The organism is Emticicia sp. TH156 (assembly GCF_002855535.1).
Classification (GTDB): Bacteria; Bacteroidota; Bacteroidia; order Cytophagales; family Spirosomataceae; genus Emticicia; species Emticicia fluvialis.
Genome location: NZ_PKRS01000003.1, coordinates 115,344 through 173,014 on the forward strand (window position 1 = coordinate 115,344; position 57,671 = coordinate 173,014).

44 protein-coding genes, 1 tRNA gene and 1 pseudogene (1 of these 46 only partly in view) are annotated in these 57,671 nt (G+C 38.4%); 29 read left to right on the top strand and 17 right to left on the bottom strand.

Annotation, left to right across the window (positions count from 1 at the left end; genetic code table 11):
• The first annotated feature begins 79 nt into the window (after positions 1-79).
• The 3 genes from C0V77_RS06880 to C0V77_RS06890 all read left to right on the top strand — a co-directional run bounded on the left by C0V77_RS06880 (position 80) and on the right by C0V77_RS06890 (position 2,043).
• Positions 80-1,018: an AraC family transcriptional regulator gene (locus tag C0V77_RS06880; protein ID WP_101725613.1), complete on the top strand. Its 939-nt coding sequence runs from the start codon at positions 80-82 to the stop codon at positions 1,016-1,018.
• 248 nt (positions 1,019-1,266) lie between these two features.
• Entirely contained in the window at positions 1,267-1,710 is a 444-nt protein-coding gene (locus tag C0V77_RS06885) for a MauE/DoxX family redox-associated membrane protein (RefSeq protein WP_101725614.1), read from the top strand.
• Between the two features lie 39 nt (positions 1,711-1,749).
• Positions 1,750-2,043 (top strand): hypothetical protein, encoded by a 294-nt coding sequence (locus C0V77_RS06890; protein ID WP_101725615.1) that lies wholly within the window; start codon positions 1,750-1,752, stop codon positions 2,041-2,043.
• Between the two features lie 49 nt (positions 2,044-2,092).
• Here the strand turns inward: C0V77_RS06890 and C0V77_RS06895 are convergent, their stop codons facing one another.
• The 3 genes from C0V77_RS06895 to C0V77_RS06905 are packed head-to-tail and all read right to left on the bottom strand — an operon-like array spanning position 2,093 to position 7,962.
• Positions 2,093-3,445 carry a RagB/SusD family nutrient uptake outer membrane protein gene (locus C0V77_RS06895; RefSeq protein ID WP_101725616.1) on the bottom strand — a complete coding sequence of 451 codons (1,353 nt, stop codon included), beginning with the start codon at positions 3,443-3,445 and terminating at the stop codon, positions 2,093-2,095.
• Between the two features lie 12 nt (positions 3,446-3,457).
• Positions 3,458-6,661 (bottom strand): SusC/RagA family TonB-linked outer membrane protein, encoded by a 3,204-nt coding sequence (locus C0V77_RS06900; RefSeq protein ID WP_101725617.1) that lies wholly within the window; start codon positions 6,659-6,661, stop codon positions 3,458-3,460.
• Positions 6,658-7,962 (bottom strand): TlpA disulfide reductase family protein, encoded by a 1,305-nt coding sequence (locus C0V77_RS06905; protein WP_101725618.1) that lies wholly within the window; start codon positions 7,960-7,962, stop codon positions 6,658-6,660. Before C0V77_RS06905 ends, C0V77_RS06900 begins: the two co-directional genes overlap by 4 nt.
• Before the next feature lie 475 nt (positions 7,963-8,437).
• Here C0V77_RS06905 and C0V77_RS06910 point away from each other — a divergent pair, with 475 nt between their 5' ends.
• Positions 8,438-8,662, top strand: a complete 225-nt coding sequence (locus tag C0V77_RS06910) for a helix-turn-helix transcriptional regulator (RefSeq protein ID WP_101725619.1) — start codon at positions 8,438-8,440, stop codon at positions 8,660-8,662.
• A 206-nt stretch (positions 8,663-8,868) separates the two neighbouring features.
• Here C0V77_RS06910 and C0V77_RS06915 read toward each other — a convergent pair whose 3' ends face one another.
• The 4 genes from C0V77_RS06915 to C0V77_RS06930 all read right to left on the bottom strand — a co-directional run bounded on the left by C0V77_RS06915 (position 8,869) and on the right by C0V77_RS06930 (position 12,931).
• The gene (locus tag C0V77_RS06915; RefSeq protein WP_101725620.1) at positions 8,869-9,591 is read right to left on the bottom strand and encodes a cyclodeaminase/cyclohydrolase family protein; all 723 of its coding nucleotides are present in this window, start codon (positions 9,589-9,591) and stop codon (positions 8,869-8,871) included.
• A 397-nt stretch (positions 9,592-9,988) separates the two neighbouring features.
• Positions 9,989-10,726 (bottom strand): hypothetical protein, encoded by a 738-nt coding sequence (locus C0V77_RS06920; RefSeq protein ID WP_101725621.1) that lies wholly within the window; start codon positions 10,724-10,726, stop codon positions 9,989-9,991.
• Positions 10,716-11,888, bottom strand: coding sequence for a DUF262 domain-containing protein (locus C0V77_RS06925; protein WP_101725622.1), 1,173 nt, complete (start codon positions 11,886-11,888; stop codon positions 10,716-10,718). Before C0V77_RS06925 ends, C0V77_RS06920 begins: the two co-directional genes overlap by 11 nt.
• A gap of 608 nt (positions 11,889-12,496) precedes the next feature.
• Positions 12,497-12,931: a response regulator gene (locus tag C0V77_RS06930; protein WP_101725623.1), complete on the bottom strand. Its 435-nt coding sequence runs from the start codon at positions 12,929-12,931 to the stop codon at positions 12,497-12,499.
• A 465-nt stretch (positions 12,932-13,396) separates the two neighbouring features.
• Here C0V77_RS06930 and C0V77_RS06935 point away from each other — a divergent pair, with 465 nt between their 5' ends.
• From C0V77_RS06935 to C0V77_RS06950, 4 genes are read left to right on the top strand one after another with little or no spacing between them, the layout of a single operon-like run.
• Complete coding sequence (locus tag C0V77_RS06935; RefSeq protein WP_158237900.1) at positions 13,397-14,215, top strand: ATP-binding cassette domain-containing protein; 819 nt, start codon at positions 13,397-13,399, stop codon at positions 14,213-14,215.
• Positions 14,212-14,988: a hypothetical protein gene (locus C0V77_RS06940; protein WP_101725625.1), complete on the top strand. Its 777-nt coding sequence runs from the start codon at positions 14,212-14,214 to the stop codon at positions 14,986-14,988. The genes C0V77_RS06935 and C0V77_RS06940 overlap by 4 nt, the downstream gene beginning before the upstream one ends.
• A gap of 3 nt (positions 14,989-14,991) precedes the next feature.
• Complete coding sequence (locus C0V77_RS06945; protein ID WP_101725626.1) at positions 14,992-15,660, top strand: hypothetical protein; 669 nt, start codon at positions 14,992-14,994, stop codon at positions 15,658-15,660.
• Position 15,661: 1 nt separating this feature from the next.
• A complete protein-coding gene (locus C0V77_RS06950) occupies positions 15,662-16,339 on the top strand; it encodes a CPBP family intramembrane glutamic endopeptidase (RefSeq protein ID WP_101725627.1) in 678 nt (225 codons plus the stop codon).
• Positions 16,340-16,343: 4 nt separating this feature from the next.
• Here the strand turns inward: C0V77_RS06950 and C0V77_RS06955 are convergent, their stop codons facing one another.
• From C0V77_RS06955 to C0V77_RS06995, 9 genes are all read right to left on the bottom strand, one after another.
• A complete protein-coding gene (locus C0V77_RS06955; RefSeq protein ID WP_216824407.1) occupies positions 16,344-17,036 on the bottom strand; it encodes a LytTR family DNA-binding domain-containing protein in 693 nt (230 codons plus the stop codon).
• A gap of 14 nt (positions 17,037-17,050) precedes the next feature.
• Positions 17,051-18,163, bottom strand: a complete 1,113-nt coding sequence (locus C0V77_RS06960) for a sensor histidine kinase (protein ID WP_101725628.1) — start codon at positions 18,161-18,163, stop codon at positions 17,051-17,053.
• 321 nt (positions 18,164-18,484) lie between these two features.
• Positions 18,485-19,183 (bottom strand): PP2C family serine/threonine-protein phosphatase, encoded by a 699-nt coding sequence (locus tag C0V77_RS06965; protein WP_101725629.1) that lies wholly within the window; start codon positions 19,181-19,183, stop codon positions 18,485-18,487.
• Entirely contained in the window at positions 19,180-24,513 is a 5,334-nt protein-coding gene (mads8, locus tag C0V77_RS06970) for a methylation-associated defense system ATP-binding protein MAD8 (protein ID WP_101725630.1), read from the bottom strand. The genes C0V77_RS06965 and mads8 overlap by 4 nt, the downstream gene beginning before the upstream one ends.
• A gap of 8 nt (positions 24,514-24,521) precedes the next feature.
• Entirely contained in the window at positions 24,522-26,129 is a 1,608-nt protein-coding gene (mads7, locus tag C0V77_RS06975) for a methylation-associated defense system protein MAD7 (RefSeq protein WP_101725631.1), read from the bottom strand.
• Positions 26,126-30,241, bottom strand: a complete 4,116-nt coding sequence (mads6, locus tag C0V77_RS06980) for a methylation-associated defense system protein kinase MAD6 (protein WP_101725632.1) — start codon at positions 30,239-30,241, stop codon at positions 26,126-26,128. The genes mads7 and mads6 overlap by 4 nt, the downstream gene beginning before the upstream one ends.
• A complete protein-coding gene (mads5, locus tag C0V77_RS06985; RefSeq protein WP_101725633.1) occupies positions 30,226-31,638 on the bottom strand; it encodes a methylation-associated defense system restriction endonuclease subunit S MAD5 in 1,413 nt (470 codons plus the stop codon). The genes mads6 and mads5 overlap by 16 nt, the downstream gene beginning before the upstream one ends.
• A 4-nt stretch (positions 31,639-31,642) precedes the next feature.
• On the bottom strand, positions 31,643-33,637 hold the full coding sequence (mads2, locus tag C0V77_RS06990; protein WP_101725634.1) for a methylation-associated defense system DNA methyltransferase MAD2: 1,995 nt from the start codon (positions 33,635-33,637) through the stop codon (positions 31,643-31,645).
• Positions 33,634-34,359 (bottom strand): DUF6577 family protein, encoded by a 726-nt coding sequence (locus C0V77_RS06995; protein ID WP_101725635.1) that lies wholly within the window; start codon positions 34,357-34,359, stop codon positions 33,634-33,636. Before C0V77_RS06995 ends, mads2 begins: the two co-directional genes overlap by 4 nt.
• A gap of 901 nt (positions 34,360-35,260) precedes the next feature.
• Between C0V77_RS06995 and C0V77_RS07000 the strand changes: the two genes are divergently transcribed.
• From C0V77_RS07000 to C0V77_RS23570, 18 genes and pseudogenes are all read left to right on the top strand, one after another.
• Positions 35,261-35,743, top strand: coding sequence for a hypothetical protein (locus C0V77_RS07000; protein ID WP_143706026.1), 483 nt, complete (start codon positions 35,261-35,263; stop codon positions 35,741-35,743).
• 144 nt (positions 35,744-35,887) lie between these two features.
• Positions 35,888-36,220 (top strand): DUF4134 domain-containing protein, encoded by a 333-nt coding sequence (locus C0V77_RS07005; protein ID WP_173830533.1) that lies wholly within the window; start codon positions 35,888-35,890, stop codon positions 36,218-36,220.
• 35 nt (positions 36,221-36,255) lie between these two features.
• Entirely contained in the window at positions 36,256-36,660 is a 405-nt protein-coding gene (locus tag C0V77_RS07010) for a hypothetical protein (RefSeq protein ID WP_216824408.1), read from the top strand.
• A gap of 56 nt (positions 36,661-36,716) precedes the next feature.
• Entirely contained in the window at positions 36,717-42,266 is a 5,550-nt protein-coding gene (locus C0V77_RS07015) for a helicase-related protein (protein WP_101725639.1), read from the top strand.
• An 11-nt stretch (positions 42,267-42,277) separates the two neighbouring features.
• Positions 42,278-42,601 (top strand): DUF4133 domain-containing protein, encoded by a 324-nt coding sequence (locus tag C0V77_RS07020; RefSeq protein WP_101725640.1) that lies wholly within the window; start codon positions 42,278-42,280, stop codon positions 42,599-42,601.
• 42 nt (positions 42,602-42,643) lie between these two features.
• Positions 42,644-45,109 (top strand): TraG family conjugative transposon ATPase, encoded by a 2,466-nt coding sequence (locus tag C0V77_RS07025; protein WP_101725641.1) that lies wholly within the window; start codon positions 42,644-42,646, stop codon positions 45,107-45,109.
• A gap of 11 nt (positions 45,110-45,120) precedes the next feature.
• Positions 45,121-45,810 carry a conjugal transfer protein TraI gene (locus tag C0V77_RS07030; protein ID WP_101725642.1) on the top strand — a complete coding sequence of 230 codons (690 nt, stop codon included), beginning with the start codon at positions 45,121-45,123 and terminating at the stop codon, positions 45,808-45,810.
• Positions 45,811-45,844: 34 nt separating this feature from the next.
• Entirely contained in the window at positions 45,845-46,492 is a 648-nt protein-coding gene (locus tag C0V77_RS07035) for a hypothetical protein (protein WP_216824409.1), read from the top strand.
• Between the two features lie 5 nt (positions 46,493-46,497).
• A complete protein-coding gene (locus tag C0V77_RS07040; protein WP_101725644.1) occupies positions 46,498-47,139 on the top strand; it encodes a hypothetical protein in 642 nt (213 codons plus the stop codon).
• A 12-nt stretch (positions 47,140-47,151) separates the two neighbouring features.
• Positions 47,152-48,345, top strand: a complete 1,194-nt coding sequence (gene traJ / locus C0V77_RS07045; RefSeq protein ID WP_101725645.1) for a conjugative transposon protein TraJ — start codon at positions 47,152-47,154, stop codon at positions 48,343-48,345.
• A gap of 36 nt (positions 48,346-48,381) precedes the next feature.
• Positions 48,382-48,990 (top strand): conjugative transposon protein TraK, encoded by a 609-nt coding sequence (gene traK / locus C0V77_RS07050; RefSeq protein ID WP_229236222.1) that lies wholly within the window; start codon positions 48,382-48,384, stop codon positions 48,988-48,990.
• A 13-nt stretch (positions 48,991-49,003) separates the two neighbouring features.
• Complete coding sequence (locus tag C0V77_RS07055; protein WP_101725647.1) at positions 49,004-49,525, top strand: hypothetical protein; 522 nt, start codon at positions 49,004-49,006, stop codon at positions 49,523-49,525.
• 2 nt (positions 49,526-49,527) lie between these two features.
• Complete coding sequence (gene traM, locus C0V77_RS07060; protein WP_101725648.1) at positions 49,528-50,781, top strand: conjugative transposon protein TraM; 1,254 nt, start codon at positions 49,528-49,530, stop codon at positions 50,779-50,781.
• Between the two features lie 33 nt (positions 50,782-50,814).
• Positions 50,815-51,666, top strand: coding sequence for a conjugative transposon protein TraN (gene traN, locus C0V77_RS07065; RefSeq protein WP_101725649.1), 852 nt, complete (start codon positions 50,815-50,817; stop codon positions 51,664-51,666).
• A gap of 30 nt (positions 51,667-51,696) precedes the next feature.
• A complete protein-coding gene (locus C0V77_RS07070) occupies positions 51,697-52,503 on the top strand; it encodes a hypothetical protein (RefSeq protein ID WP_101725934.1) in 807 nt (268 codons plus the stop codon).
• 32 nt (positions 52,504-52,535) lie between these two features.
• Complete coding sequence (locus tag C0V77_RS07075) at positions 52,536-53,579, top strand: hypothetical protein (RefSeq protein WP_101725650.1); 1,044 nt, start codon at positions 52,536-52,538, stop codon at positions 53,577-53,579.
• Positions 53,580-53,955: 376 nt separating this feature from the next.
• Complete coding sequence (locus tag C0V77_RS07085; RefSeq protein ID WP_101725651.1) at positions 53,956-54,144, top strand: hypothetical protein; 189 nt, start codon at positions 53,956-53,958, stop codon at positions 54,142-54,144.
• Positions 54,095-54,883: pseudogene (locus tag C0V77_RS23570) on the top strand (recombinase family protein); the annotation flags it as partial. The gene C0V77_RS07085 and the pseudogene C0V77_RS23570, both read left to right, overlap by 50 nt.
• 725 nt (positions 54,884-55,608) lie before the next feature.
• On the opposite strand, the gene C0V77_RS07095 reads toward C0V77_RS23570, so the two are convergent.
• A tRNA-Asp gene (locus C0V77_RS07095) sits at positions 55,609-55,682 on the bottom strand.
• Between the two features lie 162 nt (positions 55,683-55,844).
• Here C0V77_RS07095 and C0V77_RS07100 point away from each other — a divergent pair.
• The 3 genes in view from C0V77_RS07100 to C0V77_RS07110 are tightly spaced (at most 10 nt apart) and all read left to right on the top strand, a layout consistent with a single transcriptional unit that may run on beyond the window.
• A complete protein-coding gene (locus tag C0V77_RS07100) occupies positions 55,845-56,366 on the top strand; it encodes a DinB family protein (RefSeq protein WP_101725652.1) in 522 nt (173 codons plus the stop codon).
• Positions 56,367-56,376: 10 nt separating this feature from the next.
• The gene (locus C0V77_RS07105) at positions 56,377-57,663 is read left to right on the top strand and encodes a M20/M25/M40 family metallo-hydrolase (RefSeq protein WP_101725653.1); all 1,287 of its coding nucleotides are present in this window, start codon (positions 56,377-56,379) and stop codon (positions 57,661-57,663) included.
• Positions 57,660-57,671, top strand: partial view of a Nif3-like dinuclear metal center hexameric protein gene (locus tag C0V77_RS07110; protein WP_101725654.1) — the 5' portion only. 1,089 nt of this gene lie beyond the right edge of the window; only the first 12 of its 1,101 coding nucleotides appear in the window; its start codon is at positions 57,660-57,662; its stop codon lies beyond the right edge, outside the window. The genes C0V77_RS07105 and C0V77_RS07110 overlap by 4 nt, the downstream gene beginning before the upstream one ends.

The following is a 57,671-nucleotide window of genomic DNA, read 5'->3' on the forward strand; positions in this document are numbered from 1 at the left end:
TCCGAAAAATAAATTAGAAATCTTTTCAGGAAAAAAACTAAATCCTTGCTTGGCCGGATGGCATCTAATCGGGTTAGTCATGAAAAAGCCATATGAATTTCTATATGATTCACCACCGTTAAGCGTTCATCACGAATTACCGGAAAATCGTCTTTACCCTTTTGCCAAGGCGCAAGAGTCGCTGTATACCCGGTTTGATTCTGCCAGCCTACTCAGTCAAATACTGAATTTCCGACCATTCTATGCTGAGCTGCTGGAGGTAAACAGCCATTCCCCTTTCCGGATGACTTATCAAATTAATGAAAAACAGCATTTCTTATTTTTTATGTTGCATGGCAGTATTGATTTCACGGACACGGATGGTCTTTTTATTTCCCATGCCAGAGAAAGGCATTATGCGGTGACTTATAATGACAGGGGTTTATATAGAGTAAAAATATCACCTGGAAGACATGTAGCCTTATGCATCTCAATATTGCCGGAGTGGCTGGCATTTGTATCCAAAGATCTGCCGGTCTTAAAAAAATACCTGACTGCACTGGATGCAGAAGAATATCCCTATGCTATGCTCCCTTATTGCCGCATGGATCTGCATGTCCTGAGATGGCTCAGAAATATTTACGCTGAAATGGCTAATGGAGTCGGTTCTCTGGATGGTTTGCTGCGATTATATATTTCACGAACTTTGGAGCGGTACAATGTACTGGCAGCGCAGCAGCTGAAGCGCATGCCTTATAGGGTAAAGGACTATTTAGACCTGCATTTCTCCGATGCTAATCTGAACTCCCGGCAGGTTGCAGATTATTTCGGAATGACCGAGCGTACGCTTAGAAATCATTTCAAAGCTGAGTTTAATATTACCATACGAGATTATTACACCTCATGCCGACTGCGCCAGGCTTTAATTTTAATGAAAATTAAAAATCTACCTGTAAGCGATATCTATTATCAGGTAGGGTATAATGATGAGAGTACTTTCCGATACGAAATGAAAAAATTCAAAATTCGTATGGCATAAACTGCCAAAAAAAAAAAACCAGGAAGCATGATACTGGCCGATTTTCAGCAAAACAGCCTTGCCTGAGAGCATTCCCCTACCCCTCTCCCATCACTTCCACATCTATCAAAAGATGCGAATGAAAAATTTAAGAAAATCAGGTGAAAAATTGGAAAGAAATAGGCCTGGTTATCCTGAATTCGCTTCCAATTTTCTGTTTCACATGTGAAAAGAGCTGAAGAACTTTGTAGGGTAAAATCAATATCCTTATGAAAACAAAACTTCTACTCCTGATACTGCTGGCTCTTTGGATACCTGTTACCCTGGATAAGGTTTTGGATTTTACCATCTTTACGACAGGCATCCTGCGGCAGCCATTCAGCGATTCTTTGGGTTATATTCTTATCTACTCCCTGCCTCTGTTGGAAAGCCTTACCATAGTATTTCTTCTGATTCCGCGCACACAGTATTACGGAATGCTGCTTTCTCTAGGATTGATGTCGTCTTTTACTATTTACATTGGTTTGGCACTGGCCGGTGCATGGGATCAACTCCCTTGTGGCTGCGGGTCTGTCATCAGCAGCCTTACCTGGAAACAACACTTTTTCTTTAACCTGTTTTTCATGGCCCTTAGTGCCGCAGGTGTTTATCTGACGAACCCACAACGAGGCAGGATAGCTGGAGGCGATTCTGCTGAGGGCTTGCCGGCCTAAAGGCTTCCTATATATTTTTAATTTTAATGTATTTTAATTATGAAAACTTTCGTGAAAAAACATTTCGTTTGGGCATCTGCCCTATTGATTTTGGTTGCGACTATGTCGTTTAAGATGGCAGAAAAAAGTAATAAGTTCTCACTGGAGTGGTATGAAGTAGATGGTTTAGGGAACATCGGGAGTATGACCTCAGCACCGTCTGGCAGCTGCGTCATTGATCATCCGGAAAATTTCTGCAAAATCCAGCTGGATACAGATAATCCGAAGCCAAGTACAGTCGCGGAAGCCAATGACCTTGGCTATACCCGAGGATTAGCTGGCGTTGAGGATTAAAACTGCTTAACGGAGCCATTGGCAAAAACTGATGGCTCCGTTTGGTATTTTATCTTTCGTTTTGTTCAATTTCACTGATCGCAATCACGTCATCAGGGATGGGCCATACATATCTTTTGTCCATGGGTTTCAGCTCGTATAGCAAACCGTTAAGATTTCTTGTAATGCGCTTTTGGAATGCGACTTCCTTATTTAATCTGCGCAAATCTTCCCATCTCACTCCCCGGAACACAAGCTCTTTTCTCCGCTCTTCCAGTATTTTGTCTAAAAGCGTTTGTCCCCACAGCCCTGTATTCCTGTAGTTTTTTATTCTAAACGATAAAAAATGATCTAACACCAGAGCGGCTTCCTTCTCTTTCCCCAGCCGGTACAAACATTCAGCTTTTGTTATATACATTTCGGGTGTGGTAAAGCCGGTAAAAAAAACGGATGAGCCCTGATAAGAGCCTTTGAAAGTCAATAGCCCGTTGTTCAAAAAAAAGAAAATGCGTTTACGATAATCGTTTTCATCATATAATTCTACCAAATCAGGAGGTATCTGCAATCGGGAAGATGAAAATATGACATTTGACTGCATCCACGTATGAAAAATCACTTCTTTGTTTACTCGCACATCTACCGGAAAAGGATACCGAAGGTTAGGATCTATTTTCGCAAAGTCTGTTAGAGTAGGATATGCATTCAGTACTTTTTCGGCATATTGTAATGATTTTTCATACTCACCTATATGGAGATACACCCGAGATAAAAGATAAAACGCTGCTGTATTGGATGGTCTTTGGGGAGCCAAAGGATTTTGCGGCAGTTTCTCTGAAGCCATCTGTAGATCCTCTATAATCTTCAGGTAAACAACTGATAATTTCGGCCGGTACACGGCAGATTCCAGTTCCGCTTCCAGTCGCAAAGGAACTCCTAAATCATTATTGGCAGTCAGCTGATCATAAGGTTTGGAAAATAATTGACTAAGCTGATAATAGGTATAAGCTCTGAAAAACAAAGCTGATCCTTCAATATTATCATAGGCTAATGCATTACCAGCATTTCTGGGTATTTTTTTTAAACCCGCTAAGACCGTATTGCAATACAAAATTTTGGAATAAGCATAGACCCAGTCATTCACGGGTATGCCCTCGTATACATCCTTTGCCCAGATATGTCCGTTTTTTTGGTAGGGATTGGTAAGCAATTCCCATTGATTAAAAGCAATCATGTAATTATCAGCGCCGATTTCTCCCAATTCGCTTGGGTTGCGGGCATTCATCATACTGCTGTTATCCAATAATGCCTGCAAATCCTTTAATACTGCCGGTATGGCGAGGGCAGAATCTGGTTTAACAGACAAGAAGGAATCTGTACAGGCCGATAGCCCAATCAAAAATGCAGTTATAATTATTCTGTTCATCTCTTTTGAAAATTAAAAGGTTCCGGATAGACCAATAGAAAAAACGCTGGGATTAGGGTAACGGGAATTGGGATAATCTGGATCCAGCCCTACTTTGCTGGCTTTCCAGAGGATACCAACATTCCGGCAATTGAGGTAAATATTCAATCTTTGAAAAGCTTTCATTGCAGGCAAAGTGTAATTCAGACTTATATCCTGCAGCCTCAAATGATCTCCTTTTTCTATCAGTACTTCAGCATACCTGTACAAGTTTTCCCGGTTATTATTCAAAGAGACAGGAAACGAAGGCACATGAGTTATTAATTCATCACCTGTTTTTTGCCATCTGTTATAATAGTCTTTATGGACTGTGCTGTTATTAATCAGGCCGAAATAATCCATTCCGGTTCGTCTGAAGAAATATCCGCCTTTCCATAGGAGAGTAAGCATGAACGAAATGTTTTTCCATTTTACCGTATTTCTTAAGGACCCTGTATGGACAGGAACAGCAGATCCATGATAGGTTAAGTCATCCGGTGTAAGCGACCCCATGTAACGGCTATAACTCTCCGGAGATGAGCCCAATGCACCATTTTCTACAGGTACCAGAGGACTGCCATTGACAGAGGAAAGACCAAACCAGGGATAACTATATATCGCATCAATACTATTACCAGGTTTGGGTACCGGGCCCGCCACAAAAGCAGAAGCAAGAATACGCTGACTGGCATTATACTTAATCACGCGGTTGTTTACATAATTATACATCCATACACTTTCCCACAAAACCGGACCGGATGTATTTCTTGTTTTTATTTCTACATCTATTCCCTTTGTATGGGTGGAGGCATAATTAATCCTGTTCACTACTCCCGTGGGTAATATGCTACGACTGACAATACCAGTGGTAGGATCCATGATGCTTTCTCCTATGAGGTCTGTGGTCTTTTTTATGTAATATTCTATACTTCCGCTTACCCGGGAGTTTTTTGAGGCAAAGTCTAAAGCCATATTGCCAGTACTGGTCTTTTCCCATCTCAAATCCGGATTGCCTGCTGTTTGAAGCTGACCATACGGAAGGCCGGATACATTGTCTGAAGCAACGTAGGAATAGACAGGATAGGCAGTGATATTCTTTACCGTATTACCTGCACTACCATATGTAAGTCTAACTCTCAAATAAGGAAGGAATTTCAATTGATAAAAATCTTCCTTACTCAGCGCCCAGCCAAGACCTGTATGCCAGAGCGGTACTCCTTTCTGATTGGTTTTCACACCAAAAAGATTGGAAGCATCCCAGCGGGCACTGGCAGTAATGGTGTATTTCGTACGATAATGATATCCCAAATTTCCATAATACGAAACATACCGGTCTGTTACCGTTCTTCTTTGTTGTCCTACGGCGGGAACACGGCTTTGTGATTCCGGTCGAACCGGATAGAAAGCCGCATAGTTGAAAATGTTCTGACCCTGACCCAAACCTGCATCATAAGCATACAGCAGGGCACCAGGAAAAGATACCTGCCGGTTCTCTCTCAGCTCGACTCCGGCAATTCCATCCATGGTACTATTTGTATAGTTTTCATTAAAATTCAGCTGTAATCGACCTGATTGAATCTTTCCATTCCCATTCGCGGCATGATAAATGCCCCCGTTGGGGATGATGCGCGTGCCATCTTTCTGCGTAAATCGATTAATAAGGTTACGAACGTAATAAGATTCTTCCTCATAAATCTGCTCATTCTGACTGGTGAAATGCTGGAATTGGTATAGAAGTTCTGTACTTATGGTACGAGTCCAGTTGTAGGACAAAGAGGTACTGATTCTGCTTTCCATTTCCTGTGCCGTATGGTTTCGTTTCCTGACTTCCGAAAGTGGATAGTAGTTCCAATCCAATAGACCAGCAGCAGCAGTGGTTTCTTTATACAAATCTCTATAGTCCCGGGGTATTGGAAGCGGACTACCAGCCGCATCTGCCAAAGAAGCATAAGGATAGATCGTTTGAATGCCGGTAGTTTCCATATCAGACAAGGTTAAGCCATTATTTTTGGAATTACGGGTAATAAAGTTCAGGTTTAATCCCGCATGTAATTTTGAGGTAAAAGAATAATTATTGGCGGTGGTAAATGTTAAGCGGCGTGCTGTATTTTCCTGCACGTAGGAAGATTGCTGGTCGTACCCGACTGAGGAATAATAGGTATGCTTCTCTGTACCTCCCTGCATGCTCAGGTTGTATTGCCGGGAAACCCCTTTTTGATACAGCCATTGCTGCGCCTCCTTTCTGATATCATGCTTCTCATAGCCGCTTATGATTCTCTCTGCTTCATCCGCCGACAGCAGGCCTTCTTTTACCTTCAGCCATTGTTCCACAGCCGGAGTAAAAGCCCGGTTATTATTGGCCACATAGAATCCTTTACCAAATAGCTCCCGCTCAATGGCTATAAAATCTTTGGATGCCAAAGTCTGCGGGTTGTAATAAAGATCGGGCATGGCACTTATCTGCGTGTTGATATTCCATGAAATTTTAGGAGGCCCTCCCCCACCCCTTTTAGTCGTAATGACAATTACGCCATTTGCTGCACGAGCACCCCAGATGCTTGCCGCCGCTGCATCCTTTAATACGGTTATGGATAATACATCGTTTGGGTTAATATTGTCCAAACTGCCTTCATAGGGAAAGTTATCCAATACAATCAGCGGACTGCTCTCTGCATACAAAGTATTGATTCCTCTGATTCTCAATTCAGGTGAACGACTGAGGTTTTCCCTGTTTAATCCTCTTCTATCGAACGCCAGCCCATTGGTTACTCCCTCCAGTCTTGAAATTACATCATATCCAGAAACCCGGTTAAGCAATTCGTTTCCGACATTGACAAATGATCCAGTACTTCGCTCTCCAGGTAACTTCTGGTAGCCGGTAATTACCTGCACTTCTTCAAGCATATTGATACTAGGCCGAAGTAGTACTGTAAAAGTTGCTGACTTAAGGGTATCAGGGTTGAAGTAAACCGTTACAAATCCTACATGCGAGATTCTGATTACTCCTTTGACCCATAGCAGCTTGAAATGACCCATGCTGTCCGTTTGTGCCAAAACCTGTCCTTCATTATTGGCCAGATAGGCACCTGAGACCGCACTATCGTCGCTTTCCGAAGCGACTCTGCCATGAAAAGTTTTTTGGCAATAACTATGTGTCCAGAAAAACATAGATGCGGTCAATAGTATAGCTTTTTTCATAATTTTTGACTTTGAAAGGGTTTAATCACTAATACCTGCAGCAGATGATATTGCTCCTTCAGGGCAAATCCATGAAGGTTTAATAACCTGTTTACTTCTTTTAGATTTTTGAGGTCCAGGGAGTCCGGCACGGTAATTCTGCTATTTTCTGATAAGTTTTCATCAATATCCAGATAGAAGGGTTTATCCGATTTCCCATTAGCATAAGCTATGTTATTGAAAAAATGTCTGAGTGTTTTACCAGCAGGATTGACATGATTCTGCTGCGGATGCTGATGAGGCTGGGTGGTTAAAGAATAACATAGCATTCTACGGACTTCCGTCTGACTTTGTATACCAAGTTTTCGGGGAAAGAACAAGGCTAAGTCTGCTTTCAGGCGATTCAATAGGGTATTCCGATCCGGTTCAAAGGGAAGAACGAGGTTATAACAATAGGTATTTTCTTCCAGCCATTGGTCAATCATTGTTCTGTCACCCCGATCGATATTATCTTTGAAAAAGGAATAATCGAGCCTGGATCTCAGGGATGAGTCGATTTCAAAAATAATGCGACTTTCTCTGTCATGCCAGGGGATAATATCCTGATAAGCATTCCAGTAAAGGAGTTTGGCATCGCAATTATAAATACTAAAACCTTTTTTATTGAAGCCCCATCCGCCGATTTTAGCGTTAATTCTTTTGGAAATGACTGATTGAAACAGCAGGCTTTCCGAACCCCCTCCATTGCCCTCTACCAGCAAAGGAATAGCAGGATCAAAGCTTATATTTTCTTCTTTAAAAGGAATATTTATCTTTTCATTTTTTACTGCTTTAGTCATGTTTTCACGGGTGCTGTATTCCGGTCCAGTAATGGCCAGTACCTTACCTCCTTTCACCCAAACCTGATGGGGAATACTTCGGTGCGGAAAGTATCCCTTCAGTAGAGTGTCCTCTACTATGGTTGGCAAAGTCCATTTCCGTTTTTTAAAGGCAGACAAGGCCGAGGCAGCCTTTTCATAAGTAAGAGGGAGTACAGCTATTGTTGACCCGAACTCCTTTTGCAGGGTATCCAGTTTATTCAGCGACTTAATGCAGGTTGCACACCAGGTAGCCCAGAAATCCAGAATGATGAGCTTCTCTTTATACTCATGCAGGGTGAGGGTTTGTTTACCTTCAGGGTGGTTAGCTACTTTGAGCGGCAGGTGCCAGAGCTCAGGCGGAATCTTCTCTCCCACCTTGAGAGATTGAGCGGTGAGGTGGTGATGAATAGATAGGCTAAAGTAAAGGCATAGCAATGCCCTTACGTATTTTTGTACGTTCATAGTTTTAATTGCTTAGATTAATATTTAAAGAAAGGACTTAGCACCATCTTACACCGGATTATACCGGAGCCTTAATGATGTTTTTGAAGAGCTGTTTAGGGCATAGACTGGCCTTCAGGCAGAACACTGCCTCGAAAAGGTTGGAATTGAATGAAAAGTGCTGCATAACTCGTATCTATTTTACGAGTCTCTTACGGTAGGAAAACAATGTAGCACAGGACTACTACTTACCGCACTGCACGCTTCCGACGGCGACAAGGACGGTAAAACAGTAGAGCCCGTGTGCTACATTGCCAAAAGTAAGCAAAAGTAGTCACACAGGCATCAAATCTACCGCCTCGCCTTGTTCAAATTGTCGGAATTTGCAGTCGAGACCTTTAGTTTAATGCCAAAATCAATTACAAATATAAAAAAATAAATTAAAAGTCAACATATATGTTGACTTTTAATTTATTAAGAATTGCCAGTTTGCAGTATGAATAAACTGACACCTGAACAATTCAAAAGAAAGCTTGGTAATAAAATTGCCAAGAGAAGAATTGAACTTGCCCTGACTCAGGAACAATTAGCCAACAGTATTGGCAAAGATAAGCAGTTTATAAACCGATATGAAAATGATGGAGCGAACCCGACAGCATATATTCTTAAACAACTTGCACAAGTTTTGGAATTAAGTGTAGATGATTTATTGGATGTGTGAGTCTCTTTTGTAGTTTTGAATGTAACTAGCTGCGTATTATGCAAAAAAAACAACGTAATTATTTGATTTATAAGCAGTTACGCCTTTCGACTGAATACTCTAGATTTACTAATAGAAAGATTTAATGACATTTTTTTGAGATAGGTTATTTTGCAATCTCATTACAAATCGAATATGGAAAGATTTAATTATCAATGATTGTTCTTCTATTCAAAAATTAGTTTTAATTGATAATCTTGAGTATCTATTCCTTCCTTATACAATTCAAATACTTTAGTCAAAGCCAGCTTTTGTTTTGTATTGTAAGTATTTCCAATTTTTTCTGCTTCCTCTCTTAGCTTTTCAATCCATTGGCTTTTTCTCCCAGTTCTTATATTTATAAGAGTTACGAATAATGCACCCGAAATAGCAGAAAGTAAATTACTAATAGCCACCCCACTATCTCCTCTAGCTGATTGAAAACCTCTGTCAAAAATAGCAAATGCATAATCAATTACTCCTAAACAAGTTCTTGCGATTTCCAATGGAATTTCTGTCGCATCTTTCAAACGCTCGTTCGCTAAACGCGCCATTTTTCTTTCTTCTTTTTCATTATTCTCTAGTTTAGCTTTATCTCTTTGTATTCGATGCTGGCTAACTTCGTTAAACACGGAAATATCTTTTTGAAAGAGCTCCATAAGTCTTGGCTTAATTTCATTTTCAAGTTCTTCAAGAATGATTTTAAATTCCGTCCTCACTGCAACATATTTGTCCTCTTGTCTCGCTATAGTCAATTTACATACCGTTTTCATAAGCTCAATGGCAAGAAGTCCCGGAAATGCAGCAGCACTCCCAGCTCCTGGGATATGCATCCCCTCTCCAAATTTGTCTAACAAATCATTTGTTGGAAGGGTTAAGTAGTTTATTTCTGTTTGTAAGTTTTGTTCCATCACATACAGTTTAGTATTAACACTCAAATACTCAACTCTTAAATTGTCAGATGATCTTATTTATAAGATGTACAATCTATTTGAGTTTTTAATTGCAAAAAGGAAATGCAATTATACAATTATATATTCATTTATAAAATGGGATAGATAGGATTGTTCGACGGTTTGGTTTTGAGACATCTAAAATAAACATCAATTTTAAACCACAGGTGAGAATAAAATAAGCCAGATTTAGATATCAACCCTTGAAGAATTACTTACTATGGGAAAACTTGCTGTCATTTAAGATTAACGAGTATTTTCTAGACAAGAAAGAATGAAATTCTTAGGTTTCAAAAGATGATAAGCAAATTATGATATGCTGACGCGAGAGGATTGAGCCCAAAATTTTAAAAATCTAATTATCATCAAATGTCATCAAGTACTTTTTATATAACTCTATAAAAACTTCATCTATCAATACAAGTGTAGAAAACCATACAAAATAATTCTCGTACTTAAAGTTTTCATTTATCAACGTCTTTAGTGTTGGCAAATTTTGCTGATAAGATTGCGTATTGTGTGCAACTCTATTTCTATGTTTATATAAGAAATCTTTATATATTTTTTGTAAACAAATTCCTTCTCCGTTAATAGAAGTTAACAAACTATCTTTATCATTAGCGAAATGCTTTTTTTCTATCTCATTCCAAATAATTTCATACTCCTTGAAGCTTTTTTGCGACCAAATTGATAAATTCGTATTATCAAAAATATTCTTTACTTCATTAGATTTTGTAAGAATTTTGTTTTTATCAATATCATCCGGTATTTTGAAATTTGGCGAACTTTTTTTAATCTGCCCAACTAAATCTTTATAAATTGATTGTTTATCATTATATGAAGAGCGTTCTCCAACTGGTTTTGTATTGTAATCATATCTGTATTCGAAATCAACGGTTGCCAATTCCCAACAAACACATTTCAATTTTTGCTCTTGAAATCCAGTCATTTTCACAAATACCGACTGCATTATATAATCACACATGGGAAATGTTTCAATACCTCTTCCAATTCCTGTACTTGCAGACACAACATCTCTAAGAATGTCTGTTATTGGTGATAATATGAAATCGGTGTGAATGTTAGGACGCATATTGTTGGTATATTTCAATTGAAGAACTAATTCTTGACCTTAAATGCCCTAAATTACTTGGTGCCCTAGTATGTGAACCATCTCTTTTAAAGTCACTTATTTTGGATTCAATTTTTTGTTTTAATTCGTCTTTTTTTGTAATATCTATTATTTTTTTTTCAAAAACTATTATATATATAATCCCAAAAAAATACATATCCAATTCAATAATTGATTGAAACTGCTTTGGAACATCTATTGAATTTAAGGCTTCATGTAATTTAGAAAAACTCTCATCATATTTTTTGTCTGGAAAAATTTCAGTAAACTTTCCATATTTAGAGTTATTGTCGTCTATCACAGAGTAAATATAATCTTCATAATATTTTTCCATTTGGGGCTTATAGCTTCTGGCTACATTATTCGCACTTTGGTCTTTCTTGTATTGTGATAATAAAGATAAATATCTGACAAAATCAATTTTAGATATACCACTTGAATTTTTAACAGTAAATAAGTTACAAAATTCAGGCTTGAAGAACTGTTTCAAATCATTATCTAAAAAGTAAAGAGAGTCTCTGCTTTCTTGTGGTAACAATGGTTTACCTTGAATATTTATATTTCTAAAAACAGAGGAATAATACTTCTGTTGTTGTTTTTCATTTGAAATATATGGAACTAGGTAAGAGAAGCCTAAAAACGTTGTTTCAAGAAATCTATCGTCAATCTGGAAGTCGACTTTTTTGTAATTACCCTCAATAATTTGTTCGAGAATACTTTGTTTATTATTTCCTCTTTCAATTAATAAATTGAATTTCCACTCGAAAATATTATCAAGTTGATCATTTTCATCATTCTCATCATCATTTTCATCTGCAAATTTTTCAATCGTTTTTTTATACTCAGATTTGTCAGGAAATAAGCCAAGAAATGCAAGTAAAATACTGGTTAATCGTTGCTGTCCGTCAAGAATTAAGTTTTGATTTGCTCCTTCAATTTTAAACGCTCCGATTGTTACAGGAGGAATAAATAGCTTGTCTTTAAATGCTTTAATTAAATTTCTTACATCATCTTCTTCCCATACAAAATAACGTTGATACTCGGGAAGAATAATATTTTTTTTCAGAATTAGATCAATCCAATGCTTTAGAGAATATTCTCCATAATAAACTCGGTTTTCCATAAGTAAACTGATTTTGAAGTTTTCTAGCCGCTTAGTTGTCAGGCACAATTACTGTTCGGTCTCAAATATACGAAAGTTTGCAAACTTTTTATATTTTTCGGGACAGCTTAAAACTTCTATAGAATAATTATGCCTTTTTTACTTTTGTTTTATCTTTACCCATCTATTTTGAACCGTTTTTTTAAGATATTCCAGCTTAGGGCGTTTAAGATTATCCAACTCACATTTGTTATTGTATAAATATAGCTTCCGTGATTAGGTCTAATCAGTACAAATTTTGATCAGAAATATTATGAGGAGGTTGGGGTATATTCCAAGAAAATCTCTCTGAGCTATATAATTCTATACCCGCGTTAAATTTGTAGAATTGAGAGAGCCACGAATTATTCTTCAATGAGTTTATTTAAAAAGAATACTGATTTGTTAATGTTTGCGAATTAATAAATGTTTAGTACGACTTTAAATATGGTCATAAAGATTTAGGTATTGAAATGTTATTAAATCCAATACTACAACTCTAAGATTTTATCTCTATCCTTACAATACAAGATATAAAAAAAGCCCTGTTTCGCAGAGCTTTCAAAGTCAATTAAATATGGTAAAATAAACTATACGAATACTTCTTGAGAATTGGGCTGTATACAACGAGACCAATAATCGTATATTAGTTTAATATCGTTTTTTGTTTGTTCATAGCTATGGTTTTTCTGAAAAAATCCTTGTACTGTTAGTTTTGTATAGGCTTCTCTTACAAAATCCTGATTAGCAGTAGTTGTATAAAATAAAAATGGAATGCTTTTCTCCCGTAACCTTTCATTGGTATCTATTTCTCTTTTTAATTCTATGCCACTCTTCCTGGGAAGATTAATATCACATAATATAAGAAACGGCTGTTCAAATGTTTCCAGCAAAAATTCTTTTGCATCTATACAAGTCTCAAACCAGAGTATGGGATTTTCAATATTTAAATCTTTAAAAGCCTCCTCTATGAAATTCTTATCGTCGATGTCATCCTCAATCAACAAAATCGGTCTTTTTTTCATATGTGTGTGATTATATTCAATTCAAAGTTAATACTTTATTTATAATAGTTACCAAAAAATAAATGTGTTTACTCAAAAGTCCCTGACAAGGAGGTTTTCTCATTTAGAGTAATTTTTGTAATACTTTATAGAGTTGATATAAGTAGTAAAATCTCTACATCGAACCAGCTTCATAGTAGGCTTTACCTATTAAATTAAATCGCTAACTTAACATTATATACTTTTTCGATTTTGGTTCAATAGTAGTTTTTGCAATTATTTATTCGGCAAGAGTTATACTGACCGCAACAATCATCATCCCGGGTTGAAATAACTTACATTACTTGAATCTCCAGCGCATTACCTAACTAAATAATATCTCTCCTAATAAAAGTTTCATTACTTATAAATGGCTTCTTGTTGGAAATATCATGTACTTGGTAGAAAAAGGTTTGAAAAGGGAAAATGAATTTTTCCCTTTGTAACATGATTGTTATCAAAGATTTAACCTATAGTTATCATAAAAGCCAGCAACTCTTCCGCGGGCTGAATATGACTTTGACACCTGGCAAAGTTTATGGCCTTTTGGGCAGAAACGGTGCCGGGAAATCCAGCTTGATCAAAAATATGGCCGGTCTTGTATTCCCGCACTCGGGAAGTTGCCTGATCAATGGGATTGAAGCCAGACTGCGTGACACCATAATGCTGGAGCAACTTTTTTTTATTCCGGAGGAATGTGAGCTACCCCCAGTGACTATCCCGGTTTTTATCAGTATATACGGGAAATTTTATCCGTACTTCAATCAGGAACAATTTTATCTGTACCTACAAATTTTTAGTATTTCTCCATCAAGTCATCTGCGCCAATTGTCTTTTGGCCAGAAGAAAAAGGTTTACATTGCCTTTGCCCTAGCGACCAACACCGATGTACTGATTATGGATGAACCAACCAATGGTCTGGACATCCCTTCTAAAGTGCAGTTCAGGGAAATTGTAGCAGCCGCAAACCGGGTTGATAAGATTACCATTATGTCAACACACCAAGTCAAAGACCTCGATGAGTTGGTTGACAGTGTGATTATTATCGAACAGGGTGAAATCCTTATGCACGCTCATAAGGAAGAAATAGCTGAGAAACTTTTTTTCAGCCCAATTGAGCATGCAACAGATAAGATTATCTACACCAGCGGGAAAAAGGCACTTAGTAAGAATGAGAGCCATCAAGTCTCTAATCTTGACCTGGAAATGCTGTTTAATGCTGCTATATACCATCCAAATGAGATTAAAAATATTTTTAGATTATGAAGCATATTAATCCAAACTACCTGAATAAAATAATAGCATTGAACCGACGGCAATACCTGGAAAACGCGCAGTCTTATGGTTTGGCGATCCTTGCCATTACCTTATGTCTTTCTTTGTTCTTCTTTATCTGTTGGCATTGGCGGCAAAGTTTCTCGGGTGGCATCGGAAATAGCATTTTCCTGATTGGTCTATTCGGAGGTGGGTTGGCATTTTCAGGTTTTCTATATAAAGACCTCGGCCATTCTTCAAAGGTAATCTGGTTTCTTGGCATGCCTGCATCTGCCTCACAAAAGATTATCATTTTTATAATACACTCGATTCTCTTTTATGCCTTGGGCTATACGATTATCTTCCTAGTAATTGAAGGCTTTTTCTACTTGCTTGCCACAGGGGAACAGGCAAAAGACCTCAAAGCGGGGATATTCAAAAACGGTTTTTATAGCTGTTACCTAATTTTTGCTAATTTTCAACTTTGGTTGCTCATCGGCAACCTGACTTTCAGAAAAGCAGCATTGGTAAAAACATTATTGCTGATTATACTCTCGTTCATTGTTGCTTCGACCGGGAATGCAGCCTTGATGAAAATCATGAGTGGAGAAGCAAGTATCACCAGCAGCATGTCATTTGAGTATTTTCAGTTTGTATATCAGGAAGAAAATATTTATGTCTATCTGCCAGAGACCATTCAGGGCATCATCTTTATTTTAAGTTTGCTGCTACCCTTGTTCTTAAGTTTCATTGCTTACCTTAAGTTAACCGAAAAGGAGGTATAAATCATGAAAAAAAGCAACCTCATGTTACTTATATTTTTAATGATGTTTGTAGCTGGTACCCTAATTACTAATCAGTTGCTAGTCGCGCAATACCATAAGATTAACCTTCATGATCGATATAAGAACTTTCATCCGATAGCGGCGCAGGCTTTCCGTGTGCTGGACATCCGAGGAGGGAATTCATATTCAGTCAAGATTGTAAAAGGACCTGCTTACGGTGTTATGCTGATGAACTCCAGAAAACAATTTTTTAGTTTACAACAAAATAAGGACACCACAGTGATTTTGTTCACGGTCGCTAATCAACAATACCAAGCACCGGAGCAATGTACAACAGGGTTAATAGTGACAGTACCCATGCTCGAATCTTTGAGTACCTCTGGTATTAATTGTGAAATAGATGGGCTTCAGCAATTGTCCCTTTCTCTCCATCTATCAGAGGGTTCAACCATGCGGTTAAGAAGTTTAAAAATCAACCAAATGTCAATTTATGGAACTGGTGCTTCAACAGCCTTTTTTAAAGACAAGAACGAATCTGACACTTTAAGACTGACATTACAAAAAGCCAGTTCGGTTGATCTTGGGAAAACTTTCACTAAAGCGATATATCCTATACTGAAGGATAACTCGCGCCTCACTTTAACCAATACAACAGTAAAAAAAATATATTGATATGCACCCACAGGTTAAATATAGTCCAGTAACTAAAGCAACTATTCTTGCTTGCATTGTCTTTTTGATGCTTTTCCCGCACTTTGTACCATTGCCATTTTACAGCTATGCCATTATTTGCTATCTACTCATGCATCTGATGTTGAAACGCCTTGGTTCAAATCTGAAGGCTATAGGCTTAGCTTGGGAAGGTCTATCGGCCAAAGCTTTTATTATCGGTTTAAGCACAGGTTTCGCCTGGCTAGCATTTATGCTTTGGATTTACATACCTTTAGCCCGCTACCTTTCTACTGAGCAATCTGCCCGTTATACAGAGTACAATTTCTTGATAGGCAATCTACCCGCCTATTTGGGGACAGTTGTCGCCGCCTGGATTGTGGGTGGGATTTATGAAGAGTTGGCTTTCAGAGGCTTTATTCGTCTTGGCATTATTAAAGTACTTGGTTCGTCAAGAGTGGCATTTCTAATTAGTGTGGTGGCCTCTTCTTTTTTATTTGGTCTTTACCATATTCAGCAGGGGTTCTTTGGAGTGATATCTGCCACTCTGGGAGGTCTTTACTGGACGATAATCGTTGTCAGGAGTAAAGGAAACCTTTGGCCTGCAATTATCTCACATGCCATTTATGATACCGCTGCGTTAACTATGATTTATTTCGGAATATTTCCGGGACAACGATGATTCATCAGGCTTTAAGATGCAATTTTTGAAAAAGTTGTTCACGATAACCTGTACCAATAGGTAATTCAGCATTTTCCAATTCGATCATATTTCCTTTGATCGCATGAATCCTTTTTAAATTAACAATATAAGAACGATGCACCCGGACAAACTCTTCAGGAGGCAATTGTTGTTCAAAAAGCTTAAGGTGTAAGCCAGCCAGTAACCTTTTATCTTTCAAGAAAACTGAGCAAAAATCTCTTTCTGCCTGAATATAATAGATGCTGCTATGCTCCACACGAACTAAACGGGTATCTTGTCTGATAAAAAGATAGTTTGGTACATCATCAGGCCTCCTCATTGGAAATCGTTTTAAAGATAGTCGTTCTGTAGCCTTTTGTATTGCCTGATAGAAACGCTCAAAGGTGATGGGTTTAAGAAGAAAATCAACAGAGTTCAGATCAAATCCCTCTACTGCATAATTGGCATAAGCGGTTGTAAATATTACCAGCGGTGGGTTTCGCAAAGATCGGAGGAATTCTGTACCAGTTATTATCGGCATCTGAATGTCTAAAAATAAAAGATCTACAGGATGACTATACAAACCCTCATATGCTTCCGTCGCATTGCGACAGCTCTTCACCAACTCCAATTCCGGAACCCGCTGAAAATAGTTTTGCAGAATATCTCTGGCAATTGGCTCATCATCGACAATCATACATTTGATCTTTATCATGTCAGAGTTAAGGTAAGCTTTACTAAATAATTATTTTCATTTACATGAACTTCATAATTGTACCGACCGGGATAATAGAGTTCCAGGCGCTTTTTTAAATTAGTCAGGCCAATTCCTCCTATCCGATCTGGCTCATTTGGATACGAGATTGTATTACTAATGGAAACGATGAATTGATTCTCTTTTGATGATAAAAAAATATTTATATGTGCACCAGGCTCATCAGGCGTAAATTTGAAAGCATTTTCCAGCAATGGAATGAGCAATAAGGGCGCAATCTGTTGCCCCATATTGTTTGCTGGTATTTCAAAATGAATATCTACAAAATTCAGTCTTACCTTTTCTAAAGCAATATAATCTTCTAGTAGCTTTATTTCTTTTGAGAGCGGCATTTTTATCTCATCAGATTCGTACAGAATATAACGCATGAGCCCGGAAAGACGTGAAACCAAGTCGGCAGACCGCTCCATATCCTTTTTAATGATTAGGCCATAGATGTTATTCATAGAATTGAATAAAAAATGAGGATTGAGCTGAGCTTTCAAGAAATTGAATTCCAACTGCAAATTCGCTTTAGACAGCATCATACTTTTGACACTGCCTCGATAGACTTGAAGTGCTGTCTTTATACTAATGGGTATGGTCAAGTTCAGGATTAGGAAAAACGGTGTAGCGAATGTTACCAGCCTGCCAAAAAAAACATGATTCAGGTTTGTGCTCATTAGTGCATAAAATTTTGGCTGCACCTGTTTTAAAGTCTCCATACAAGAAGAGCAATGCCTTAGAATCTGTAGCTCTGTCCAGGAGTCTAACAGAGTATAAATTACAAGGCCTATAAGAATTAGTAAGCTCCCTTTAAAAAGTTTCTTTTTCAGAAGATATTTCGGCCAAACATAGTAGGTGAAAGCATAAAAAAATAGTGCAATAAGACCAGTACTGGATATATTAAGAAACGCCAGCGCCATTTCTGGAAAACCACTGTAAATATTAAACGAAATACGCGTCAAATACAGGCGCAGTCCAAAAAATAGCAGCCAGAACAAAATATGCTGCAAGAACCTAATCTTCTTACTTGGGCTTAGAAAAAATGTCGAGTCTAAAGGAACCATGATTAAAATTGCGTCATTATACTCTTAATGTCAAAATAAAACAACCAATATTAATAAATAGACAACAAACGAATAGTATTAGGCAACCAACTTTGTGATAGCAGTCAATATTACATTCTGAAATGAGATGACACAAATTTGACGAATCATGTGAAAGACGATAAAAGCACATTCAATGAGATTACAATATGTGCTTTAAATTGGTAATAAGCTGAAATTGGAAATTGAATTATATTTGGATTAGTTCTTCTTCCTTGACATTTAAATATTCCATTTAGCTAGACTAAAAAATACACGAGCTGTAATTCAGTTTTTGCAAATTTAGATTCTTAATAATATCCACGAGTAGTTATCTTGAGCTTCAATTTTACATCTCATATTTAATTCTTCAGAAAAATTCTCAATAGTAATAAAGCTGTTTATATAATACTGCATCCTGTTTAGATCTATTAGTTCATGAACCCCATCTGTACAGATTAATATAGTACTACCATCCTCAATTTTTAATAATTTAAATTCAGGTTCTACTTCTTTACTATTGCCTTTTATCGATCGAGTAACAATTTGCCTATATTTCGCTGCTTGTAAAATATTAGTGATAGATCCTTTTGCCAATAATTCATTCATTAAAGAGTGTGGTTCTGATTCAAAAGTGATTTTATTCTGATCAAATACATATATTTTGACATCCCCAACCCAAAACATTAATATGTTATTTTCTTTCAATAATGATCCTGCTAACGTAACGCCTAAATTCTCACCAGTTTGTTCTTTTATATTTCTAAAATCTCTATTAATAGAGTTTAGTATCTCTTGAATATTTTGTTTATCCATATTTTCATTAATTGATTCTTTGAATTTTTCCACTGCTATTCTGGCAGCTAACGCTCCTTTACTATACCCTCCCATGCCATCAACCACTAAAGCAAACGTTGTATGTTTATTCAGGTTTTTATGCCAAACTACATCCTGATTCTCTGCTCTTTTTCCGATACCACTAACTGAAATTATTTTTGTCATTTATTTCCTATTGCTTGAATTGTTGCTCCTCCGTGTAAAGTAACTCTTGGTCGTGTTTGTATTTTTAATGGCTTATTGGTAATAATTTTGTCTGTTGCTTTTGATGCCCACAAAAAACCTTCTCCAGCATTTAAAGAACTCATATGATGAGGCTCTAATTCTTTTAACTGAGTTATTGATTTTTGAATATGTTTAAGCCATTGTGGGCTATTGAATTTGTGTAGTAGTACAATTGAACTTAACTCAATTATTTCATTTGGTAAACTTGGCGGATCCTGACTCGCAATCATAATACTTACCCCTTTATGTCTCATTTCTCGAATCGCAGTAACGATTGTAGATGTTAAATCTTTATTATTCATATATTTATGAGCTTCATCAAATACAATGAATTTATTAAAGTGTTGACCTTCAAATTCTTTTACACCTGAGAAAATGTTAAGTATAATAACAAATAATCCCAGAGCTTCATCTTTTGTAATAAATTCATCTCTTAAATCTACAATAACCAATCTTTCAGGCTTCAATATTTCTTTTAAATAAAACTCGTCATCAATATAATCACTGGCAAAATTAATTCTTTGACGAGCTAATGCTTTTTGGTTGTTGGACAATAACTGACTATTTTCAATACTGGAATTAATGTTGCTAATTGAAAGATGACGCCTGTTTTCTTTCATAATTGCTTTCAATTGCTTTATGTAAGTAGAGTCATTCCCTATAGCTCCAAGTAAGAAAAGCCAATCCTGCACATTCAGCTCTTTTGAATTAAATGAAATGGGTCTGATTTCTATGGAAGGGTACTCTTTTCGCCGCTCCTCAACCTTATCCTGTGGTGTTAGTAAAATTATATTATCAATATTTTCAGGCTCAGCTCCATATATTTCTTTAAGACGTTTTAATTCGGTCGCTTTATTATTTGGATATTTCATTGAGGTAAACTCCGGCGCATAATCTGCACTTTCATTATAATGAAATATAACGCCAGCTAACGGTGAGGGTAAAACATTAATATTACTAAATTCTTTTATTACCATTTCTGAAATGACCCCTATAGTGTAACTTTTTCCCCCTCCTTGAGCTCCAAATAAACTGATTGTATTTGTATCATTTAAATCAACGGCTATGGTTTTGCCAAGTGCTGTTTTTCCCAAGATACCATACTGAGGGCTTGGATTATCCTTGCCAACCAAAATATCATAAGTAGGCAAGAGTTTTTCACCGTTGTTATTTTCCTTTACTTCTTTCTCATTATCGTGTATAGTATCCTTAGAGGTGAAAACTATAATAGGCGATTCTTCAGGCTTATAAGTCTTTTTAGGGGGTTCTTCTATTTGTGTTGGCGTTTTAAATAGAGTTTTTTTTATATCTGGAATATTAAATGTAACATTCAACTCATTATTTAGTTCTGAATTCTCTAAACGATAAGTATTCAAGTCTGAGTTTTCATCTAAAATATCTTCTATTAGCTTTCCTCCAAAAGTGAAAATTATAAAATCATTATTATAGTCCAGCTCTTTATTATGTTTAATAGGATTGTTAATATCAAAAATAAATCCTATTTTTTTAAAGTTGAGAGTAAAACCCACTGAAATATTTTGAAGAAACTCCTGATAACTTTGATAAGCTATTTCAGATAAAAAGTTAAAACGATAAGCTCTTTCTAAATAGAACTGTAAAAAAGATTTGAATTCTAAATTCTTAAGTTCTCTATCCAACCTATCTGATGAGATATGATGAGTAAAGTCGAAATTTTTCTTAAGTGCTTCAATTGTATTATCAATTTGAGAAAGCATTTTAAGTTTTAAATCATTACGTTCTTGAATTCCTAAAGAATTGCGACATTTAATTTCTAAAACATTAATATTGATTTCAAAGGTATCGGGATTGATAGACACTAAAAGATTGTCAGCGCGACTTTTACTTTCATTGATATCTCCTTCGAAAAAACTTTGGTGTAAATCAATTGGAATCAGAAAAGCATTCTTTAGAAATCCTTTCTTCTCCAACACCCTCTTTGTAAAAGCACTACCAATCACCTCAAACGCTTTATTTTTGCTCGAATTTAATTGGAGTATCAAAGAACTACTTACAGCTCTCAGGTCTTCCAACAATATTTTTATTTTAACGTCATCGTCGTAAGGAACTCCGAATTCGCTGAAATGAGGGCTCAACAAACCAACGATTTCGCTTGTAGGCCGAGTTGTAAGATAAGATGCTATACCTGAAGTCTCTTCGCCTGGAATATAATCTAACAAAAATGGAACTTCATCTTCTCTGGTCGGTTGGTCAAATATTTCAGGTCCTAAATTTTTATCAAAAGTAATTACCCAATCAGAAAAATCATGAAGATGGGAAATCAGGACTTTATCTTTTTCTGTTAATCTTAAAATCTTACTTGGGTAAGAATAAGTAAAATCTACGGCTAAAGCATTTGCTACAAAGCTTTGCCAATTTGAAAAAAGCTTAATACCTAATCTACCAGAGCCAAAATTGTTGATAACTAGTTCGTTAGGCTTAATATAGGTCTGCCACATATATTCTTTCCCTGAATTTAAGAATTTCATAGGATTCGTAAGAAGTCCATTAAGAGCAAAACTACCTTCAGTATTTGCAGACTTTATTAAGCCAACTTCTAACGGGAAGGGGCTGATTAAAAAACTAATATGTGCTGAATATAAATTTGGTGTTTTTAAATAATCAGAAATCTCATTTATCGAAAACCTGAGCTTTGGGAATAGTCTATTTCTTGATGATTGAGAGAATGCCTCTGCTTCTTCTGAAGTATTATATTCAGGATTCAGTAAATTTCTTAATCCTTCTCCCTGCTCAATGATTAAATCTCCCCCTCTGAAAATTCTAACCTCATAGCTAATACTTTTGAATGAACTATCTTTTTCAAGTTCTATAAATGCATTTGCAAAAATGCCTGCATCGCCAGCATTAAAAAGATTTATTACCAGTTTTTCAGTGTACGGATGCTGATATAAGTAGTTTCTTAAGTGTCTTACAACAAGTTTCTGACTTACCTCATTTTCTATTTGCGCATTTTTATCGATGTTAAGAAGTTTAGAAAAGAAATATTTTAGTTCCCGGATGTTGGATGTTGCATTTTCATCGTTTTCTTTTTGTTTTAAGGGCAGATATATGCCGTAACCAAAACTCAATTCGCCTGCGTACTGATAGGATTCTCCTTGATTAATAAGAAAAAGAGGATTATTTTCCGGAGTTAAATCACCATCAAAGAGGTTATCCAGATTTCTAAACCATTCTTTGGTGTGTGATTCATCTTCAACAGTTTTTTTCTCCCATTCTTTAAATAAATCATACAATTGGACTATCCATATTAAACGTAAAGGGTGTATTGGAGATAAGATGATGGCTTCACAAGGTTCATTATTTGGCAATATCGCTTGAGCCTGAACAATATCTAAAGATTGTAGTGCTTCAACCAGGTCTTTTAACTGAAAACCTTCTTCATATATTTGTTTTTTCTGCTCAATCAGCTGATGTATGCTGCTAATCCAATCATTCAGCGCAGATAAATAGGCTCTAATGTCATCAATATAATTAAAAATATCTGCCGACTCAAATATACCGTTACTGGTTGGCGTTGAGTTTTTTATCTTGCTGAAAAGAATTGCCCTCAATTGATGTATCTCTTCAGGAATACTATCATTCAATACGTTTTTACAGAAATTTACAGTTATGTCTAATGAAATCTCATTTGTAGGAAGTTCCACTTCTACTGTGCCAAATTCATAAGCATAGTTCAAAAACTCCTCTTGGATACGACGTAATTTTGTTGGAATTAATATCTGATAATTATGCTGGTTGTTATAGTGGATATAATATTTGGAGAGTATTTTATTCTTATCGTCTAACCAGCAGTTTGACCCTTGACTTGGTATCGGTATATTTAACTCTTCTCTTTTTTTTAATTGGCTGCTACGGTACTTGAAATAAGCCTGTAATACATTACTTACTTTATCTTTTCTTTGTAAGCTTTCGCCTTCTTCAATCTCAACATCATCAATAACCACAAAGAAATCTACTGATTCATTCGTTTTTTTGTATGAATAATCTCGTTTTTCGGCTTGGGAATTATTCTTTTTCTCATTTTCCCATAGTAATCGATGGTCTTCCGACTTAAAGTCATCATCATCATTTAGAATGATACCATTTTCATTTTCTGCAAAAACCCGCAGAAAATAAGTACCTTCCTCGAGTTTAGAGCCATCTAGTTCAAGGGTGATATCCTTATAATTTTTTGAGGTAATATTACTTTTAACCTTTCTTAACACTATAGGCTCATCGAACTCATTAGTTGATACAACGTGGACTAAATGTATCGAAAAATAGCTCAACTCAGGAATATCCTTCATTGGTGGGCTTGTTTTAAACCTCACTTTCACCTTTGCGACATTAGTGTACTGAATTCTTAATACATTACTTATACCCTCTTCAATCTTAAATTCCCGGCTATCAATCCTTTCTACATCTAATTTAACTTTACCAAATCCTAAATCGGGGAGTTCCCAGTTCGCAAAATTCAAATTCGTATATCTTTCATAAATGGCTTTACAAATTTGCTCAATTGACTTTGCACTTTTTTCATTTTTTATAAACTCATATATCTGAAACTGGTTCGTGTTTTTTTCAAGGGGTAATCTATTTATACGCTCGTTTTCGGGTATATTATAGCTTGTCAGTATTTCTAAACAACTAAGATTCAGGTTCAGGCGAGAGTTTGTAAAACTTCTTTTCTCAAAAAGCTTATTATCAGGAATGAGATTGAGTAAGTATATCGAATTACAAATATTTTCTTCAGTATACCCGCTGCTTTCTAGCTCAATAAGAAAATTAATAATCTGATTTTGCGAAAGGGTATCTTTTCTTGAATAATTTAATATAGTCTGAATATAGGCCTGGTATTGCTGTGGAATTTGTTTAACAAGATTTTCCTTTAAGGTTTGCTCTACTCTATCTAACGTAATCTCCCTGAATGTGGCATTCCCATAAGAATCTTCTGCTGCGGTTCTGCTATTAGCAGGTATAAGTATCAATAATGGTTTTTCTTGTTGATTTCTTAGTTCAATGAGTTTTGTGGCAGTTATTTTCTTGTCTGACACAATTGTAGTATCTATGATATATGAGTCAATATGAGGGTATAATGCTTTTACCCTGTCTAGTAAATGTTCAAGTTCACGGCTATTAAAACCAGTAATTTTCATGCAATGCCCACCAGATGCAGAGGTAAGTTCAGTGGCATGAGTTGTAAGTAGAATTTCTATAACCTTCTGAAAGTAAATTGATATAGGGTGTGTCATCAGAAATCTTAATTTTTAGGATAACGTGGTCTTATTTTTTGCAGAATATAAGCATCACTTAAGTCATTATAAAAGCCTATAAGCCTTAGTTTTTGTTTTAAAGCCTCAACATTTTCTTTGAATGCTAAATGAGTATTTACATCTGCATCTTTAAATCTATCCTCATTTAAACCATTGATTATTAGTCCATATTGATCTCTTAGTGCACCTATAAGCTCTTCAATGGATAAACTTCTACTTTGAAAGCCTGTTGGAGTAGCTTCTAATACCAGTATTTGTATGAGGGTTTCCAAAAGTCTTGAACCTAAGACAAATCTTCGCGGATGTTTACGGCTTCTACCTTGAGCCAAAAAACCCCTTTCTTTATTTTTCTGACAAATATTATCAAACAACTCTCTACTATATTTATACTGATAATTGCCCCGGTCAGACGAAACTAAAAGCTGAATATATTTATCAAAAAAGCTGGATTCATATTGTGTATTGTCTTCAATCGCTTTTTTGTAATCCTCAGCCATTTGTTTTTCTTCATCATTATGTTTTCTACCTCTTTCGTCCTTTGCCTGATGCACCTCCTGATACTTTATTTGGAAGAATTTTTCAAACCCATCTCCTTTAGTTTTGAGTACATTTAAGGCTTCGTCAATATAACTGGAGTTGTTTCTGTCTAGATTAAGATACGACAAAGCCGAATTTATCTGAAATGTAGCTTTAATGTAATCGTACATTGAATTTAAAAAATATTCAACATCACGCATAGCTAAACTGGCTATTCTACTATCAAAATTATCGGTTATATCTACCACAATACACCAATTATCTTCTACATTTAAGCTACTATTCTCTACTATTCTGGGTAATAAGTGTACTAACTTTTGGAAATAGAGTGCCAGATGAAATGAAATCAGTGTTTTAATATAATCAATAAGAACATTTCTTGGAATTGAATTTTGATAAACCAATAGCTTACGAATGTCATCACAAAATTTTTCAGCTTGTGCAGTAAGTAAAGGTTTGACCACATTCAAACCTGATTGGCTCTCTACAAAATCTTTTGTTACTTTTCGAATAATTTGTAAAAGACCTAAACTATCTACATCTAAATCGTTCGATTCTAATATTTCGTTTGTATCCTTATCAAACCCTGCGCGAAGAAAATTTATAAGGTCTTGCTTTACTTTAGGGTTTTGTCCCAGCATTAAGTATACCTGGTCGGCAGAGTTATAGTCCCGGGTCTGTTTAGCATTACGTACTCTATAGCTTTCAATATGTATTGGGCGTAATGAAGATACTTTTTCTTTATCCGGGTTACCCCTAAAAATCAGATTTACTAAATTATTCCGAATCCAGACCTCTACTGCTTCCGGATTTTGGCTTATACCTTCTATTGTTCCATCCTTTTCTAAACCTATTAAGTATTGTTTTATTTTCTCTATATTTATTTCAGTATCATTTCTATTATTACCAGAACGAACCAGTTTTGGGCGAGTACCATTGTTTTTCAGAAGCATATAGAGATTTACCATGGTACTATCAATATTGATAGACTTGGCATCTACAGCAAAAATTAACTCATTTCTGAAGATGCTTTCTTTAGATGTTAGTTTTAGATTCATAATTGGGCCATCATAGGTTCAATCACTAATTTGAGCTTTTGCTTTTTGCTGATTTTGAAGAATTTACGGTTGTCTTTGCTTACTACCAATTCATCAAATTGAAGGTTTTCCAGAAGATTTTTGAAAATTATTAATTCCATAAAACTACCCTTCAAATCATTTAATGATGGGCTATAGCCTTTCTGGATAAAATAAAGCATTTCAAACAAATCTAATGAAATAGTCAGTTGTATATGTTTTTCTGTTTTATGCCTGAAAATCATGCTATCTGGCATATACTCCAGATAGTGAACCAAATGATCTGTTGGTTTGATAAATAGCTCGAAATCATTCAAGCTAAACAAACGATAAGAATTACCCTGCGTATCTTTTATTTCTGAAGATGCTAGCACCAGATATGAGGAATCGATGGTATCATTATCACAGCCTTCATTGATTGAAATCGCCTTTGATATGTTTTGTTTTATTTGCTCAGTCTGCAATCCGTGTTGAAATATATTCACAAACTGAAATGCCGAATGATATGGAATTCTTTGCATATATGCAGGTACTTCTTGCCCATCAATTATTAATTTTTCAAGTTTGCCTTCAAAATATTGGTGTCTGATAAAGCTTTTTTGAATAGATTTTATCCGATGCAACTCCACTGCTTCTTGTTGCTCATAGGTAGGCCTCCAGTTTTTTACAGTGTTAAACTCCTCAATTAAGTTCTGTGAACGCTCTGCAAACTCTAAAAAATGCTGGGCTTTATGTGGAGCAAAGAACAATTCACGATCAAGGTTGGGAATTGATACTTCACCAATATCTGTTTCTCTCAGTAATTTAATCAGACGATCTTTTTCTCCTCCATCTGCGCTTGAAGGATTACTAATATTAAAATAATAATACTCCCAGATTTTTGGTAGCTCGTCTGCATACTTTTGTAGTAATTCTTCGATTGAATCACAATTAAAATTACGTGTGAGCATAAAGGCTATCAATGAGCGTAAATCGCGCATGGTGATATGTAATTCACGTTTCAGGCTGACTGTTTTTAACAAAAACTCCATACGTGAAATTACTACCTCGCCCGCTGCCGAATCATTGAATGAATCGACATTGTATTTAATAAAACACTTATTTGCCAATGCGCAGGCATCGCATTTATTCCAAAGTGTTTTTTGGGTCAGGCTTCTGATTTGCTCTCTGAATAAACTCGGTTCGGTCTCTGATGAAGCTACTACTGACCGAAGATTCAGATTAATAATCATTATACCTGTCGGCAGTATTGTGTGGCCCTCATTATAAAAGTATTCATCAATTAGTTTGTCCAAATGCTTGAAGTCTTTTGAGGTTTGCAGAAACTCTACTAACCGCCCTTCGTTGATGGCAACAATCCGGCCTTCATTGGCAGATTGATAGTTGGCGTTTTCGCGGAAGGGGCTAAAAAACTCATTTAAAACATCGTCATTAATACTGTTTTCCTGATCTTGTGAGCCGTCATAATTGGTTTCATACCGAACTCCATTAAGTATAAACGATGAGCCATTGCGATGAGTAAAACGTTGTAGATTACTTATTTTATCGTCTTCTTCAATTTTTTGTATAAATGCTGTTTTACCATCACCGGCGTTACCTGTAATAATTACTAACTTAAACTTACCATCAGTAATGGCTGGGATAAGTTTTTTATCAAGCTTAGTGGGCGTATAAGTTAGTTTATCATATAATCTATTATCCGTTTGAACTGTTGACGCCGATGCTCTTGTGCCTGCATTGCCAAATCTTGACTGACTGTATAGGGAGTTGACATAATCTACGACAGATAATGTACTTAATTCTAAGGTAGAAGAATCAATAGCTAATGGTACTATTTGCTGTTCAGCTAATATACCATCTTTGCCAATTTGCTGCAAGGCACTAAGCATCAATTGAGCATTGGCAAAGCGATTTTCTTTATAAAAACCAATTGATTTCAGTAAAAACTCGGAGAATGCTTTTGAAATTTTTGAATTTATACTTTGTGGGTCGTTAGGCGATGCCGTGGAGATAGGCATTTTATGTGGTAACCAAGGATACTGTTTACAAACTAACTCATATAGGGTAATACCTAAAGAAAATGTATCTGCTGATAAGTCCCAATCAACCTTTCTGGTGTCTAATAAGTCTGGAGCAATATATCTAATAGTCCCAACTATTTCATTATTTTTTTCCTCTGTAAGTGAAGCTACATTGAAATCAATCAGTACAAAGCGTTGATTCTCAATCCAGATGATGTTTTGGGGCTTAATATCCCGGTGCAAAACAGGATTTTCCTGCGCTTGCATATAAACCAAAGCCGTAAGAATTTCTTCAGCTAATTCATAAATCCGATATAGTGGTAAGCTGGCTTCGGTTCTTACATAATTGCTTATATTTTCGCCCTCAAGATATTCCATCAGGGTATAAAACTGGCCATTATCTCTCGTACCATTCCAAATAAATTTGACAATATTTGGGTGATTTAGTCCTTTTAGAGCCTCATACTCATCAATTACCGTTCTGGCATTTACGCTTTCATTAAAAACTTTCATAGCATAGTCTTTTCCCTGTAGACTATGCTTTACTTTGTAAACTTCTGAATAGCCCCCTCTGCCTAAGAGATTGTAGAATGTATAATCGCCTTCGCGGTCTCCCTCTTTGATTTTTGTTGAAGTTAAGGCAGGTGGTTTTTGTTGGGGTTCTTCTTTCTTTTCTTTATTTATCAATGCCTCTAAGGCTTCAATGCTTTGCAGACGTTTGGTAAAATCTACAATGATTGTTTTTTCGCATAATTCATCAAGCCATTTAGGTAAGGCTGCATTTTTGGCTGTTGGAAAGCGGTCAGCGGGTAGTGTACCCCCTAATTTGTTGAGCTCGAATGGGCTTACGATGGGTGTTTCGCCAACAAACAACCAGTAGATAAGCACAGCCAATGAGTAAATATCTGATGCCTCTGAGGCATCTTTACGGACCATTTCCAGTGGATGATAAGCGGTGGCATTCTCTTCTGTTATCGATGGATGAACCGTATAACCTTGCTCTTCGTGGTCAAGGAAATAGGCTTTGCCAAAATTGCCTAAATAGGCATAGCCACCACTCATATATATATTATGAGGGTTGATGTCCCTATGGAATACCTTTTCCTGATGGGCAGCTCTAAGTGCTGAGCAAAGATTCTGAATAATATTAAGCCGTTCAGCAAGTGTAAAGGTTTTGTTTTGAGCCAGTGCCGCCAATGATTGCTCTTCCATGAAATCAGAGATTTCGTAGAAAAGATGATTTTCATTGTCAATCTGGTATTCTACTTTTACAACAAAAGGATTACCCCTGAGCTTTTCTAAAGCACTCCGACCATTCGATATACGTAACTCCCATTTTTCTCTCTCGGGTAGACTCATGCCAGCTACCTGTAGATAATATTCTTTCACGATTCGCTTGATGGGCGAACCCACAAAACTTGATTTTACTAAGTACTCCGTACAGTATTTATCCTGACTGCGTACCTCCATAATTTCATAGCCCACCACTTCTCTTTTTTGGTCGGGAGTCTTGCGGCTTTGTTTGCCTATCAGATAATCTTTGATTTCTTCTTGTAAAGCTACTATTTCATCAGTCTGCTTGCCCACATAAGTAGGGTCTGTCAGGTATTGTTTCAGGCGACTATCAAGCCTGAAGGTTACTTTACTAGCTTCATGGCTTAATATGGGTTGGCTACTATTAGGATATGATAGCGTAACCAGGTTTTGTACCCACGCGCGACCCCAATGGCGATTGTGCTCTTTCAGTTTCGATGCTAAAATGGCTGTTTTTTGCCTGCCTACTTTGAGTGGGTTAGGCTTTTCTTTATCATTAATATACCAGTAATTATCGTCACCCTCTATACGTCCTCGCCAGTCTTTATTTTCGATATGATAAATAGCATGTGGCGCCACTACTACCAGGTCATATTCCCAATATTGGGTTTTCTGATTGTGCGGATTAGTAGAGGCAAGCTCAATATTAGGTATAAGGTAGTAATCATTCGGAAGGTGTACCTCCAAATAATTGAGCAAACGTTGCTCACCTTCATTAACAACCGACTCGAAATAAGGTGGTTTTATGACACTTGCCATGATGCTATTTCATTTTCAATTTGCTGAATGGCTTTGGTTTCTTTTTGTAAGGCATTTGTTAAATTCTGATAGGCTGTTTTTACCTTACTATCTATTAAATATTCTTCATTTGTTGAAAATCTTGGTATTGGATAGTCTTTAATAAGCTCAATGATAAAACCCAGTAGATTTGTGCCATACACTGTATTTCTTAAAATACGAAACCAAAGCCCAGAACTTAAAACACAGTAAAGATAGCCGCATCCAATTTTAGTTTCATTAGTGACAAATCTTAAAGCATGACCCGCAACCAGTTTTTCTTCAAGATACCCCCATACTAATTTTGCCCTTCCGAAAATTTCATTTTCACCCAGAGTACCCTGCGCAGGAATCAATATTGTTCCTTTTTTGACTATTTCTTTTTCAAGATTATTGATATTTTTAGTAGAAATTCTTCTGCCGTTAGGTTTTAAATCAAATATATCACCTTGTGATAATAATTCAACTGAATTTATGGAGTTAGATTCAATCCTTTTAAATCTGGCACCATAATGTGGTAAATACTCTAACACCTCTGAAAGTCTATCCCACTTGTTGCTTTTTAAAATTTCTATTATTCTGTTTTTTCGTGGGCTATAATTTCTGCCTCTTAATGTAAATGGGGAAAGAGCATTAAAGTTGAATGTAAAGGTATTACTGACGGTCTTTTCCTTCGTACTTGATAATTCTTTTAATTCTGAATCACTAATATTTAACAACTGTAAAAATAGCTTATCTGCCTCGTCCAACAACCTATTAGCCTCTACACGAAGTTGGGCGGCATCAACAATGAGTTGGTGTATTTCTTTTTGCTTTTCTTCTGGCAACAGAGGAATCGGAAGGTTTTTTAGAAAATCAGGTTCAATATGTTGAATTACTGCTCCAAATGTCCCTTGAGTCATTAAAGAATATCCATATTTAGACGTCAAGAAGGCATATAGATAACCAGAATAAAGCTTTGAATTTGGTACAATCCGTATTATATGCTCACTTGCAGCCTTTCCAACAAAATCATCATTGGTGTAAACTGTATTGCCAACTGTGCCAGACCTCGAAACTAAAATCCAATCTTTTTGTAAAAGAAAATCGTCTAAATTTTTGGTATATTTAAGAGAAATATATTTTAGTCCCGTAAGACTCGATTTAAGCATGTCGGAGCTTCCCATAAACGGAATTCCTTTTTCATAATTATCAACATAAATCCTTTTAGCACGGCCACCGTAAAAAATTCTGTTCGCTAATTTGCCTAGACTATCTATTTGATACGGGCATTTTGAAATATCAAGTTTAGCCAACCGCCCCTCACTCAAATGAAAAGAAGCATCTAAGCGGAGGTCACTTTCACTAAACCATTTGCTTTTTGTTTTTAAAACCTTCATCTTATTACTTACCTTGAGTTAAAAAATCCTTATAGGCTTGGGCTATGAGCGGTAAATCGTCATCAAGCCGTTTGCGTTTTTCGGTGCGTGTTTTTACAGTTTTATCTCTGCCTAGATATTCAATGTTTTCATCAAAGTTTAGTTCAGCACCGTCTTCATCACGCAGGTGAATTTGATTGCCACGGCGGTCTTTGCCCAGTTTTTCGGCAATGGCCATAAATACCTCGTAGTCTTCCTCTATTTCATCAGCCAGTTGGCGCTCTTCGGTGGTTTTTTTCTGTAAAAATAACAAAGAGGCCTGCACACCTACCTGCGGTAAGAATGCCTCTACGGCCAAATCAACCGAGGCTAGAATCCTGAATCTATCTAGTATCCACTCACGTACTTTTAGGGTATTAGGGTTCCCTAAAATTCCATCTGGTAGCACAATCGCCATTCGTCCGTGAGGTTTTAAGTAATTGTTGCATGCCTCAATAAACAATACTTCAGGAGCATCGCTATATTTCGCAAGCTCGTATCTCTGAGCAATTTCACGCTCTACTTTTACTTTGGCTCCAAAAGGTGGGTTTGTAAAAATCACATCAAATTTGCCACGGGCATCGTTAGCATTAAATTTACCTTGTTCGTCAGCTAACGTCTCAAGGCTCTGATCAATCGCTAATTTTATTTTTTCAATTTCAGCGGGGTGTTCCCAGTTAGGGTAGGCCAGTGAATTTACATGAAAAATATTGGCGTGTCCATCGCCTGCCATTACCATATTCATTCGAGCGGCCTTTTTAAGGTCGGGGTCGAAATCAAAGCCAAAAATGCAGTTTTCTGCAAATTGCTTTACACGCTCGTTTACTTCAGGGGTATTTAGCTTATCAGTTAATACAATACCACTAAGGTTAGGGTATAGCTCCTGAGCTATTTGTTTACGCACATGGTCGAGCACCATGACCAGAAAACCACCAGATCCACAGGCAGGGTCAAGTACCCGTTCATGCTCTTGCGGGTTCAGCATCTCAACCATTGCCTTAATAATATTGCGAGGCGTAAAAAACTGCCCGGCTTCTTGTTTAAGCGTAGTTGATACAATAGTTTCGTAAGCAACACCTTTTACATCAATCGTAGCATCAAGAAAAGAATATTTTGCCAGCTCGGCTGCAATAATAGCAACTCCTTTATCGGTTAGCCCGATTTGTTCTGAACCATCAAATACTTCCCTGTATATGGGCTTCTCTTTCAATTCCTGGAAAATACCTTTAATGCGTTCGGCAATGGCGTGGCGACCTCCTTCGGTGTTCAGCTCTGTTACCCCTACATAAAATTTACGACGGTAAGAAACAGAGGCATCAAAACGCCGTTTCTCATCATAAATCTTACAAAAAATAAGATTTAGCAATTGCCAGAAAGCATCTTTTTTACGGCCTTCGTTGCCATAGATATAATCATGGCTACGCCTAAAAACCTTAATCAACGAATCATTAGCGGGCTTACGTGGAGCTGACCGATCTTCACGGTCAAGGTCTTCAAGACTTTCGCCCTCACCCGGAAAGTCAGATAAATCGATAAATTCTATATTATCAAAGTCATCAACTTTTTGTTGAAGATAATGTATTTGTGTGCCGTTAGTCCATAAGCCAAACTTGCAACCAGATGCCAGCAAAGCAGGTTGTAAGGTAGCAACAAGCCCCTTTTTTGAATCATTTTCTTTAGTTTTCTCATCCTGCACAATACATACCCGAATAATGTTTTCCTGTGTGGGTTCAACATTAGGTTCATATATTACCAGGTCAGTTTTAAACTTAACTTTTTTATCGTTTTCGTCATAGCCTTCTACTTTTATATCTCTTTTCATATTAGCTAATTCAAAACCATATTCCTCATTCAACATTCTAATGATTGACTGAAGGTTTTTTTCCTGACTAGTAGCTGTTCTGGGAATATTAGTTAATAGACACATTACTTGGTTATCTTCCAAGGCAATATCTTCCTGCTCTATAGTTTCTTCTCTCATAGGGTTAATTCATTTATGTATTTTTCAATGCTTTCACGTTTTTCACGGCGAGCTGCGTAGCGAAGCATTTTGCTGCGGTTTATATTGTATTGTTGAAATGATAATTTAAATAGGGAACTTAAATCAAGCTCAAAGGCTTGAAAGTATCGATCAAAGTCAATCCAGGTATTTATAAGAGTTGTCTCAATACTAAGTGTTGAGTAATCAGTTAACTGAATACTTGGCATCTGTGAAATGGCAGGTAATAATATTACTGACTCTGGTTGTGATAAGACATAACGTGTAATAGTGGCAAGGTCAGGATTTAGAAAAACAGGCTTACTTAATTGTTGTAAATCAGCAAAAAGTGTTTCTAAGTCTTGTTTTGGGAGCAAGATAAATATCCAGAATTTATCAAATGATTGATTCAAAATGTTCTCGAATACAGCTGTATCCCAGACAACCATATTTGTGTACTTTGTCTTATCAATTCTGCCAATAAAGCGCTTGGTTTTAAGACTTAATTTAGGCTCAAACTCCGGCAAAAAACGTAATGAATAAAGACCCCGGCCTACTTGAAAGATAAATCCATCATTTTTTAACTGATTTATTTTCCAGGCAATGGTTTTCTCAGAAATAGCAGGATAATAAGTTTCAATGAGAGATACTAAGTCTTTAGATTTAAAGACTTTATACCCAGCAAAAGTGCTTTTAACAATATTTACAAAACTAATAGAATCCATACTCCCACAAAGGTGTAAGAAAAAGGCATGAATTCAAAACTTTGTCAGGTAAATTTATTTTCCGGCAAAAATTTGCTAAGCAATAATGTTGTATTTTTGATTATAAAAAAGGATAAAAACAATTTAATAACTAAACTTTTTATAAAACTGAAGCGGGTATGAATGTGAAGTAGGAAAGATAGTCTAATAAATTTTACTAACATAAATCTTCTTATTCAGTATAATTACAAAAATCACATCATTCTTGGAAAGTAAAAAAGCTCCTAGAACTAATTACCAAATTGTCTATTGACTTAGAGATATTACTCCAACTGCTCAATAGTATTTACTCTCAAATGAAAATAACAAATAGTAGAATTTAGCAACGTGGAAAGACACTTTAGATTTCTCTAATAAAAGATTTTGAATCATTTGTGGTTATAAAATACTACCAAGTAAACACATACCTACTTTAAAGGCAAAGGGGAACAAATCTGTCCCCCGATGAACCCAAAACAACTTTTGCTGTGACTAAAAAAGTTCACAAATCTTATCAATTCTAGCTTGAAAATCAAGTCCTTACTTTAGAAAATAGGCAATTAATTAATTTAAATATTACGACTTCCATACAAATCATCTTATAAATCAATAATAATGGTTGGTCTATAATTATAGATATACAACTATTAGTCAGATTTATAAACGAACAATAACTCCCCTATTGAAAATTCCAAATACTTCCTTTCATAAAAGCCTATTAATTCCTATCTAGCTAATAGGTACAAGGATACAAAATGAGGTACAACAAAAACTTGTACTTGTAGAGATTCGTTTCCTGCTTTTACTTTGCTACCGAAACTTGAAGTAAACAACCCGACGATGAGGCGGAGTTGGAATGAGGAGAAAGAAAACTGTGAAGCGTATGTTTACTAACATTTCATGGCAAGACTACCTTATGGCAGTCTCCATCACATTAATTGTCTATTATGTCATTATCGGGTTCCGGTATTATGCCGTTGAGCTCAAAGACTTGGTTACCGGCAAAAGGAAACTGAGATTGAACAATCAAGTTGCTGAAGTGGATGAAGATAATTTTATAATACCCTCTTCATCCAATAACCATCAGGATTATCCCTTTGAGCGCACAGGTGAGGATGAGTTCGCTGAAGTAGAAGAGCTGATTTCACGCCTCAAAGAAACCATTCAACATGCTACTATTAAAAAGTATATCCCACAGGAGCTTAAAAACTATCTGCGTTTGTTACTCCAGGAATATCCTACTATAAAAACCTCTCTATTCCGTAGCTCCGTCAATGAGTTCATTGTATCGGAATGTGAAAAATACGGTTCCTTAACACTTACTGAACAAGAAGTAGATCTGCTCTGGAATGAGGCAGTATCATGAGAGCTTGCGGGGGTTACTTCCCGTCCGTCCTTTGTGCGTAAGGGCAATGTGGGGTATGAAAAAAGGGTTCTGTGACGGCATAGATCCCCCGCTATTTTATCAACCTGATTATTTCAAACTTTTAATAGATGTGTTGTTATGGAAATGTGCAGAAGAAGAACAAAAAGGTTAATTAGTAAATCCTTATTCACCCTTGGCACGGCTGTGGCTCTTGTCGCCAGCAGGTCTCAAGCAATGGCTCAGGATGGTGTGGCAGGTATTGAAGAAGCCAATACCAAAGTGCGTAGTTATTTTGAGGCCGGTACCAATCTGATGTATGCAGTAGGCGCCCTGTTAGGTTTGATTGGGGCTGTAAAAGTTTATCAGAAATGGAATTCAGGTGATCAGGATACTGGTAAGGTCGCCGCTGCCTGGTTTGGCAGTTGTGTATTTCTGGTAGTGGTGGCTACAGTAATCCAATCATTTTTTGGCGTATAAAAACGGCAGTCATGGAAGAAGTCTTAAAAGAAAAGTTGTGGACGTATATCGTCCACAACAATCCTGACTTTCAGTTCAAACTCCAGGAAAATCAGTCGGTCAGTTCCTATCTGGAAGAAAAAGTGAGTGGTATCGGACCGCTGATTAATCAATTGCTGATGGACAGCAATCCAAGCTATGTGATTGAAGAGCAATGTCTGAGTGAGTTAACCAATGACCTGAGACCCTCGCGGTATATATACATCCGTTCGGTTCTGGAAGAGGATTTCCAAACGGAGTATACACGTCTGCTTCAGACAGGAATCTTAACATTCGAGATTAACAACATGGTCGAAGCATGTAAAGAACTATTGGATGAATTAGAATTCAGCGAGGAAAACGAAGACAACCGGCATATCCGATATGCCGTTATCGGACAGATTCACGGCTACCTGAATTGACAGGGGCTGTCGTAGTAAGCTAAGAAGAATAAGGGGCAGAATGAATATGTGAGAAGATGGCTTATAATATTTCCCATAAATTAAACGACAATATCCGGGCCATACGCCTGGCTATCGCTCATAGGAATGGTGACTCATTGTCGGAATCCAATATTCCGGAATTGCAAAGGTATTCAGGCTTCGGCGGTATCAAGTCCATATTATACCCTTACGATTCATCGGAGCAATGGCTTTCAATGGGTGCTACAAAAGAGGACTTGAAGGTGCGCAGCGGCATACTGGCACTTCATGATCTGCTGAAAGAAAATTTCATAGAGCAGGAATACAAGGCAATAATCCATTCGCTGCGCAACAGTGTCTTAACAGCTTTCTATACTCCTGAAATCGTTCCAAAAACCTTATATGATGTTTTGCAATCGCAAGGTGTTTCACCCAAACGCTTATACGAACCCTCGGCCGGAGCAGGAATATTCATTACTGAAGCGGTAAAGGTCTATCCGGAACTGGAGCAGATAACTGCTGTGGAAAAGGATCAACTAAGCGGCATGGTTCTGAGTGCGATTAACAATAGTCTTCCCCTATCTGTAAAAACGCATATCAGCGGGCTGGAAGAAAGTCCAACGGATGATAACAGGAGTTATGACCTTGTGGTAAGCAATATCCCATTCGGAAATTTTTCAGTATATGATAAAGCCTTCCCGGATAAAGCCCTTTCGGGCAAAATACACAATTACTTTTTTGTAAAAGGACTCGATAAATTGGCCGATGGCGGATTAATGGCATATCTTACAACAGATGCCTTTCTGAACGGAGCCTCCAACAAAACAGCCAGAGAATACCTTTTTGCCCGGGCAGATTTTGTAAGCTTGGCAGTACTGCCGGATAACCTGATGAAGGATACCGGTAATACAGAAGCGCCTTCGCATTTGCTGATTGTCCAAAAAAATGAGAACAAGGGACAGCTTACACACAATGAGCAATTGCTTATTGAAGTGGAGCAGCTCAAAAACCAGTTTGGCAGCTATACACAAAATCTTTACGTCGGCAATCATCCAGAAATAATTACAGGCAATGAAATAAAGCAAGGTAGAAATCAATTTGGGAAAGCCCATGAAACCATATGGCAGCATGGAGACATAGCCGCTATTGGAAGCCAGCTTAAAGTCATAATCCAGGACGGCTTTGAGAAAAATTTCAATAGAAACTTGTATCAAAAAGCCAATAAGCCGAAAGAATTAATCAAGGTAACTTCCGGTAAAATGCTAAGCTATCTGCCTATGCCGGAGAATAAAGAAGAAAAGATTTCACTGCAATTAGGTCTGTTTGATACGGCTCCGGTTGAAAACCTGAATCGGGCCATGGCTTATATCAATTCACTGGATGAGACAGTAATTCAGAAAAACACAGCCCGATTGATTGGTACCATTCGTACGGCAGATAACCCCGGACATGAGACAGTTGTACTGCTATCTGCCAAACGTCAGAATAGCCACTTCTTTTTATATAAACTATATGGCAATGCAAAAGAATTACAACCGCTTTCAGCCAACTGGATGGATGGCCGGTTGTTAGGACACGAACTCTCGGCCTTGAACAGAAAGCTTAATGAATTCGGTCATCATTTTAAACATGAAGGAGATCAGACCCTGAGCCAATATTTCAGTTTTGAAAACCAGCATCAGGTACCCTTTCAGGCCATAAAACCCTTTTATAAAGAAGAAACTTTGGTGCTTCACCAGGGCAGAATAGGTAGAATTGAGAAATGGGACCATGCATTGAAGCAAGCATCATTCAAAGAACTACCAATGCAATCAGATAAGGTGTTTTATGAGGATTATATTGCCTTAAGAGATCGTTATCTGGATTTATCTGAAAAGGAATTGTCAGGTATTGCGCTTAATAAAACGGAAAGATCTGATCTGAATAAAACCTATGACCTGTTTATTTCCAGATATGGTCTTCTGAATTTTCCCGAAAACCGTAGACGGATATTGGAAGATTCCGCTTTCGGTATGACCCTTCTGTCTTCTCTGGAACGCAGGGAAGGAGAACGCTTTGTCAAAGCGGATATACTGACTGATTCTATCCTTCAGCACAAGGGACACTTTACAACAGAAGACCCGGTTGAGGCCCTGGCGCATAGTCTGAATGATACGGGTAAGGTGGATATGGCATTTATCGGGGCTGCCATGAACTTGGATGAAAAAGAAACCATCAACCGTTTGAATCATCATATTTACCTGAATCCTGTTTCCCATGTCTGGGAAACGGCAGACCAGTATCTGAGCGGGAATGTCGTTGAAAAACTAAGACAGGCAGAACAGGCTTTCGAAATCCAACCGGAAAATACTCAATTTCAAAGGAGTCTGGATGCGATCAGCAAAGTGCAGCCTGAAAGAATCCCTTTTGAATTACTGGATTTTAATTTGGGGGAGCGGTGGATTCCAATCAGGTATTATGAGGGCTTTGCTCAGCAGTTATTCGAACTGCCGACAGAAATAAGTTATTTCCAGTCATTGGATAGTTTTAAAGTAAGCACCGGACATAATACGAAAGTGGACCGGGAATTTGCCATAACACCCAGAAACGGACGGACGACCTATGGGTATACTTTACTTGAGAATGCCCTGGAAAACACTACTCCTTTTTTTACTTATGAGGTATCTATCGGAGAGGGGAAAACCATCCGTGTACCTGATAATGAAGCCATCCAACTGGCTCATCAGAAAATCGAGCTGATGAGGAACGGCTTTATTGATTGGCTGAAAGAGCTGCCTGATTCGGACAAAAAACATATTGAAAACCTTTACAATGATACATTCAACTGCTACGTGCTGCGGCAGTATGACGGTAGTCATCTGAGTTTCCCCGGCCTTGACAAAAAAGCCTTAGGAATAGAAGATTTGTATAGCTCTCAGAAAAATGCCTTATGGAGAATCCTTCAAAATCGTGGGGCTTTGATCGACCATGAAGTTGGCTTGGGAAAAACGCTCACCATGATTGCTTCTGCTCAGGAAATGAAAAGGTTGGGGATAGTACATAAACCTATGATTCTGGCCTTAAAAGCCAATGTAAACCAAATCGCTGAAACCTACCGGAAGGCCTATCCTCAAGCGAAAATACTGGCGCCCGGAGAAATGGATTTTACTCCTGAAAAAAGGTTAAGACTTTTCCATGAAATCAAGAATAATAATTGGGACTGTATTATCCTTACCCATGATCAATTTGGAAAAATCCCTCAGTCTGCTGACATACAAAAGGAAATTTTCCAGACGGAACTTGACCATGTAAAGCGTGATTTGGAGACGGTGCATGAATTAGGCGGAGAGATTTCCAAAAAGATGCTTAAAGGCCTGGAAATTCGGCAGAATAATCTGGAAGGCAAACTCAAAGGTCTTTTAAAAGATATAGAAGAGAAGAAAGATCAGGGAATCAACTTTAAAGATATGGGTATTGACCATCTTTTTGTGGATGAATCCCATAAGTTTAAGAACCTCACCTTCACTACGAGACATAACCGGGTGGCTGGACTAGGAAACTTGGAAGGCAGTCAGAAGGCTCTTAATCTGTTATTTGCTGTCCGGACCCTGCAGGAGAAGTTCAATACGGATCTTTGTGTAACCTTTCTTTCCGGTACGCCGATTTCCAACAGTCTTACGGAAATGTACCTTTTGTTTAAGTACCTGCGGCCCAAGGAAATGGAGCGCCAAAAAATTGAGAATTTTGACGGCTGGGCTGCTGTCTTTGCCAGAAAGACTACCGACTTTGAATTCAGTGTCACCAATGAGATCATTGCCAAAGAGCGGTTCAGGCATTTTATTAAAGTTCCGGAGCTCGCCTTGTTCTATAATGAGGTTACGGATTATAAGACTGCCAGACATATCAGCCTGGATAAACCGGAACTTAAAGAGACTCTTGTAAATATCAAACCCACGCCTGAACAAAGTGAATTTATCAAGGACCTTATGCAGTTTGCTAAAACCGGTGATGGCGAATTGATTGGTCGTGGTAGGTTAACACAAGAAGAGGATAAAGGCCGGATGCTGATTGCCACGAACTATGCCAAGAAAATGGCGGCTGATATGCGTCTGATTAATGAATTTAAGTACTCTGACCATCCCGACAACAAAGTCAATTCCTGTGCCCGGAAAGTAGCAGAGATATACCGGCAAACGCTTCCTCACAAGGGTACGCAAATCGTTTTTTCAGATATTGGTACTCCTAAAGCCGGAGTATTCAATATCTACGATGCATTAAAGGAAAAACTGGTAAGGGATTTTGCCATTCCGGCAAACCATATCACCTACATCCACGACTGGTCGGATAAGAGTAAGCCTGAACTTTTCCGGAAGATGAATCGGGGTGAAATCCGTATCCTCTTAGGGAGTACAGAAAAGGCCGGAACCGGGCTGAATGTGCAGCAGCGGGTGGTAGCAATGCATCATCTGGATATACCGTGGAAACCTTCCGAATTGGAACAAAGGAACGGTCGAGGAGCCAGACAGGGGAATCAGGTGGCCAAGACGCATTACGCCAATCAGGTACAGAACTTTATTTATGCAGTGGAACAATCATTGGATAATTACAAGTTTAACCTCCTAAAAAACAAGCAGACTTTCATTTCGCAAATGAAAAACTGTGAGCTGAACGTGCGTACCATTGATGAGGGGGCTGTAGACGAGAAAAGCGGCATGAACTTCTCTGAATACATTGCCATCCTTTCCGGCGACACTTCATTGCTTGAAAAAAGCAAGCTGGAAAAGAAAATAGCTGTCATGGAAAGTCTGAAGGTGGCTCATTTTCGCGAAATAACCAGAAGTCGTTATCAGTTGGAAAATCTTCAAAGTGAAAAGATTACCGTCTTAAAAACCCTTGAAAAATTATCATCTGATGAAAGCCTATACAAAATACAGCTTCAATATGATAAAGAAGGCATTAAGGTTAACGCCATTATTTTGAGTGGTCTAAACAGCACCGATAATGAGGCTATTGGTAAATTTATTATTGATTTATATACCGGCTGGAAACCCAAAACTGAAGAAGTAGGAGAACAAAGAATCGGCAGCTTATATGGATTTGACTTGTTTATCCGCCGGCAGCGTGAGGCCTATGAAGAAAACGGATTATATGAGTTCCGTTATTCCAACAGCTTTTATGCTTCCAAAGGCGATAATGGTATCAGATATACCTATAATAACGGTATGCCGAATACCGACAATCCTAAACTGGCAGCCAGGCACTTCCTGAATGCAATAGACCGCGTAGATGGACTAAAAGAAAAATATACCCGAACCATTCGTGAAATGGAAGATGAAATACCCAAGCTGCAGCAGCTTACGCAGAAGGCCTTCCCTTCTGAAAAGGAATTGCAGAACATGAAAACCGAACTGGCAAGCCTGGAAAGACAAATTGCCATCAAAATACAGGAGAACCAACTCCAAAAACAGCAGGAACCGACAAATGATAAAGTGAGTGAGACCACCCGGCATACCCATGAGGTGGTGCTGCTGAACGGTCAGGTAAATAAAAATGGGCATCCGGTAATGCAGGAAATCCTGCCGAAGCCCGTGGAGGTACAACATGTAAAAAGCAGAATGAGATTATAAAATGAAAAGCCATGGCCAACAGTATTTATCAAATCAACAAGGGAATTAACCAAAGCATTGAATTCAAAGGATTAAAAGCCCAATACATCTGGTATCTGGGTGGGGGATTGGTAATCTTACTGATCATCTTCGCCATCCTGTATTTCATTGGCATTCCCTCTCTGCTATGTGTGGGAATTATTGGCGTAGCGGGAGCAGCATTAGTTATCCAGATTTATGGTATGAGCAGTAAATATGGTGAATATGGTCTGATGAAAGCATTGGCACGCAAACAAGTACCTGCATCCATCAGATGTAAGAGTCGTAAAGTTTTTCTAAAAAAAACCGACAAATAAAGCGTTGAAAATTAACTGTACCAATTGTAAAATAGAAGAGAGATGGAAAGAGCGCTGGAAGATATTTTACCTATTATGGATGTAGAAAACGACTGCATTCTAAGTAAGCTGGGGGATGTAACGGTGGTCTTTAAGGCTGAACTACCGGAAATCTTTACGCTTTCCGATCAGGAATATGAGACCTTTCATCAGACTTGGGTGAAGGCCATTAAAGTGTTGCCGCTATTTACCGTTTTCCATAAACAGGATTGGTTCCTGGAAAGTAAACACAGTCCTGATTTTACCAAAGAAGACACCAGTTTTTTGAGCCGAAGCAGTGAACACTTCTTTAATGAGCGCCCTTTCCTGGATCATAGCTGCTACCTCATGCTGACCAAAAAACCGACGGGAAGAAAACCAGCCAGTTCTCTCTTTTCCAGCTTGTTGAAAAAGAGCATTGTGCCTGAGGAAACGCTCACGCCTCAATTGCTTCAGGACTTTCTGGATAGCACAGGACAGTTCAAAAGAATTCTGGAAGACAGTGGATTTGTAAAACTCCATCGTCTGAAAGAAAAAGACCTGACAAGTCAGAGGCGTAAACTCGGTCTGATTGAAAAGTACTGTTTTCTGTCTGAAAAACCAGAAATTTTTATCATGAAAGATATCAGCTTTCAGGATGGCTTACAGATAGGTGACCAGCATTGTCAGTTATATACCTTAGGTGATGCCGCAGACTTACCTGCCCTCTGCGGCAGCCGTATCAACTATGACCGGTATTCAACTGACCGAACCAAGTTTAGCGTTGGGTTTGCTTCTGCCCTTGGCCAATTACTGCCCTGCAATCATATCTACAACCAGTATATTTTTATTGAGGACGCCCAGAAGACCATCCAGAAATTAGAAAGCAAGCGTTTGCGGCTGCAATCTCTGGCTGCCTACAGCCGTGAAAACCTGATAGCCAGAGATGCCACCAATGATTTTCTGAATGAAGCCATCAGTCAGCAAAGGCTACCTGTGAAGGCACATTTTAACGTATTAGTCTGGTCAAGGGAAAAAGATGAACTGAAAAACCTGAAGAATATGGTCTCTTCAGCCCTGGCTCAAATGGATGCCATTGCCAAATTAGAAACCATTGGCGCCCCTCAGATTTTCTGGGCAGGTATTCCAGGGAATGCCGCCGATTTTCCGTTGAACGACACGTTTGATACGTTTGGAGAACAGGCCACCTGTTTTCTGAATCTGGAAACAGGCTATCGTTCTTCATTAAGTCCCGTAGGTATCCGCATGGGTGATCGGTTAACTGGTAAACCAGTACATGTGGACATCAGTGATGAGCCCATGAAAATGGGCATCTGTACCAATCGGAATAAATTCATCTTAGGCCCTTCGGGCAGCGGTAAATCCTTTTTCACCAATCATATGGTCAGGAGCTATTATGAACAAGGCACTCATATTGTGCTGGTAGATGTGGGACATTCTTATAAAGGTCTGTGTGATATGGTGAGCGGCTACTACTTTACCTATTCTGAAGAAAAGCCGATTCGCTTTAACCCATTCTTTATTGGTGAAGGAGACAGTTTGGATACTGAAAAAAAAGAAAGTATCAAAACGCTTTTACTCGCACTTTGGAAGAAGGACGATGAGGTCTTCAAACGTTCGGAATATGTCGCCTTGTCCAATGCCATTGCCGGATATTATGATTATTTGAAAAAACACGACACCTGCTTTCCTTGTTTTAATACCTTCTATGATTTTCTGCGGGATAAGTACGTCCCTGTGCTGAGTCAAGATAAAGTCAAGGAAAAGGACTTTGATGTGGACAATTTCTTGTATGTGCTCAGGCCCTATTATGCTGGTGGAGAGTTTGACTACCTGTTGAATGCAGCAGAAAACTTGGACCTGTTACAGGAACGCTTCATTGTCTTTGAACTGGATAATATCAAGGATCATCCAATACTTTTTCCTGTGGTAACCATTATCATCATGGAGGTTTTCATCAATAAAATGCGGAAAATGAAGGGAATCCGTAAAATGATATTAATTGAAGAGGCTTGGAAAGCATTGATGAAAGAGGGCTTTGCAGAATACATCAAATACTTATTTAAAACGGTCCGTAAATTCTTCGGTGAAGCCATTGTGGTTACACAAGAAGTTGAAGATATCATTTCTTCTCCTGTGGTTAAGCAGGCGATCATAAACAATTCCGACTGCAAGATTTTGCTCGACCAAAGCAAGTATCAGAATAAGTTCGACCAGATTCAGGAACTTTTGGGATTAACTGAAAAGGAGAAGGCGCTGATTCTGTCAGTCAATAAAGCCAATGATCCTACTAAAAAATATAAAGAGGTCTTCATTAGCCTGGGGGGAATGGTGAGTAAAGTGTACCGAACGGAAGTGAGTATAGAAGAATATCTGGCCTATACCACAGAGCAAACAGAGAAGATGAAACTGATGGAATATGTCAATCAATTCGGTGGAGATATCCGTAAGGGGATTAAAGCGATGGCGCAAGACATGAGAAACAGTTAAACAATAAAAAAATGAGGAAATACATAAAAATGCTAACCCTGTCGCTTTGTTTGAGTCTGACATTAGCACCAGTTGGGCAAACACAGGCGGCTATACCTGCCGCCATCGCGAAAATAATTAAGGCGGCTGTCGTGAAAGTCATCAAGGCCGTTGATCTGATGCTGCAACGGCTCCAAAACAAAACCATCTGGCTTCAGAATGCCCAGAAAGAACTGGAAAACATACTTTCTAAAATGAAGCTGAAGGAAATTGCTGACTGGACGGAAAAACAAAAAGAACAATACAGAAAATATTATGAAGAGCTGACAAAAGTAAAATCCATTATTGCTTATTACCAGCGTATCAGGGACATCACCCAAAAACAGGTAAGGCTCGTGCAAGAATACAATCATGCCTGGGGGCTTTTCAAACAGGATAAAAATTTTACTGCATCCGAATTGGAATATATGGCAAAGGTGTATGCAGGTATTCTGGAAGAAAGCCTTAAAAACATTAACCGGATTAATCTGATAATCAAATCATTTACTACCCAAATGGCAGATGCCAAACGACTGGAAATCATCAATCATGCGGCAGACCAAGTGGAAAAAAATTATGACGCATTGAAATTATTTAATCAGCAAAACAAGCTTTTGAGTCTGCAGAGAGCCAAAACACAATATGATGTAGAGGCAATTAAAAAACTCTACGGACTTCCCTAATTCAACTGAGTAGCACTAAAAATAATAACTCACCATGAAAACAATGACAATATTCATATTGATACTTTTTAACATGGTATCAATAGCTAATGCACAGATTGTAAAAGAATGGATCAATCAAAAGAAAACGCAAACCGAATACCTGATTCAACAAATTGCGGCTAATCAGGTATACCTGGAATTTCTCAAAAAAGGATACAAGATTGCCAAGGACGGCCTGAACATCGTCAGTTCCTTTAAGCATGGAGAATTTAAGCTGCATGATACCTTCTTTCAATCTCTTCAAACCGTAAATCCCGAAGTTAAACGGTATGTGCGGGTAAGAGAAACAATTGAATTACAGAGAAAAATCATGCAGGTGTATAATCAATTGCTTGCAGCGCTTAGGACGAGTGACGCTTTTTCAACAACAGAACTCAATTATACCCGACAGGTATTTGGCCGCTTACTTGATAATTGTGAGATGATTCTGGATGAGTTGATTACCGTGACTGTTAACGGAAAGCTGACCATGAAAGACGATGAACGTATAGAGAGGATCGATAGGTTATTTTTGCATATGCAGGATAATTATACTTTTTCACAAAGTTTTTCCGGTGAAGCAAAAGCAATGGCGGTCGATCGCCTTCAAAAGAAAAATGAAGTTATAACCAGCCGTGCCCTGCATGGCGTAAATAATTGACTAACATGAAAAGAATCGTGGTTATGATATCTCTGGTGTTTATTTTAGCTGGCATACCCTTGCAAAAGGCCTTTGCTCAGGAAACAGAAATTGCCCAGCTATTATTGAACCTGGAAAAACTCAGACAATTCCGTTCAATTCTCAAGCAGATGAAACAGGGTTATGAAATACTTACCGGTGGTTACAATACGGTGATTAATATCGCTCAGAGGAATTTTAAGATTCATAAGGCATTTTTGGACGGATTGCTGGCGGTCAGCCCAACCGTCCGAAAATATAAGCGAGCGACAGACATTATTGATTTTCAAATCAGCCTTGTTCGAGAATATAAGGCAGCCTTCGGCCGTTTCCAGCAGGATAATCATTTCACCCAAGAAGAACTGACTTATATCAATAGTATTTATACTAACCTATTAAAGCAAAGTCTTCGGAATCTGGATGAACTAACGGCTGTCGTGACAGCAGGCAAAATGCGAATGAGTGACGATGAACGCCTGAAAGCCATTGATCGGATATTTGAAGATATGGCTGATAAACTCGTATTCCTTCGTCAGTTCAATCGAAATACTACCCTATTGGCTGTACAAAGAGCCAAGGAAAAGAATGATGTAAATACTATTCGGCATATCTATGGTATAAACAATTAAAAAAATAATAGGATGGCAAAGTGGAAGAGGGCTGTCTGGATGGCAGCAGTGGGGTTGATATGGCCCTTTGTAAGTCAAGCTCAGGGACTGGCCAATGAAATGAACGGCTTGCATGCCGTACTGGACCAACTCTATCAGGAAATGATGCCGCTTTGCGGCAAACTCATTCGTGTAGGCCAGTCTATCGCGGGTTTTGCAGCTACCTGGTATATCGCTTCGAGAATATGGAGACATATTGCTAATGCGGAACAAATAGATTTCTACCCCTTGTTTCGGCCATTTGTAATCGGCTTCTCTATCATGATTTTTCCATCTATACTGGCCTTAATCAACGGAGTCATGAAACCCACGGTAACGGCTACCGCAGCGATGGTAAAAGGTTCAAATAAGGCCATAGAATTACTGCTGAAAAAGAAGGAAGAAGCCATTAAGAAAACCAGCACCTGGCAAATGTATGTGGGTGAAAGTGGGCAGGGCGACAGGGACAGGTGGTATAAGTACACGCATGAAGGCGCCAGTCCTTCCGGAGAGGGCATCTTTGAAAGCATCGGAAACGACATCAAATTCTCAATGGCCAAAGCTTCATACAACTTTCGGAACTCCGTTAAGGAATGGATGAGTGAGGTACTTAGGGTACTATTTGAAGCAGCTGCTTTGTGCATCAATACACTCCGGACTTTTCAGATGATTGTTTTGGCAATACTAGGGCCTCTGGTATTCGGTATTTCAGTATTTGATGGCTTCCAGCATACACTGACGGTATGGATTGCCCGCTATATCAACATTTTTCTTTGGCTTCCGGTAGCTAATATATTTGGAGGCATCATCGGCAAAATTCAGGAAAATATGCTCAAACTGGATCTGGTTCAGATTAACCAAACCGGTGATACGTTTTTCAGTCGAACAGATATGGCCTACTTAATCTTTTTAATCATCGGGATTGTCGGCTACTTCACGGTGCCATCTGTGGCCAATTATATTGTTCATGCCAGTGGCGGCAGCGCATTGACTCACAAAATAACCAGTTTGTTTGGAAGCACCTCAAGAAGTATGGTCCATACTGCTACAGCAGGTGCAGGCATGGCAATGGATGCCATGGGCAATACAGTCAACCGCATGACGCAAAATATGTCTTCCAGCAGTCAGTCCAATCCTTATTTCAATGAGGGGAACCTGGACGAAAGACTCAAGGGCAATGCAAAATGACAAACGATTCAAATAAATAATCTTATGTTCAGAAAAATGAAAAATATCGATACGGCTTTCCGTCATGTGCGCGGTTTCACCATTCTGGTAATCATAGGTTGCGTTAGCATAAGTGGCTTTGCTATTTATAAAAGTCTAAGCCTGATTTCCCAGATGCAGGCCAGGATTTATATTCTTGCCAACGGGAAAGCTTTGGAGGCTTATGCGGCTGAACGGAAAGACAATATTCCCGTCGAAGCCAGAGACCATGTAAAAACTTTTCATCAGTACTTTTTTACGCTCGATCCTGATGATAAAGTGATTAAAGCCAATATTACCAGGGCTCTATATCTGGCCGATGAAAGTGCCAAGCGGGTCTACGACAATCTGAAAGAAAATGATTTTTATGCCGGGCTTATCTCGGGTAACATCAACCAGACTATCCGGATAGATAGTGTGGCGGTAGATATCAGCGAATACCCGTATCATTTTAGATGCTATGGCACCCAAAGCATTATCCGTCCGACCAGTATTACCATTCGCAGCCTGACTACAGAAGGCGCTCTACGAAACGTCTCCAGAAGTGATCATAACCCGCATGGGTTTCTCATCGAAAGATGGAATACGATTGAAAATCATGATTTGAAAACTGAGAACAGAAGATAAAACTAACACAGTCATGGGAATATCTATTAAACCGGATCCAAAGCCATCCCCAATTTCACAAGGAGATAAACAGGCTTTTTTAAATGTGCAGCAGTCAGCACAAAAGTTACAAAAGAGCTGGGCTAACTGGATGGTAAAGCTTACCGCAAACTTCAAACGTCAGCATTGGCTGATTGCATTGGCTTTGTTCATCTTAACGGCAGCGGGCTATAACAGCTATCTTATAATCGATAGTCTCTTTTCTAAGGGAAGAATTATTTTTTCGATTCATCAGATACATACGCCCTTATTTTTTCTGGAAAAGGGAGAAGCAGATGCTGGACCGGATATTCAATTGCCTCCGGTGGAGTATGAGCGTATTCACCAGTTCAGACTGTATTTGGACAACCTTGGCGCCAGTCCGACGGGGAAAAAGGTTCTTGATAGCATCCTTCTTCACCGACCAGGATTGCTGGACAGTGTCCTATATATCGAAGAGTATTACAAGCGGCGGGAAGCAAATGAGCCATTAAACAAATCTTTAAAAACAAAATAATCATGAAAAATCAAGTCAAATCACCCAAACAGCTAAGGCAGCGAAAATTTTTAATGATACTGCCAGCATTGGTTCTACCTTTTATCACCTTAATGTTTTGGGCATTGGGAGGTGGGAAAGTTCAGGAAAGCAATGCACAAACTCCTTTGCAAACCGGCCTCCTATTGAATCTGCCAGATGCCGCACTGAAAGATGATCATGCACTGACCAAACTGGATTTTTATAATCAGGCACAGGCCGATTCAACAAAACTCCTGGAGTTAATGAAAAATGATCCCAATTACAGAAGGATAGCTATGAATCCTAATATGGATACTTTAATAAGAGGCGGACTAAATCCATCTCTCAATAGCAACACCAGGTACAATGATCCAAATGAGGAAAAAATCTACCAGAAGTTGGCCCAGCTTGATCAGGAATTAAATGATAATTCAGTTACCTCTTTACCAAATCCTCCTGAACCCACTTCATTAGGCGGTAATAAAACAAGCAGTATTCATTCAACAGATATTGATCGCCTGGAGCAAATGATGAAGACCATGGCAGATCCGGGAAAAGAGGATGAAGAAATGAAACAGATTAATAACGTATTGGAGACTATTCTGGATATCCAGCATCCGGAACGGGTCCAGTTGCGATCAAGTGAAAATATTGTTCAACAAAAAGGAAGTGTTTATCCCGTCACAACTACTGCTAAGGAAATCCCTGTTTCCCTACTCAACAATGCTCTGGAGAATAACCGTACGGCTAATGGGTTCTATTCACTGACCAATACTTATGTAGAAGAAAATGTTCAGAATGCCATAGAAGCAGTTATCCATGAAACCCAGACTTTGGTCAACGGCTCGACGGTAAAACTCCGCTTAATCAATGAGGTGGTAATTAATGGGGTAAATATTCCAAAAGACAATTTCCTTTTCGGAACAGCACAATTAAATGGGGAAAGATTGGAAATCCGTATTAACGGTATACGCTATAATCAATCTCTTTTTCCGGTTGATTTGTCTGTTTATGATCTGGATGGGTTAGCCGGGATTTATATTCCGGGAGCTATCAGCCGCGATGTTACCAAAGAATCAGCCGATCGATCGATTCAGACCATGGGTCTAAACTCTCTTGACCCTTCCTGGGGTGCACAGGCCGCAACAGCCGGAATAGAGGCTGCAAAAACGCTACTCAGCAGAAAAGTAAAATTAGTGAAAGTGACAGTAAAAGCAGGATATCAGGTGCTTTTGCGGGATGAAAAACAAAAGTAAATCTAATTAATTCAAACTTTAAAATTCATTGAGATGAGAACAGTTAGTGTAGTATGGATAATGAATTTAGGCTTATTTCTTACCTATTTCAGTGGAAATGCACAACAGCCTGCCCAGAGCATTCCCTCCAGGGAGTTGCAGATTACGTATGCCAAAACAACAAATATCGTATTTCCTTATGCTATCAAAAGTGTGGACAGAGGAAGCAAAGACGTATTGGCCCAGAAAGCAGGAGGTATGGAGAATATACTTCAACTAAAGGCTGCTAAGGAGGATTTCGAGGAAACCAATATGACGGTGGTGACCGCAGATGGAGGGCTATATGTGTTTACGATAAACTATGCCCGTAATCCTGACCTATTAAATCTGTTGCTTGTAAAAGAGACCCAGACAAGTGGTACAATCCAATTTGATAACCAAATGGTCAATGAAGCGCAGCTGGGCTTAGATGCCAGTCTGTTATTGGATGCCCATATAAAGACGATCCGGAAAAGAGATCGGAAGTTTGGAATCACGCTGTTACTAACCGGACTATTTATCCGAGACAATGTCATCTATTACCGGTTAATACTCGAGAATGACACGAATCTTTCCTATGATGTTGACCAGTTACGTTTTTTCATCCGCGACCAGGAAAAGGCTAAACGCACAGCCACACAAGAGGTAGAAGTAAAGCCTTTATATGTAGAAGGCAACATCAGTAGAATTTCAGGAAATACTCAGCAAATTGTGATTTTTGCACTCCCTAAATTCACCATTCCGGATGGAAAGTACCTGGCCGTACTGCTGATGGAAAAGAATGGTGGAAGAAATCTGGACTTAAAGATTCGCAACAACACTGTGGTACAGGCAATGCCTGTTGCAAGCTCATATTCATCCAATTAATTCATTTCAAATATTATACAAATGGAAGCCATGAATCAGAAAAATTTTGAATACCTGCGTGATCAGATCAAGTTCACAGGTTTCGGAGAAAGTTTGGAAGATAACTTAAAAAAAGCCATTGAGAGTGGCAGATCAGAGTTTAAGCTCAATCATGCTGCACAGTACGGGAACGATAAGGTTGTGACCGAACTCTATTTCAGCCAATCGAAGCAAAGCGACCTATATTTTTTTAATTCCTACAAGGTCAGTTTACAGAAAGAAGGTGTTAATGAAAAAATGGAGCAGAATTTCTATATCAATAAGGGCAATAATATTACTTTGAAAGAAGCCTACAATCTTATGAGTGGCAGAGCGGTCAATAAAGACTTAACTAATAAGGAAGGACAGGTTTTCAATGCCTGGATACAGATGGACTTCAAACAGAGTAGTGAAAATGGCAACTTCAAGTTGAAACATTATCACCAAAACTATGGGTTTGATTTGGAATCAACTTTAGCTAAACATCCTATCCGGGAGCTGGGGAACGAAGAATTTAAGGGGAACCTGATTGAATCCCTGAAGAGAGGCAACCTTCAGTCGGTAACTTTTCAGAAAGAAGGGAATGAACAAAAACACTATATTGAAGCCAGCCCACAATTCAAGACCATTAACATTTATGACAGCAGCCTGCAAAGGCTAGATAACCGGCAGGTCAGGGCGGAAAAACAATCTGTGGGCGAAAAACAATCTTTCCGGCAGGATAGTAAGAGAGAGAAGCAAGCATCCGGTGCTGACGATGGTCCTGAAATCTCACAGACATCGACTAAAAAGAAAAAAAAACAGGTTCAGTCTTATTGATTCAGTATTGAAACCTTGCAAATAGTACCAACATGAAAAATCAGTTAGCTCAAAACCGGGTGGAAATAGAGCTAAATCATTGGCAAAGCCGGGAAGCGCGTTTCACCAAGTTGTTCTCATTCAGTCTTTCAACCAACAAAGCTTTGTTAAAAGAAAAACTACGCTATTATGAACGCGTGACAGCAAAATACAAAGGCACCAATGATCCGGATGAGCGCTTCGCTTTGCATTTATTAAGGCAGGAAAGCAGAAGGATGGAAAAACAACTATATCCTAATCTTTTTCTCCGTATGCTTCGCAGGTTACTGATAATCCCTATCCGGGAACAGGCTATTATTCATAAGGATAAAAAGAATGCTGAACAGAATAGCAGGTCTTTGCAGGTTCAATTACAACAGGTTGGTTTTACTATTGTGCCTTCTAAGTTAGATGAACTATTAAAGCAAGGTCAAAACCAGTTTACCATTCCTATATCCTATTATATAAATGAAAATGAAAGAATGGATCATATTCTCAGTTTTTCCAAGGATCAGATCGGGATCTTTCAGTTTACTGGTTTTCAAACAAAATTATACGACGAAACTCAGCCTGCCTCCCGGAAGCAGCACTATTTTGAGCTAAAGGAGGGAATACACGTTAACTGCGCCTATCATCTCTTGAAAGGTCGTGCTATTCAGAAAGAAGATCGCTGGATTCAAATCGACTTTAATGATAAGGACGCAAAAGGCAGCTACCGCATGAAAGAATTTCATTCTTCTTTCGGATATGACCTTCAGAAGGTATTACAGGACTTACCCATAAAAGAGCTGCAAGAAAGAGATACAACCTACCAATTATTGGATAGGTTAAAGCAAGGCAGCAGGGAAGCAGTCAGTTTCCTGCGGAATGGCAAGGAACAGCGATATTATATTGAGGCAAATCCTCAGTTTAAATCCGTGAATATCTACGACTCGCATTCCCGAAAAATAACGCTTTCTGCAGCTTTGGGCGGAAAAACCATGGAAGCACTAAAAGTAAGTCATACGGTCAATGAACAACAGGTTCAAAGTAAGAGAAATCAAATAAGGATACATTAATAAAGATGGTTGAGGCAGTGGAAATATTGAAACCCTTAAGTGATTTTTTTTCGGCTATTGAAAAGGACGCCCGGATAAGTATAACGCATATAGGAATTTATGCTGCATTAATTCAGTACAGAAAAGAGAAAGGCTTCCTCAATCCGATCGTAGTTTTTAGTCACGAGATTATGCGGATTGCAAAGATTTCATCGCCATCAACTTATTTAAAATGTGTGAGAGATTTAAGTGATTACGGTTACCTGCGTTACGAGTCCTCTTTCAATAAGAAGAGAGGCAGTAAAATCTATTTTTTCGAAAATAAATAATCAGACAAATAAGAACAATTAATGAAAGCCCGTAAGGGCTTTTATTGTCTAAAATCAGGAGGTGTGAGATGGAAAAAGTGGAAAAGAAAAAACCTCGCTTCGGTTTGAAAAATACAGTAATTGAAGACCCTGTTCTTTCCGTTTTTGAGGTCAAATTGTTAAATTTGATAGCGGAAATTATTGTAAATATTTCAATTAGGGAAAGATATGAAGAAAGCCATCAGATATCTGCGTTTCAGCGACAGAAAGCAAAGTAACGGATCCATTGAAAGACAGGAATTATATACCAGTCAATGGCTTAGAAATAATGAGGTAGACCTCGTAGATACATTCATAGATCGAGGCTATAGTGCCAAAACTTTTGACAGACCAGACTTTATTAAATTACAGGAATTTATTGCTAAACATCATAAAAAAGTCGACTATCTCATTGTTGACCAACTGGATCGCTTTAGCCGTAATGCGAGTGAAGCGATGGGTTACGTAAAAAAGTTGCAAAAAACATACAGCATTCAGATTGTAAGTGTAACTGAAGGAATAACTTTCGATTATGATACCCCAGGCAGCTTCTTCAGGGCTGGGCTACAGCTGCTTTTGGCAGAAGAAGATAATATTAACAGAAGTATTAAGGTACGTGGAGGTATTTATACCGCTAAAGCAAAGGAAGGTCGGTATATTTATAAAAATCCACCTTACGGTTATTTTAAGGTTGGTGAACGTAAGGAAAGGAAACTCGTTGTTAATGAATCTGAAGCGATTGTAGTCAGATTTATTTACAGTGCTTACTTAAAAGGAGTGCCCATTTATCTTATTGCTGAACAAGCCAAAGAAAAAGGATTCAGGCGTTCAGGCAATGTCGCCATTCAGCGTATATTAAGCTATCCATTATATGCCGGGTTGCAACATGTAGATGCTTTCAAAGATTATCCCGGCGGGCTATTCCCTGCACAGCATGAACCGATTGTTGACCTTAGTACATGGGAAATGGTTCAGCGTAAACTTAGAAAACCAGAAAAAGAAAGAGTGGTTGTTGATGAGAAGATACCTTTAAGAGGGGTTTTAAAATGTTTTTGTGGCAAGCTGCTGACAGGAGCACCTTCACGGGGAAAACTAGGCAATTATTATTACTATTATAAATGTAACAGAACCAATCATATTAATTTGAGTGCCATAAAGGCGCACGACCAGCTTAGACAAGTTTTTGGGCTCATGAGTTTGCCAGATTACATGATAAAAGTTATTCAAAAAAATGCACTCCGCATTTTTGAAACCAAAACAGCTTCAGATAAACAACTACTATTTGAAAAACAAAGGGAACTTGAAGCCGAGGATTCGAAATTGTTTGCCATTGAAGAAAAATGGATTACCAATAAAATCTCTCATGACACCTACGAAAGATGGTTCTCCTCAATTAACAGCAATAGACTCTCTTTAAAAGCATCCATTGAACACTTAAGCAGTGACCAAAGCAAGACGTTCAGAATTTTAGAAAACAATTTAGAGAAGCTAACTGACCTGGAATTTGTTTTTAACAAGACCAATGCGTTGGAAAAACAGGAGCTGATAAATATGGTGTTCGATCAAAAACTCTACTATCAGGAGGGTATGTATCGAACCCCGACAATGATTGATTTATTATCGCATAACTGCTTGATAATGAGAGAGAAAGGCTTACTGGACTATCAAAAAAAACGGGGGAATTTTTCAATTCCCCCGCTCAGCGGTCCGGACGGGGCTCGAACCCGCGACCCCCTGCGTGACAGGCAGGTATTCTAACCAACTGAACTACCGAACCGTTTTTTTTTAGGCTGATATTCTAACCAAGCGAAGCGTCGCACCGTTGAACTACCGAACCTTTTTTCCTTTAACGCTTCGAGAATTTTATTTTCTCTCATCGTTTGGGACTGCAAAGGTAGGAACATTATATTTGCGTGTCAAGACCTAAATCAAAAAAAATATGAAAATTTTCAAACCCACTCCGCAAGAGTATAACGCCCTTTCGTATCAACATAGTTATATTCAGCAAGTTATCTCTGACGACGCCCTGAAACAAATGTCAGAAAATATTTCAATTGTGGATAACTTCTATCAATCATTACCTGCAGAAAAACACTTTTACCGATACGACACCGGTAAATGGACGCCCATTGAGATACTCGGCCATCTGATTGATACAGAAAGAATTCTGGCCTACCGTGCCTTGTGTATTGCCAGAGGAGAAAAACAGTCGCTGCCGGGTTTTAATGAGGCTCAATATATGGCAGGCACCAACTTCAACAAAAAAAGTCTCAGAAGTTTGCGCTTACAATATAAAGCGCAACGAAAATCTACTATATTGCTTTTCAAATCGTTCAGCAATGATGAGTTGCATCGGGTTGGTTTGGCCAATAACCAGCCTACTTCTACAAGAGCGCTGGCCTGGTTGATTCCGGGGCATGAGTTGCACCATCTAAAAATCCTGAACGAACGCTATCTGTAATTTTATTAAGATGAATAAAGCTTTTCTCTTTCTGCTTCTATTGCCGGGTTTTAATGGGCTGGCGCAAAAAATCAGTCCGGTCGAAAAAAAAGTGGCAGAGCATATAACTGCCCACATAGCCCAAACCGAGCAATTGCTTGAAAAAGTGGTAAATATCAATAGTGGAACCCTGAACCTCGAAGGTGTAAAACAGGTCGGACAGCTATTCCGTCAGGAATTTGAGGCTCTGGGCTTCACAACAGAGTGGGTTGCGCTGCCAGACTCCCTCAATCGTGCCGGTCATCTGGTGGCGTACCGGAAAGGCAACAAAGGCAAAAAATTATTCCTGATTGGCCATCTTGACACCGTTTTTGAGAAGTCAATGCCTTTTACACCCTTTACCCGGCTGAACGAAACTTTTGCTACCGGGCAGGGGGTAAATGATATGAAAGGAGGCGATGTAATGATTATTGCCGCTCTGAAAGCCCTGCATGCCCAGAACTTACTGGACGACACCAGCATAACTATTTACTTTACCGGCGACGAAGAGAGTTCGGGCAAACCCACCAGCATCAGCCGTAAGGACTTTATTGATAGAGCTAAGCAATCTGATATTGCTTTGGCTTATGAAACCGCCCAGAGTTTCAGCATTGCTGCCACTGCACGCCGGGGTGCAAGTGGTTGGGAATTAACTACCACGGGTAAAACTGGTCATTCGTCAGGTATATTCAATGCCGGTATGGGTTACGGAGCCATTTATGAAGCTGCCCGTATTTTAGACCGCTTCAGAGAAACCCTAAGTGCCGAAAAATACCTGACCTTTAATCCGGGCGTAATTTCAGGTGGAACCGAGGTAAGTTATAACCAGGCTACTGCCAAAGGTGAGGCCGTGGGCAAAACAAACATCATTGCCCAAAAGGTAATAGTAACCGGCGATTTACGCTTTATCAGCGAAGCACAGAAAGAAAAAGCCCGTAATAAAATGCGTGAGATTGTTGCCCAGAACCTGAACGGCACAACTGCAGAAATAAAGTTTTCAGACGGTATTCCGGCCATGGAACCAACAGAGGCCAATGCTGATTTGCTGAAAGTGCTGAATCAGGTGAGTCTTGATCTGGGTCTGGGCGAAGTAAAAGCCGGAGACCCGGGTTCTCGCGGTGCCGGAGATATTTCTTATATTGCACAGTATGTATCTTGTCTCGACGGCCTTGGGGCATCCGGACAGGGAGCGCACGCGCCCGGAGAAACCATTAATCTGAAGGAGTTTCCGGCACTTACGCAACGCGCGGCTTTATTAATTTACCGACTTACCCGATGAGAATAAAA

Excerpts from the sequence above, each read along its gene's own strand:
- C0V77_RS06910 (WP_101725619.1), top strand. The coding sequence starts at position 8,438 with ATGAATAAACTGACACCTGAACAATTCAAAAGAAAGCTTGGTAATAAA.
- mads6 (WP_101725632.1), bottom strand. The coding sequence starts at position 30,241 with ATGGCAAGTGTCATAAAACCACCTTATTTCGAGTCGGTTGTTAATGAA.
- traN (WP_101725649.1), top strand. The coding sequence starts at position 50,815 with ATGAGAACAGTTAGTGTAGTATGGATAATGAATTTAGGCTTATTTCTT.
- C0V77_RS07000 (WP_143706026.1), top strand. The coding sequence starts at position 35,261 with ATGTTTACTAACATTTCATGGCAAGACTACCTTATGGCAGTCTCCATC.
- C0V77_RS06965 (WP_101725629.1), bottom strand. The coding sequence starts at position 19,183 with ATGACAAAAATAATTTCAGTTAGTGGTATCGGAAAAAGAGCAGAGAAT.
- C0V77_RS06890 (WP_101725615.1), top strand. The coding sequence starts at position 1,750 with ATGAAAACTTTCGTGAAAAAACATTTCGTTTGGGCATCTGCCCTATTG.
- C0V77_RS07100 (WP_101725652.1), top strand. The coding sequence starts at position 55,845 with ATGAAAATTTTCAAACCCACTCCGCAAGAGTATAACGCCCTTTCGTAT.
- C0V77_RS06995 (WP_101725635.1), bottom strand. The coding sequence starts at position 34,359 with ATGGATTCTATTAGTTTTGTAAATATTGTTAAAAGCACTTTTGCTGGG.
- C0V77_RS07015 (WP_101725639.1), top strand. The coding sequence starts at position 36,717 with ATGGCTTATAATATTTCCCATAAATTAAACGACAATATCCGGGCCATA.
- C0V77_RS07070 (WP_101725934.1), top strand. The coding sequence starts at position 51,697 with ATGAATCAGAAAAATTTTGAATACCTGCGTGATCAGATCAAGTTCACA.
- mads8 (WP_101725630.1), bottom strand. The coding sequence starts at position 24,513 with ATGACACACCCTATATCAATTTACTTTCAGAAGGTTATAGAAATTCTA.
- C0V77_RS07075 (WP_101725650.1), top strand. The coding sequence starts at position 52,536 with ATGAAAAATCAGTTAGCTCAAAACCGGGTGGAAATAGAGCTAAATCAT.
- C0V77_RS07025 (WP_101725641.1), top strand. The coding sequence starts at position 42,644 with ATGGAAAGAGCGCTGGAAGATATTTTACCTATTATGGATGTAGAAAAC.
- C0V77_RS07085 (WP_101725651.1), top strand. The coding sequence starts at position 53,956 with ATGGAAAAAGTGGAAAAGAAAAAACCTCGCTTCGGTTTGAAAAATACA.
- C0V77_RS06940 (WP_101725625.1), top strand. The coding sequence starts at position 14,212 with ATGAAGCATATTAATCCAAACTACCTGAATAAAATAATAGCATTGAAC.
- C0V77_RS07105 (WP_101725653.1), top strand. The coding sequence starts at position 56,377 with ATGAATAAAGCTTTTCTCTTTCTGCTTCTATTGCCGGGTTTTAATGGG.
- C0V77_RS07055 (WP_101725647.1), top strand. The coding sequence starts at position 49,004 with ATGGGAATATCTATTAAACCGGATCCAAAGCCATCCCCAATTTCACAA.
- C0V77_RS06945 (WP_101725626.1), top strand. The coding sequence starts at position 14,992 with ATGAAAAAAAGCAACCTCATGTTACTTATATTTTTAATGATGTTTGTA.
- C0V77_RS06920 (WP_101725621.1), bottom strand. The coding sequence starts at position 10,726 with ATGCGTCCTAACATTCACACCGATTTCATATTATCACCAATAACAGAC.
- C0V77_RS06895 (WP_101725616.1), bottom strand. The coding sequence starts at position 3,445 with ATGAACAGAATAATTATAACTGCATTTTTGATTGGGCTATCGGCCTGT.
- C0V77_RS06935 (WP_158237900.1), top strand. The coding sequence starts at position 13,397 with ATGATTGTTATCAAAGATTTAACCTATAGTTATCATAAAAGCCAGCAA.
- C0V77_RS06905 (WP_101725618.1), bottom strand. The coding sequence starts at position 7,962 with ATGAACGTACAAAAATACGTAAGGGCATTGCTATGCCTTTACTTTAGC.
- C0V77_RS07030 (WP_101725642.1), top strand. The coding sequence starts at position 45,121 with ATGAGGAAATACATAAAAATGCTAACCCTGTCGCTTTGTTTGAGTCTG.
- C0V77_RS06930 (WP_101725623.1), bottom strand. The coding sequence starts at position 12,931 with ATGAAAAAAAGACCGATTTTGTTGATTGAGGATGACATCGACGATAAG.
- C0V77_RS06960 (WP_101725628.1), bottom strand. The coding sequence starts at position 18,163 with ATGGTTCCTTTAGACTCGACATTTTTTCTAAGCCCAAGTAAGAAGATT.
- C0V77_RS06955 (WP_216824407.1), bottom strand. The coding sequence starts at position 17,036 with ATGATTGTCGATGATGAGCCAATTGCCAGAGATATTCTGCAAAACTAT.
- traM (WP_101725648.1), top strand. The coding sequence starts at position 49,528 with ATGAAAAATCAAGTCAAATCACCCAAACAGCTAAGGCAGCGAAAATTT.
- C0V77_RS06885 (WP_101725614.1), top strand. The coding sequence starts at position 1,267 with ATGAAAACAAAACTTCTACTCCTGATACTGCTGGCTCTTTGGATACCT.
- C0V77_RS06900 (WP_101725617.1), bottom strand. The coding sequence starts at position 6,661 with ATGAAAAAAGCTATACTATTGACCGCATCTATGTTTTTCTGGACACAT.
- C0V77_RS06915 (WP_101725620.1), bottom strand. The coding sequence starts at position 9,591 with ATGGAACAAAACTTACAAACAGAAATAAACTACTTAACCCTTCCAACA.
- C0V77_RS06925 (WP_101725622.1), bottom strand. The coding sequence starts at position 11,888 with ATGGAAAACCGAGTTTATTATGGAGAATATTCTCTAAAGCATTGGATT.
- C0V77_RS07020 (WP_101725640.1), top strand. The coding sequence starts at position 42,278 with ATGGCCAACAGTATTTATCAAATCAACAAGGGAATTAACCAAAGCATT.
- traK (WP_229236222.1), top strand. The coding sequence starts at position 48,382 with ATGAAAAATATCGATACGGCTTTCCGTCATGTGCGCGGTTTCACCATT.
- mads5 (WP_101725633.1), bottom strand. The coding sequence starts at position 31,638 with ATGAAGGTTTTAAAAACAAAAAGCAAATGGTTTAGTGAAAGTGACCTC.
- mads7 (WP_101725631.1), bottom strand. The coding sequence starts at position 26,129 with ATGAATCTAAAACTAACATCTAAAGAAAGCATCTTCAGAAATGAGTTA.
- traJ (WP_101725645.1), top strand. The coding sequence starts at position 47,152 with ATGGCAAAGTGGAAGAGGGCTGTCTGGATGGCAGCAGTGGGGTTGATA.
- C0V77_RS07040 (WP_101725644.1), top strand. The coding sequence starts at position 46,498 with ATGAAAAGAATCGTGGTTATGATATCTCTGGTGTTTATTTTAGCTGGC.
- C0V77_RS06950 (WP_101725627.1), top strand. The coding sequence starts at position 15,662 with ATGCACCCACAGGTTAAATATAGTCCAGTAACTAAAGCAACTATTCTT.
- C0V77_RS07005 (WP_173830533.1), top strand. The coding sequence starts at position 35,888 with ATGTGCAGAAGAAGAACAAAAAGGTTAATTAGTAAATCCTTATTCACC.
- C0V77_RS07035 (WP_216824409.1), top strand. The coding sequence starts at position 45,845 with ATGAAAACAATGACAATATTCATATTGATACTTTTTAACATGGTATCA.
- mads2 (WP_101725634.1), bottom strand. The coding sequence starts at position 33,637 with ATGAGAGAAGAAACTATAGAGCAGGAAGATATTGCCTTGGAAGATAAC.
- C0V77_RS06880 (WP_101725613.1), top strand. The coding sequence starts at position 80 with ATGAAAAAGCCATATGAATTTCTATATGATTCACCACCGTTAAGCGTT.